Source organism: Streptomyces sp. SP17BM10 (assembly GCF_036322405.1).
Taxonomy (GTDB): Bacteria; Actinomycetota; Actinomycetes; order Streptomycetales; family Streptomycetaceae; genus Kitasatospora.
On record NZ_JAQYXB010000577.1, the window covers coordinates 1 to 57,671 of the forward strand.

The following is a 57,671-nucleotide window of genomic DNA, read 5'->3' on the forward strand; positions in this document are numbered from 1 at the left end:
CACACCCCCGACGAAGTCCGCGAAGCACTCCAACTCGGCGCCGACACCCCCGTCATCACCCTCGACGCCCGCCGCCGCGACAGCGCCAAGAGCGCCCTCATCACCCTCGTCGAACACGCCCTCCTCGCCCGGCTGCGGTGATGCACGCGTCAGTGGCCCGCGGATCGGACCTCCGCGGGCCGCTGACGGGTTGACGGACCGTCAGCCGGTGGGCTCGACGCCCGACCGGATCAGGCCGTAGGTGTACGCGTCCTCCAGCGCCAGCCAGGACGCGGCGACGACGTTGTCGGCCACGCCGACGGTGGACCACGTCGACGTGCCGTCGGTGGACTCGATCAGCACCCGGGTCTTGGAGCCGGTGCCGTGCTGGCCCTCCAGGATGCGGACCTTGTAGTCGACCAGCTCCAGCTTGGCCAGCTGGGGATAGATGCCCTCCAACGCCGTGCGCAGGGCCTTGTCCAGCGCGTCGACCGGGCCGTTGCCCTCGCCGGTGGCGATCCGGCGCACGCCCTTGGCCCACAGCTTGACCGTGGCCTCGTTGCCCGTGAAGCCGTTCGGGCCCTGCTCGCTGATGGTCCGCCAGGACTCCAGCGTGTAGAAGCGCTCCCGGCTGCCGCGCACCTCGTCGCGCAGCAGCAGCTCGAACGAGGCGTCGGCGGACTCGTACGTGTAGCCGAGGTTCTCCTGCTCCTTGACCCGCGCCACCACCCGGCCGGCCAGGTCGCGGTCGGTGGAGAGGTCGTAGCCGAGCTCCTTGCCCTTCAGTTCGACCGAGGCCCGGCCGGCCATGTCGGAGACCAGCATCCGCATGGTGTTGCCGACCAGCTCGGGGTCGATGTGCTGGTACAGGTCCGGGTCCACCTTGATCGCGGAGGCGTGCAGCCCGGCCTTGTGCGCGAAGGCGGAGTACCCGACGTACGGCTGGTGGGTGGAGGGCGCCAGGTTCACCAGCTCGGCGATGGCGTGCGAGATCCGGGTCATCTCGGCGAGCCGGCCCGCGGGCAGCACCCGGCGGTCGTACTTGATCTCCAGCGCGCCGACCACCGGGAACAGGTTGGCGTTGCCGACCCGCTCGCCGTAGCCGTTCGCGGTGCACTGCACGTGGGTCGCGCCGGCGTCCACCGCGGCCAGGGTGTTGGCGACCGCGCAGCCGGTGTCGTCCTGGGCGTGGATGCCGACCCGGGCGCCGGTCGAGGCGATCACGTCGGCGACGATGTCGCGCACGCCGGCCGGCAGCATCCCGCCGTTGGTGTCGCACAGCACGACCACGTCGGCCCCGGCGCGGTGCGCGGTGCGGACGACGTCGAGCGCGTAGTCGCGGTTGGCCCGGTAGCCGTCGAAGAAGTGCTCGCAGTCGATGAACACCCGGCGCTCCGCGGCCCGCAGGTACTCGACGCTGTCCCGGATCATCTCCAGGTTCTCGTCCAGGGTGGTGCGCAGGGCCAGCTCGACGTGCCGGTCGTGCGCCTTCGCGACCAGGGTGACGACGGGGGCGCCGGAGGTGACGAGCGCCGCGAGCTGCGGGTCGTCGGCGGCCCGGCCGCCCGCGCGGCGGGTGGCGCCGAAGGCGACCAGCCGGGCGTTCTCCAGCTCGAGCTCGGCGGCGGCGCGGGCGAAGAACTCGGTGTCGCGGGGGTTGGCCCCGGGCCAGCCGCCCTCGATGAACCCCACGCCGAAGTCGTCCAGGTGCCGGGCAATGGCCAGCTTGTCCGCCACCGTGAGGTTGATGCCCTCCCGCTGCGCGCCGTCGCGCAGGGTGGTGTCGAACACGTGGAAGCTGTCGTCGGTGCGGCTGACCTCGGTCATGACCCCTGGTTCTCCGTTCGGGGAGGTTCGTACTGCTCTGCCGGTTCGTCGTTCCGGCTCCACTGTCCAGCATCCCGCGCGCGGCCCCGGTGTCCCCGAGCCCTTCGTGGGGGCTCTCGGCCGGTCCGGGTGGTGCTCGATGGGCGTTGCCCCAAAAGCAAAAGACCCCTCGCGGGTGCGAGAGGTCTGCGCGCGGGTCTGGACGCTGGTGGTCGCTCCGCATCGGGTCGAGCGGGAGCGGTCACTGCGGACCGGCGCGCCTGCTGCTAATAATCAGCGAAAGCGAGGACACGCTGGCAGTCTGGCACACCCTCCGCGATCCGGCCCGCACGTCTCGCGATGCGAAACGGCGCAGGCCGGAGGCGGTGGGACGGCCGCGGAAATCAGACGATCTTGTGCAGCCAGCCGTGGGTGTCCGGGCTCTGGCCGCCCTGGATGGCGAGCAGGGCCCTGCGCAGCTCCATGGTGACCGGGCCGGGCTCGCCGGTGCCCACGGTCCAGTCGGCGGCGGCCGACTTGACCGAGCCGACCGGGGTGATGACGGCGGCGGTGCCGCACGCGAAGACCTCGGTCAGGGTGCCGTCGGCGTTGGCCCGCTGCCACTCGTCGGTGGAGATCTTCCGCTCCTCGACGGCGTAGCCGAGGTCGCCGGCCAGGGTCAGCAGCGAGTCGCGGGTGATGCCGGGCAGCAGGGCGCCGGACAGCTCCGGCGTCACGATCTTCGCGTCCTTGCCCTCGCCGAAGACGAAGTAGAGGTTCATGCCGCCCATCTCCTCGACCCACCGGTGCTCGGCGGCGTCGAGCCAGACGACCTGGTCGCAGCCCTTCTCGGCGGCCTGGGCCTGGGCGACCAGCGACGCGGCGTAGTTACCGGCGCACTTGGCGGCGCCGGTGCCGCCGGGCGCGGCCCGGACGTACTCCTTGGACAGCCACACCGAGACCGGCTTGACGCCGCCCGGGAAGTAGGCGCCGGCCGGCGAGGCGATGATCATGAACAGGTAGGAGTTCGCCGGGCGGACGCCCAGGCCGACCTCGGTGGCGAACATGAACGGCCGCAGGTACAGGCTCTGCTCGGGCTCGTTCGGCACCCAGGCCTGCTCCTGCTGGACCAGCAGCTCGACGGCCTCGACGAAGGTCTCCACCGGCAGCTCCGGCATGGCCAGGCGGCGGGCGGAGGCCTGGAAGCGGGCGGCGTTGGCCTCCGGGCGGAAGGTGGAGATGGAGCCGTCGGCCTGGCGGTAGGCCTTCAGGCCCTCGAAGATCGCCTGGCCGTAGTGCAGGGTCATGTTCGCCGGGTCGATCTCCAGCGGCGCGTACGGCGCCAGCTGGGCGTCGTGCCAGCCCCGGCCCTCGGTCCAGCGGACGGTGACCATGTGGTCGGTGAAGACGCGACCGAAGCCGGGGTTGGTCAGCCGGGCCTCGCGCTCCGCCTCGGACAGCGGGTTGGCGGAGGGCTTGAGGTCGAACGTGATGGGCGCCTGGGTGGGCGTGCTCATGGCTGTGTGTCCTTCACCGTGGGGTTGGTTCGGGCCGCCCCGCCGGCTGCGCGACACGGCGGACGGATGAACGCCCGAACGCACGCACAACGGCACGGCCCACTGTCGATACTCGCATCCAGAGGGCCGTGCCGAACAGTCGCCTGCCGCTTGGGAAGCTGCAAGCTGCGGTTATGTGGTCCGGCCCCCTCAGCCGGATACTCGGGCGGCGAGCGCGTCGCCGACCTGGGAGGTGCTGCGGACGCCGGAGCGCTCGGCCAGGTCCGCGGCGACCGCGGCCTCGACCCGGGCGGCCTCGGCGGTCAGGCCCAGGTGGTCCAGCAGCATGGCGACCGACAGTACGGTGGCGGTCGGGTCGGCCTTGCCCTGGCCCGCGATGTCCGGCGCGGAGCCGTGCACCGGCTCGAACATCGAGGGGAACTCCCCGCCCGGGTTGATGTTGCCGCTGGCGGCCAGACCGATCCCCCCGGTCACGGCGGCGGCCAGGTCGGTCAGGATGTCGCCGAACAGGTTGTCGGTGACGATGACGTCGAAGCGCTCCGGCTGGGTGACGAAGAAGATGGTCGCCGCGTCGACGTGCAGGTAGTCGGTGGTGACCTCGGGGAACTCCCTGCCGACCTCGGCGAAGATCCGCGTCCACAGGTGACCGGCGTGCACCAGCACGTTGTTCTTGTGGACCAGGGTGAGCCTCTTGCGCGGGCGCGCCTGCGCCCGCCGGTAGGCGTCGCGCACCACGCGCTCGATGCCGAAGGCGGTGTTCAGGCTGACCTCGGTGGCCACCTCGTGCTCGGTGCCGGTGCGCAGCGAGCCGCCGTTGCCGACGTACGGGCCCTCGGTGCCCTCGCGGACGACCACGAAGTCGATCTCGGGCTGCCCCGCCAGCGGCGACGCGACGCCCGGGAACAGCCGGCCCGGCCGCAGGTTGATGTGGTGGTCGAAGGCGAACCGCAGCTTCAGCAGCAGCCCCCGCTCCAGCACGCCCGACGGCACGCTCGGGTCCCCGATGGCGCCGAGCAGGATCGCGTCGTGGCCCTTCAGCTCGGCCAGCACGCCGTCCGGCAGCGTCTCCCCGGTCCGGTGGTAGCGCCGGGCCCCGAGGTCGTACTCGGTGGTCTCCAGCTTCACCTCGGCGGGAAGCGCGGCCCGGAGGACCTTGAGTCCTTCGGCCACGACTTCCTGGCCGATGCCGTCACCGGGAACAACTGCGAGACGAATCGTGCGAGACATGCTCGGACCCTACTCCGGTGTCCCAGGGACTGACACCTTGCGTCCACTATTCGGACGCGTCAGGTCAGGTCGATCTCGATCGGGAACGGGCGGTCGACCTTCAACTGCTTGTGATGGATCCCGGTCAGGCCGCAGGACTTGGCAGCGGGGTCCAGATCGAACGTGTGGACGACCGGGCGGCCCTCGTCATCGCGGCAAAGCCTCCTGGGACGCCACTCGTTCGAGGGGGCGTGAGTGCGCGGGGACGCGCCGGGGGCGCACCTATCGTGGCGAGGGTCCGGGGATTCGGCGTGGAACGGGGCGCGGCGTGCGGTCTGGGTGGCGGCGGGAGGCCGGGGTCTGTGCCGGGGCGGCCGGGCTGGCCGCGGGCGGGTACGCCCTCGCGGCGGGGCTGCGCGGGGCGTGGCCGCCCGGGGCCGACGACCTCGCGGTGCCGTTCCACGCCCACCTGTGGGACCTCGTCCACGGGCGGGCCGCCGGGGACCTCCTGTTCAACTGGAACAGCGGGTACGGGGTGCCGTTCCTCGCCGACTTCTTCGCCTACCTGATGAACCCGCTCTCCTGGCCCACCGCGCTCCTCCCCCGCGACCGGGGCCACCTCGCGGTCTTCCTCGTCACCCTCGCGAGCATCGGCCTGGGCACCGCCCTGATGACGCACGTCCTCGGCCGCCTCCATGCGGGCCCGCGCCGACTGCGCGCGCTCACCGCCGTCGGGTACGGGCTCTGCGCCTGGGTGCTGGGCGTCGGCGGACCGGCGCCCTACTGGCTGTGGGGCCTGGTGTCGCTGCCGCTGCTGTGCCTGGCCGGCGACTGGTGCCTGCACGAGCGCCGCTGGGTGCTCGGCTCGCTGTGCGTCGCGCTCGCCTGGGCGGGCAACCTGTACACCGCCGCGATGGCCACGATCGCCGCCGGAATCGTCCTCGTCGTGCGGCTGCTGGCGACACCGCGGCCGCTGCGCCACCGCGTCCGGGTGACCGGCCGGGCCGTCACGACGGCCGTCACCGGGATCCTCCTCGCCTCCCCCGTGCTGTTCGTCGCCGTCCGGGCCGCCCGGACCGCCCAGCCGGAGTCCCCGGTGGAGCCGCTCGGCCCCGGCGGCTTCGGGGGGCACCTCGCGAGGCTGCTCCCCGGCACGCACGGCGGCGCCCCGCTGCCGGACGTCGCCATCGGCCTGTTCGGGCTGCTGCTGGTGTGCGGGCTGCCGTTCAACCGGCGGGTGCGGGTGCGTGAGCGGGCGGTGTGGTGCGGCGCGCTGGCGCTGGTGGTGCTGAGCTTCGTCTGGACGCCGACGGTGCTGGTCTGGCACGGCCTGGCGATCCCGGCGGGCGGGCCGTACCGGGCGGCGTTCGCGCTGAGCGGGCTGCTGGTGTTCGCCGCCTGGGTGTCGCTGGCGCACCGGCCCGACCCGGCCGCCCTGCTCGGCGGGGCCGCCGTGGTCGGGCTGATCGCCGGGCTGGCCGCGAGCCGGCACTCGGTGCGGACGTCCACCTGGGTGCTGCTGGCGGTCGGCGGGGCGGTGCTGCTCGCCGCGTTGTGGGCGCTGGAGCGGTGGCACGCCGACCGGCGCGCCGGCGCCGCCCTCACCTGGGTGCTGGGCGGCGCGGTGCTCGGCAACGCCGTCTGGTCCGGGTACGCGGCGCTGGCCCCCGGCCCGGAGGCGACGGCCTCCGGCGCGGCGGTGCGGGCCGCCCACGCGGCGGTCCGCGTGGGGGCGCACTGGCCCGCCGGGCGCAGCGACCCGGGCCCGCACGCCTTCACCCCCAACGACCCGCTGCTCCTCGACGGCGAGGGCGGCGGGTACTCCAGCGGCTCGCTGCCGAGCGTCGCCGCCCTGCTCATGCACGACCTCGGCGCGGGCTGGACGGCGGGCGGGCGGAGCACCGGCAGCGTCACCGACCCGGTCGGGCAGGCGCTGTTCGCCGTCCGCGCCCACCTGGACGACGGTCCCCCGCCGGACGGCTTCGCCCCCGTCCTGGCCACCGCGCCGCCGCTGGTCACGGTGCTGCCGACGGGCCACCGGGTGGACACCGCCTCGGTGTGGTCGCGGCAGGAGTCGCTGCTCGGCGGCCCGGTGTACGACGCCCCGGTGCCCGTCCCGGTGGGCGGCCCGGCGCCGACGCCGCACGGCAGCAGCGGCTGGTCGCTGCCGGGCGGCAGCGTGGCGACGGAGTTCACCGCGGCGTGCACGCCCGGCGGCACGGCGTTCTTCCACGGCGTCTGGTACCGGGGCACGGTCAGCGGCCTCGGCACCACCTACCGCAGCGACGGCGACCAGCCGACCACCGCCGTCCCGGTGCACCGGCTGGGCCCGGTGCCGGCCGACGGGCTGGTCCGGGTGGCGCTGCGGTCCGACGGGGTGAGCCAGGTCCCGGCCCGCCCGATCGGCTGCCTGCGGCCGGGCGCCCTGGAGGCGGCCGTGGCGCGGCTGACGGTGACCGGCGCCACCCGGGTGAGGGCCGGCGGCCACACGCTCACCGCCGCCCTCCCGGCCGGCTCGACGGGCACGGCGCTGGTGTCCGTCCCGGCCACCGAGGGCTGGACCTGCGCGGCCGGCGGCGGCCGGCCCGTGGCGCCCACGCCGGTCCTGGGGATGATCGGCGTCCCGCTGGGCGCGGGGGCGGACCGCGTCACGTGCGCGTTCCGGCCGCCCGGCCTCACCGAGGGCCTGGTCGTCACGTCCGCCACCACGGCGGTCCTCGCCCTGGTCGCCGTCTTCACCCGTGTCTCCCGCCGCCGCCCGCCGCACATCCCGCGCCGCGTCCGCCGCCGGACGGCCCGTACGGCGCAGGCGGGCTGACGGCACGCGCAGGGGCGGCCCGCGGGTGCCGCGCGGGCCGCCCCTGGTTCCGTCCCGGGGGTCAGGGAAGCGCGACCACCTCCGCCCGCTGGGCACCCGGGTTGAAGTGGTGCAGCAGCAGCACCGAGGACCTGTCGCCCGCCGCGCGGTGGACGTCGAGGATGGTGCCGGGCCGCTCCGGGGCCGCGATGGCGGCCGGGCCCGCGACGCCGGCCCGGACGGTGACGGCCGGGTGGAGCGCGTCGAGCGCGACGGTCGGCCGCACGCCCCGCAGACCGATCGACGCGAAGGCGTCGGCCGGGTCGGGCCGGCCCTGGACGGCCGGGCCGGTCCACACGCCGTACCGCACGACGCTGTGGCCCTCCGTGACCCCCGGGAGCGCGGCGGTCCGCACCGGCAGGACCAGCACCTCGCTGTCCAGCAGCGCGGTGTCGACGTCGCCCCAGCGGGCGTTGAGCGGCTGGACGTCCAGCTCGGCGCCGGTGCGGGCGTCGAGCGCGCGGGCGACCAGCACGTCGCTGCCGCGCTGCCGGTCGGCCTTCACGATCACGTCGGCGACGCCGTCCCCGTCGGTGTCCAGCGAGACCCGGACCCCGTAGAGGCCGACGGGCGTGGTGGCGGGGGCCCAGAGCCGGGCGCCGAAGTAGAGCATCCCGGAGTCCGCGGCGGCGCCGACGGCCCGCAGGTTCGCCGCGCGGTCGCCGGGGTGTTCGACGCACACGTCCTCCGGGGCCGGCGCGTCCCCGCCCGACTTGTCGGGCGCGATGCCCGAGCCCGGCCGCAGTTCGGCGCCGCCGCCGGGCGGGCAGTCGGCCCACCGGGCGGCCTCCCCGCCGAGGGCGAAGGCGCTGACGAGTCCGGGCCGGTCGCCGGGGGCGCTGCTGCCGCCGAGCAGCAGCAGGGTGCCGTCGCGGGCGGTGCGCACCGGCGCGGAGGCGGTGAGGCCGGTGGCGGGCCGCGGAGCCGCGAACACCGGGACCCTCAGCTCGGGCAGGGCCGGGTCGGTGACGGGGGTGAGCAGGACGCGGCCGGAGAGCTCGCCCCGGTAGGAGCGCGCCTTGCCGCCCTGGACGGCGTCGAGGGTCGGGTCCGGCGCGCGCCCCAGCTCCCCGGGGACGCTGAGCGTCACCTCGACGTGCGCGGTGCCGCCGGCCGGGACGTCGACCTGCTCCGGCGCCACCTCGTAGCGGGCGCCGGGCAGTTCGGTGGCCGCCGCGTACCCGGTGCGGTAACTCAGGGGCGCCGCGGAGTGGTTGCGCACCTCGATCGCACGGCGCAGCGCCGTCGGACCGCCCACCTCGACCGGTCCGAAGGAGACGCCGACGGCGCCCTCGACCGCGCCCTCGCCGGCGGCGTAGGCGACGGCCGGGGTGCGCACGGCCCGGTCGACCGCGGCCCGTCCGGCGCCGGTGCGCTCGGGGCCGTAGACCGGGCTGCCGCGGTCCGCGTCGCGGCGGGTGTCGACGGAGGTGTTCATCAGCGCCGCCTTGACCTCCTCGACCGGCCAGTCCGGGTGGGCGGCGCGGACGAGGGCGGCGAGCCCGGCCACGTGCGGCGTGGCCATCGAGGTGCCGTCCTCGCGCTGGCCGCCGCTGCCGCTGCCGGCGAGCGCGGACCAGATGCTCTCCCCGGGGGCGGCGAGGTCGGGCTTGACGACACCGGGCAGGCCGATGCCGCGGGAGGTGAAGTCGGTGAGGGTGTCGGCCCGTTCGGGCTGGAGCTGGGAGACCGAGCCGTGCAGCGGGTTGCCGGGGGCGGCCAGCCGGACCTCGGCCCCGCCGGCCGCGGTGGCCTGCCGGAGCCGCTCGCCGTCGGCGCGGGCCACCAGGGCGACGGGGATGCGGGCGTTGCCGGCGATCTCGGGCAGGTGGTCGGTGTCGGCGGCGTAGAGGGCGCCGATGGCGCCCGCGTCGGCGGCGTGGTCGGCGCGCGGGCCGGAGTTGCAGGCCCGCTCGGACTCGCGGGTGGCCCAGGCCAGCACCGCGACCTTGCCCGCGAGCCGCTGCCGGTCGGCCGCGCTGAACTCCGCGCAGCCGTCCGACTGGTCGGCGGGCAGGGCGAGTTGGCCGTGCACATCGGCGGTGGACCAGCCCTGGTAGCGCTCGCTCCAGTGGGCGGGGACGGCGCCGGCGAGGTCGGCCGGGGCGAGCACGGTGATGCCGTCGGTGTCGGCGTGTCCGTGCACGGACGCGGCCACGGCGATGGACCGGGCGGCGGTGCCGGGGCTGCCGCTGATGCCGTAGACGTCCCCCTCGTTGCCCGCGGCGGCGACCACGACGGTGCCGAGCGCGGCGAGGTGGTCGACGGCCACCGCGTCGGCGTCGTCGGGGCTGCCGAAGCGGCTGCCGAGCGAGAGGTTGACGACGTCGAGGCGGTCGCCGAGGTCGCCGTCGCCGTTGGGGTCGGCGGCGAGGTCGAGGGCCTGGGCGAGGCGGTCGGTGGAGCCCTCGCAGCCGAACACCCGGATCGCGTACAGCTGCGCGCCGGGGGCCGCCCCCGGGCCGACCTTGAAACCGGCCGGGTCGAGGCCGGCCCGGTAAGGCCCGGTGTAGGTGCGGCCGTCGGCGGTGACGCCGAGGCCGGCCGCGGTGCCGGCGACGTGGGTGCCGTGGCCGTTGCGGTCGCAGTCGATGGGGTTGTCGCTGGGGTGCGGCTCCGGCTGGTGGTGCGGGGAGGCGGGGTCCGGGTCGTAGTCGTCGCCGACCAGGTCCTTGCCGCCGATCACCTTGGCGTTGGGGAACAGCGCGGCCGGGGCGGGCTTGCCGCGCTCGACCGACCGGTAGGCGGCCTCGGTGCCGGGGCCGCCGAAGTCCGCGTGGGTGTAGTCGATGCCGCTGTCGATGACGCCGATCCGCACGCCCTTGCCGGTGTTGCCGTCTCCCCCGGTGCCGCCGCCGGCGTCCTCCCACACCTGCGGTGCGCCGGTCAGCGGGACGGAGTACGCGTTGTCGCGGTGCTTGCGGACGATCGGGTGGACGGCCCGGACGCCGGGCAGCGCCCGCAGCGCGGCCAGCCGGTCGGCGGGCGCGGTGACGGCGAGGCCCGTGAGCAGGGTGCGGGTGCGGTACAGCTCGCGGGCGCCGGGGACGGCCCGGTGGACGGCCGTGGCGGCCCGGTCCAGCGCGTCGCCGGCCCTGGCCCGCTGGTCGGCCCCGGCCCGCGCGGCCACCCGGCGGACCTCCTCCGGGGAGCGCCGGGCGCGCCGGGAGTCGTCGGCGGCGCGCCGCCACGCGGGGCCGGCCGCCTCGGTGCCGAGTTCGAGCAGGACGGACGTCGCGCGGTCGGCCCCGGACGGGTCCGTCGGCGGACTGCCGTCGGCCGGGGCGGCGGCGAGCGCGACCGGGCCGACCAGCAGGGTCAGGGTGACGCCGATCCGGGCGAGCGAACGGCGGACGGTTGGCAGACGCACGTGGGCCCTCTCCCCCGGCAAGGGGGACGGATCCGCACACCGAGGAGGTCGCTGACGCCCGCCCGCGCGGGCGTCGATCACCCTTCCGGGGGCCCCAAATTAGGATGATCGCGCCGGGCCGTGCGAGCACCGTCCCCCGGACGGAGGCAAGGTGCACCCTCCCGGGTGACCATCCGTCAGGCCGTCCGGCCCAGTTGGCGGATGAACGCCAGGGCGGCCCCGCCGGTCAGTGGTGGCCGGTCACGCCGCCGTTGTCGCGGCGGTCCAGCGAGCGCTGCAACGCGGCGGCGGCGGAGGGGTTCCGCTCGGCGGCCCGGCGGCGGCGCGGGGCGCGGACGGGGGTGGCGGCGGGGGCCGGGGAGACGTGGCGGTCGACGGTGGAAGGCATACCGGACTCCTTGGAAGGGCGCACGTGGAGGCGCGGGAGGGGGGAGGAGAACCAGGGGTGTCGCGCGATGGGGGTCCCCCGGCCGGAGGCTGGGGGAGCGTCCCGAGAAGGGTGGCGGTGGGCGACGGGAGGGCGCGCAGAGGCAGGGGTCGCCTGCCCGTGAAGGCGCACGCACACACGGGCCGCGCGCCCTGGCTACAGGGGCGGCACACCGTATGGCCCTTCCACGGTACGACCCCGGCCCGGCCGTGTCTGCACGAATACTTGGATTTCCTAGTATCTGAGACGGGGGTCACCCGGACGCACGCAACCGGGCCCGGACCACCGTCTCGACGGCGGTCCGGGCCCGGTACGGAGCCTCGGGAGGGTCAGCCCAGGTCGACCGACCGCGCGAAGCGGGCGCCGATCTCGGCGGCGATCGCCGACAGCACGTCCTGCGGGATCTCGCTGTCCACGGTGAGGGAGGCGAGCGCGCCGCCGCCGTCCCGCGCGACCTGCATGCCGGCGATGTTGATGCCGGCGTCGCCGAGGTGCTTGCCGAGGACGCCGACGACGCCCGGGCGGTCCTCGTACTTGAAGAAGGCCATGTGGTCGGTGAGCGCGACGTCCACGTCGAAGGCGTCCACGCCGACGATCTTCTGGGTCTGCTTCGGGCCGGCCAGCGTGCCGGAGATGGCGATCTCCTCGCCGTCGGCCAGCGTGCCGCGCACGGTGATGACGTTGCGGTGCTCGGGGCTCTCGCTGGAGGTGGTCAGGCGCACCTCGACACCGCGCTCCTGGGCGAACAGCGGGGCGTTGACGTAGGACACCGTCTCCGCCACGACGTCCTCGAACACGCCCTTGAGTGCGGACAGTTCGAGCACCTTGACGTCGTGCTGGGTGATCTCGCCGCGGACCTCGACGTCGAGCCGCACGGCGACCTCGCCCGCCAGCGCGGTGAAGATCCGGCCGAGCTTCTCGGCGAGCGGCAGGCCGGGGCGCACGTCCTCGGCGATCACGCCGCCCTGGACGTTGACGGCGTCCGGCACCAGCTCGCCGGCCAGCGCGAGGCGCACCGACCTGGCGACCGCGATGCCGGCCTTCTCCTGCGCCTCGTCGGTGGAGGCGCCGAGGTGCGGGGTGGCGACCACGTTGTCGAAGGCGAACAGCGGTGAGTCGGTGCACGGCTCCTTGGCGTACACGTCGAGGCCGGCGCCGGCCACCCGGCCGTCGCGCAGGGCGCTCGCGAGCGCCTCCTCGTCGACGATGCCGCCGCGGGCGGCGTTGACGATGCGCACGGTCGGCTTGACCTTGTGCAGCGCCTCGTCGCCGATCAGGCCGATCGTCTCGGGGGTCTTCGGGAGGTGGACGGTGATGAAGTCCGAGACCTCCAGCAGCTCTTCGAGCGAGACCAGCTTGACGCCCATCTGCGCGGCGCGGGCGGCCTGGATGTAGGGGTCGTACGCGACGATCTTCATGCCGAACGCGGACATCCGCTGCGCGACCAGGACGCCGATCCGGCCGAGGCCGACGACGCCGAGGACCTTCTCGCTGAGCTCGACGCCGGTGTACTTGTTGCGCTTCCACTCGCCCTGCTTGAGCGCGGCGTTGGCCGGCGCGATGTTGCGGGCGACGGAGATCAGCAGGCCGCAGGCGAGCTCGGCGGCGGTGACGATGTTGGAGGTCGGCGCGTTGACGACCATCACGCCGGCCTTGGTGGCGGCGGAGACGTCCACGTTGTCCAGGCCGACGCCGGCCCGGGCGACGACCTTCAGCTTGCGCGCGGCGGCCAGCGCCTCGGCGTCGACCTTGGTCGCCGAGCGGATCAGGATCGCGTCGACGTCGGCGATCGCGGTGAGCAGTTCGGTGCGGTCGGCACCGTTGCAGTGGCGGATCTCGAAGTCGGGGCCGAGGGCGTCGACGGTGGCGGGCGACAGCTCCTCGGCGATGAGAACGACGCCGGTTTTCACAGTGTTAGCAGTGCTCACGACAGTGTGTCCTTAGACTGTCCGGTTCCCCCGGGCACGGCGGTGGCGTGGAGGGCGGGGGAAGGTGGCATGCCGCGTAGGTAGACGCACGACGCTGTGGGCCTGACGCGCACTCGGAAGTGTATCGACGGGCGGAGTACGAGGCTGCTCCCGTCCGGCGAAATCACCCGGACGGGAGCAGCCTACTTGTACAAGGCAGTTGCGAGAGGGGCGGGCCCCGGGCCGGGTCAGGCCTTCTCGTTGACCCAGCTCATCAGCGAGCGCAGCTTCTTGCCGGTGGTCTCCAGCAGGTGGTCCTCGTCGGCCTTCTTGTACTCGTTGTACTTGGGCAGACCGGCCTTGTACTCGGCGATCCAGGTGTTGGCGAAGGTGCCGTCCTGGATCTCGGCGAGGACCTTCTTCATCTCGGCCTTGGTCGCGTCGGTGATGATGCGCGGGCCGGTGACGTAGTCGCCCCACTCGGCGGTCTCGGAGACCGACCAGCGCATCTTCTCCAGGCCGCCCTCGTACATCAGGTCGACGATGAGCTTCAGCTCGTGCAGGCACTCGAAGTAGGCGATCTCCGGCTGGTAGCCGGCCTCGACCAGGGTCTCGAACCCGGCCTTCACCAGGGCGGCGGTACCACCGCACAGGACGGCCTGCTCACCGAACAGGTCGGTCTCGGTCTCCTCGGTGAAGGTGGTCTTGATGACGCCGGCCTTGGTGGCGCCGAGGCCCTTGGCGTAGGACAGCGCCAGCGCGAAGGCGTTGCCGGACGCGTCCTGCTCGACCGCGACGATCGCGGGGACGCCGCGGCCCTCCTCATACTGGCGGCGCACCAGGTGGCCCGGGCCCTTCGGGGCGACCATGCAGACGTCGACGTCCGCCGGGGGCTTGATGAAGCCGAAGCGGATGTTCAGGCCGTGGCCGAAGAACAGGGCGTCGCCGGACTTCAGGTTCGGGGCGATGTCCGCCTCGTAGACGTCGGCCTGGATCGGGTCCGGCACCAGGATCATGATGACGTCGGCCTCGGCCGCGGCCTCGGCGGGGGTGACCACGCGCAGGCCGGCCTCCTCGGCCTTGGCACGGGACTTGGACTCGGGCTTGAGGCCGACGCGGACGTCGGCGCCGGAGTCGCGCAGGGACAGCGCGTGGGCGTGGCCCTGGCTCCCGTAGCCGATGACCGCGACCTTGCGGCCCTGGATGATGGACAGGTCGGCGTCGTCTTCGTAGAACAGCTCGGCCACGGGGGCACATCTCCTTGCGTGATGGGTGCCGGGTACGCGGTTCCTACCGTAGGTACACCCGGCGGGGTGTGGGGTCTTCGTTCAGCGTGTGAGAAACGCCGGCTACGCGCTGCGGTCCAGGGCGCGCAGCGATCGATCGGTGATCGAACGGGCACCGCGCCCGATGGCGACCAGGCCGGACTGGACCAGTTCCTTGATGCCGTACGGCTCCAGCATCCGGAGCATGGCCTCCAGCTTGTCCGAACTGCCGGTGGCCTCGATGGTCACCGCGTCGGGCGACACGTCGACGGTCTTGGCACGGAACAGCTGGACGATCTCGACGATCTGCGACCGGGTCTCGTTGTCGGCGCGGACCTTCACCAGGACCAGTTCCCGCTGGATCGCAGCGGACTGGTCGAGTTCGACGATCTTTATCACGTTCACGAGCTTGTTGAGCTGCTTGGTGACCTGTTCCAGCGGGAGGTCCTCGACGTTGACCACGATCGTCATCCGGGACACGTCCGGGTGCTCGGTCGGGCCGACGGCGAGGGAGTCGATGTTGAAGCCCCGACGGGAGAACAGCGAGGCGATGCGGGCGAGCACGCCGGGCTTGTTCTCGACCAGGACGGAGAGGGTGTGCTTGGACATGTCGTTCCTCAGTCGTTCTGGGTAGGGAGCTTCAGTCGAGGTCGTCGCCGAAGTCGGGGCGGACGCCCTTGGCGAACTGGATCTCGTCGTTGCTGGTACCGGCCGCGACCATCGGCCAGACCATGGCGTCCTGGTGGACGATGAAGTCGATGACGACCGGGCGGTCGTCGATCGCCATCGCCTGCTCGATGACCGCGTCCAGGTCCTCGGGGCGCTCGCAGCGCAGGCCGACGCAGCCCATCGCCTCGGACAGCTTGACGAAGTCGGGGATCCGGGTGCCGCCCTGCTCCGGCGGCTCGACGCCGTCGTGGCCGGGGCCGGCGTGCAGCACGGTGTTGGAGTAGCGCTGGTTGTAGAAGAGCGTCTGCCACTGGCGGACCATGCCCAGCGAACCGTTGTTGATGACCGCGACCTTGATCGGGATGCCGTTCAGGGCGCAGGTGACCAGCTCCTGGTTGGTCATCTGGAAGCAGCCGTCGCCGTCGATCGCCCAGACCACGGCCTCCGGGCGGCCCGCCTTGGCGCCCATCGCGGCCGGGACCGCGTAGCCCATGGTGCCCGCGCCGCCCGAGTTCAGCCAGGTGGCCGGCTTCTCGAAGCGGATGAACTGCGAGCTCCACATCTGGTGCTGGCCGACGCCCGCGGCGTAGATGGCGTCCGAGCCGACGATCTGGCCGATCCGCTCGATGACCTGCTGCGGCGAGAGCTCTCCGGCCGGGGCCGGCTCGTAGCCCAGCGGGTAGGTCTTCTTCCACCCGTCGAGCTTGTGCCACCACTCGGTGTAGTCGCCCTTGTGACCGGCGTCGAACTCGGCCTGGACGGCGACGATCAGGTCGGCCAGCACCTCGCGGGCGTCGCCGACGATCGGCACGTCGGCCGGGCGGTTCTTGCCGATCTCGGCCGGGTCGATGTCCGCGTGGACGACCTTGGCGTACGGGGCGAAGCCGTCCAGCTTGCCGGTGACGCGGTCGTCGAAGCGCGCGCCGAGGGTGAACAGCAGGTCGGCCTTCTGCAGCGCGGTGACGGCCGGGACGGTGCCGTGCATGCCGGGCATGCCCAGGTGCTGCGGGTGGCTGTCGGGGAAGGCGCCGAGCGCCATCAGGGTGGTGACGACCGGGGCGCCGGTCAGCTCGGCCAGGATCCGCAGCTCGGCGGTGGCCTGCGCCTTGATCACGCCGCCGCCGACGTACAGCACCGGGCGCTTGGCGCTCACCAGCATCTTCGCGGCCTCGCGGATCTGCTTGGCGTGCGGCTTGGTGACCGGGCGGTAGCCGGGCAGCGAGGTCTCGACCGGCCAGCGGAAGGTCGTGGTGGCCTGGAGCGCGTCCTTGGCGATGTCGACCAGGACCGGGCCGGGGCGGCCGGTGGCGGCGATGTGGAACGCCTCGGCGATCACCCGGGGGATCTCGGCGGGGTCGGTGACCAGGTAGTTGTGCTTGGTGATCGGCATCGTGATGCCGCAGATGTCCGCCTCCTGGAAGGCGTCGGTGCCGATCGCCTTGGAGGCGACCTGGCCGGTGATCGCGACGACCGGGACGGAGTCCATGTAGGCGTCGGCGATCGGGGTGACCAGGTTGGTCGCGCCCGGACCCGAGGTGGCCATGCAGACCCCGACCTTGCCGGTGGCCTGGGCGTAGCCGGTGGCGGCGTGACCGGCGCCCTGCTCGTGGCGGACCAGGATGTGGCGCACCTTGACCGAGTCCATCAGCGGGTCGTAGGCGGGCAGGATGGCCCCGCCCGGGATGCCGAACACGGTGTCCGCGCCCACGGCTTCGAGCGAGCGGATGAGCGACTGGGCGCCGGTCATGGTCTCGACGACGTGCTGGGGAGCGGGAGCGTGGGCGGCCGGGTTGTCCCCGCGGCGGGGGGATGCGGCGTGCTCGGTCATCTGCCTGTCTCTTCTCGGGTTTTGCCGGCCCGGTGGTGCGGGCCCCGGGTGGATCGAGGGTGGGGTCCCGGTTCGGGCCGATCGCCGGCTCTGCCTCAATCGTCCCGCTTTTCCCCGTTTCCGTGGGGTTCGCGGAGCAGTTGCGGCCAGGGGTCTTGCGTGGATGGAACAGCGTCGGTGCAACAAAAAACCCCTCGTGCCAAGGGCATGCGAGGGGTGGCGCGTCGGTCTGTCACAAGCGGGGCGTGCGTGCCCGCTCAGCCGACGCGCCCGCCAAGTACGAGAATTCGGGTGCGCATGGCAACGACCTTCCTCCCGTCCGGGGGCGCGTGTCAAGCAGGTGGGACGGCCGTCTCGCCATGCGGACCACCCCCCGGACCTGCCACCGCCCGGTGTTCGGGCAGGTCGCAGGCCCCGTGGTGAGGTGCGACACGCTCTCCGGGAGGCTCCCCGCAGCCACTCGTCCGGGTGTCCGCGGCCAGGTACGCCCGGCGGGCGGAGAGCGAGCCGAGCGGCCTCGGCAGCGGGTAGCCGCGGCGCACCAGGGCGCGGCGCAGCCGGGCCTCGTCGAGCGGCGGGGCGAAGGCCGAACCCTGGCCCTGGCGGCAGCCGAGCTCCTGCAGGGCGGCGATCTGCCGCGGCAGGTCCACCCCCTCGGCGCCGGTGAGCAGCCCGAGGTCGCGGCCGAGGCGCAACGCGTGCCCGGCCAGGGTGCGGCTGAGCGCGGACTCGCCGAGGTCCTGCACGAGGGTGCGGTCCAGCTTGAGTCCGTCCAGCGGCAGTCGGGCGAGGGCGCCCAGCGAGCCGCTGCCGGCGCCGTAACCGGCCAGGACGGTGGCGACCCCGAGCCGGCGCAACGCGGCGAGGCGGCGGCCGAGTTCGTCGGCGAGGGCGTCCGGGCCCATCCGGGCCACCTCGATCACCAGCTCGCCGGGCGGCAGCCGGTGCTCGCGCAGCGCGGCCGCGACCGTCTCGTAGAGGCCGGGCGAGCACAGGCGCTCGGCGGAGAGGCGGACCGCGACGGGCACCGGCGCGGGGCCGGTGCGGTTGCGGGAGGGCAGGCCGCGCCGGTCAGCAGCGGCCGCCACCGCCTCGTGGATCAGCCAGCGGGCGAAACGGGTGGCCGCGTCGCCGTGCTCGGCCGAGCGCAGGAACTCGGCGGGGGTGAGCAGCAGGCCCCTCGCCGAGCGCCAGCGGGCGTGCGCCTCGACGCCGGTCACGGCGCCGCTGGCGAGGTCCACCACGGGCTGGTGGAGCAGCGTGAAGCCGCCCTCGCGGACGGCGACCCGCAGCCGTTCGTCGAGTTCGGTGCGGCGCTCCAGGTCGGCCCGCATGGCGGGGCTGTAGAGCACCACCCGGCCCTTGCCTTCGGACTTGGCCCGGTACATCGCCAGGTCGGCGTTGCGCATCAGCTCGTCGGCTCCGGTGCGCGGGTCGGCGGCCGGGCCGCGCTCGGGGGTGCCGAAGGCGATGCCGATGCTCGCGGCGACGGCGAGCTCGGCGCCGCCGATCCAGTACGGCTCCGACAGCGCGACCCGCAGCCGCTCGGCGAGCTCCTGGACCTGGAGGCGGCCGAGCGGGCCGCACACCAGCGCGGCGAACTCGTCGCCGCCGAAGCGGGCGACGGTGTCCCCGCAGCGGACGGCGCCCTGCAGGCGGCGGGCGGCCTGCACCAGGAGCTCGTCGCCGACCTGGTGGCCGGCGCTGTCGTTGACCGCCTTGAAGCCGTCCAGGTCGAGGAAGAGCACGGCGATCCCGGCGCCCGGCTCGCCCCGGCCGCCCTGCCGGTCGCGGGTGCCGAGGGCGGCCCGCAGCCGCTGGGTGAACAGCGCCCGGTTGGGCAGGTCGGTGAGCGGGTCGTGGAAGGCGTTGTGCTGCAACTGGGCCTGGAGCATGACGCGTTCGGTGACGTCCCGGCTGTTGAGGATCAGCCCGTCGCGGTGCCGGCTGACGGTGGACTCGACGTGCAGCCACTCGCCGCCGCCGGAGCGGATCCGGCACTCGACCCGGGCGGAGGGCTCGGCGGTGCCCGGTGAGCGGTGCGCGGTGAGGCGGACCCGGGCGAGGTAGCGGCGCACCTCGCCGAGCACCCGGTCGAGGTCCTCGGGGTGGACGAGGTCCAGCAGGTTGCCGCCGACCAGCTCCTCCGGGTCGCGCCCGTAGACCCCGAGCGCGGCCGGGGAGACGTACGAGAGGACGCCGTTGGCCCCGGCGATCATGATGACGTCGCTGGAGCCCTGCACCAGGGAGCGGAAGTGCGCCTCCTTGTGGGCGAGTTCCTGGGCCAACGAGAGGTTGTCGAGCAGCATCACGCCCTGGCGCAGGATGAGCGCCAGGCCGACGGTGCAGGCGGCCGCGGCCACCACCCGGTCGAGCTGGCGCCCGCCGAGCGCGTTGTACAGGATCCCGGCGGTGCACACCGCGGCGGCGGCGTACGGGGTGAGCGCGCTGAACGTGGTGGCCACCCGGCGGCGCGGCAGGCCGCCGGCCGACGGGTGCTCGCGCAACGGGCGGCGCCAGCGCGGCGACCACGGCGCCCAGGCCAGCAGCAGGCTGCCGGAGAACCAGCCGGCGTCGAGGAGTTCGCCGGAGTGGTAACTGCTGCGCAGCGCCGGTGAGGTGAACAGGGCGTCGCAGATGACGGTGACGGCCAGCGCCATCATCGCGGTGTGCACGGCGGCCCGGTTGCCGTCCCGGCCGCCGAAGCGCAGCCCGACCACCAGGCTGACCAGCAGGATGTCCAGCACCGGGTAGGCCAGCTTGAGGGCCAGGTCCAGCACCGAGCCGCCCTCGCCGGCGGCGATCCGGCCGAGCGCCAGGCTCCAGCTGAGGGTGAACAGCGAGCCCGCGATCAGCCAGCCGTCCAGCAGGAGGCACAGCCAGCCGGCCGCGGAGCGCGGGCGCTGGGCGAGCACCAGGATGCCGGTGATGGAGAGCGGGGCGAACAGCAGGAAGGCGTACGCGGCGAGCGAGTGCGGCGGCAGGTCGGTGCGCTCGACGAGCTCGTACCAGCCCCAGGTGCCGTTGCCGAAGGCCACCGTGAGCGAGGAGAGGCCGAACAGCAGCCAGGCCGGGCGGGCGTGACCGCCGACCGTGCAGCCGTAGACCAGGCAGGACAGCGCGGCCGCCAGGGCCGCTGCGGCGAGCCCGAAATCACCCATGAAGACGGCGAGTTGGTGGGACCCCCAGCCGGTCGCGGCGCCGCAGGCGTAGCTGAGGCACAGGGCGCCGAGGGCGAGGCCGGGCAGGGCGCGGCCCTCCCGCAGGCGGCGCAGCGGGCCGCGTCTCGTGGTGGGCGCGTCGGCGGCCGGTGCGCCCGGCCGTTCGGCCGCGGGCAGCACCGTATCGGTGGAGCTCACTTGACCTCTCCCCCTCCGACCCGGGACCCGGCGCCCCGGTCACGGGCCACCGGCCGCGCGCCGCTTCGCCGTACGCGGTGACCTGGTGCCCCGTCAGGACGGCGGCCCAGGGGGTGGGCGGCCTTCCGACCGCCGCACCGCACCGATGTTCCCGATCGGGACCCTACACCAAATCCGTCACTCAATGACACGTCCACTGAACTTAGAGTAATGGCGGGAGAGCAGGGAAATGCACGCCCTTCCGGTCGATCGGCCCCGTTGGCGGCGGCGCGCGGACGGGGGCTCACACGGCGCGCACGGGAGCACGCGACGGCGCCCACCGGTCCGGGGGCGGTCGGCGGGGCACGCCGACCACGCCCGGACCGGGGCGCGGGTCACCGGCCGGCGGGGGCCAGGTCGTCCGGGAACAGCCGCAGCCGGTGCGCCAGCGCGGCCGCCTCGCCGCGGCCGCCGACCGCGAGCTTGCCGAGGATGTTGGACACGTGCACGCTCGCGGTCTTCGGAGAGATGTAGAGCTCCTCGGCTATCTGCCGGTTCGTCCAGCCGCGCGCGAGCAGCCGGAGCACCTCCCGCTCACGGGGGGTGAGCCCGAATGACTCCCCCACCGGTGCGGACTGCCCCGAGGGGGCCGCCGCGGGCCCGGGTGCGGCCGGGGCCAGCCCGGCGCGGTCGACCAGGCCGGTGATGTCGGCGAGCAGCGGGCGGTCGCCGCGCACCTCGGCCAGTTCCCGCGCCTCGCGCAGGAGTTCGGCGGCCGCTTCGCGCCGACCGGCCCGCACCTCGGCCTCGCCCGCCCGCAGCAGGCCGAGCGCCAGCGGGTGCGGCAGGCCGACCGGCCGCAGAAGGGCGACTGCGGCGGCCCACTGCTCCGGGGTGTCCGTGCCCGCGGCGCGGGCCAGCTCGCCCTCCAGCAGCCGCGCCCAGCCGTGGTGCAGCGGCGCCTTGGGGTTGAGCCCGGCCGCCGCCGCCGCGATGCCGGCCAGCACCTCGGCCCGCCCGGCCGTGGCCTCCGGCAGGCCGCGGGAGTCCGCCTCCACCGCGGCCCCCTCGAACAGCAGCGGGTAGACGTCGGCCTCGTCGCCGAGCCGCCGGGCGTCCGCGAGCGCGCCCAGCAGTTCGGCGCGGGCCTCCAGCGGGCGGCCGTTCAGCCAGGCGATCCGCACCGCGAGCCGCCTGATCGGCGCGGAGTGCTGGATCCGGCCGACCCGGTTGGCCTCCCGGGCACGGGCCATCAGGACCGCCGCCTTGGCCAGGTCCCCCCGCAGGAGGGCGATCTCGCCGCGCATCCGCTCCAGGAACTCGGCGTGGGCGTTGGTGGTCTCGTCCAGGTCGCAGTCGCCGAGCACCTCGACGGCCTCCGCGAGGCGCCCGAGGTCGATCAGCGCCTCGGCCAGGTTGCCGGTCAGGATGCTGCCGCTGTTGCGCACCAGGCCGTAGCCGGCGGCGTGCTCCAGGCCCTCGCGGGCCAGCGTCACCGCCTCCTCGGAGCGGCCGAGCCCGCGCAGCACGCTCGCGAGGTTGTTGATGCCGCGCAGCAGCACGTCCGGCGTGCCCAGCCGCCGGCACGCCTCGACCGCGGCCCGCAGCTCGGCCAGCCCGGACTCGGCGTCGCCCTCGAGGTCGTAGCGCAGGCCGGCGAGCGTCATCCGGGCGTGCTGCTCGACGGCGTGCGCGCCGACCTCGCGCGCGATCCGGATCGCCCGCTCGGCGAGCTCGATGTGCTCGTGCCCCGGCTCCTTGAGCATCGCGACGCCGGCGCCGAGCGCGAACACCTCGGCCTGCACCGCGGACGGCGGCAGGTGGTCGACCAGCCGGTGCGCGTGCGCGATCTCCTCGTCGTCGCCCGAGCGCCGCAGGTGACCGAGCATGCGGGCCCGGTTGATCCGGAACCAGGCCGCGCGGAGCGGGTCCACCGTCTCGTCGATCAGCTTGAGCGCCCGCTTGGCCAGGCTGAGCCCGCGTTCGCGGTCGCCGCAGCGCCGGGCGGCGACGACGGCCTCGGCGAGCACGTCGATCAGCTGGATCCGGTCGCAGTCCTCGTCCTGGGGGCGGACGTCGCAGGAGCCGGGCGGGTAGGTCTCGGCCCAGTCGTACGGGCGCAGGGTGTGGGCGAGGACGTCCTCGGAGACCATGTCCCAGAGTTCGAGGGCGCGTTCGAGCATGCGCAGCTGCTCGGCGAAGGCGTTGCGGCGCCGGGCGGCCCGGGCGGCGTCCAGGGCGGTCGGCAGGGCGCGGGCCGGATCGTGCGCGTGGTACCAGTAGTTGGCGAGCCGGGCGGGCAGGGCGTCGCCGGGCACCAGGTGCGGCGCGGCCTCGACGGCGAGCGCGAACTTGCGGTTGATCCGGTGCCGTTCGCCGGGCAGGAGGTCGTCCGAGACGGCCTCGCGGACCAGCGCGTGCCGGAAGCGGTAGCCCTCGCCGTCGCCGTCCAGGCGCAGGATGTTGGCGCCGACGGCGGAGCGCAGGGCCCCGATCAGCTCCTCCTCGTCGGCCATCAGGTCGGCCAGGACGGCGGCGAGCAGGGCGTGCTCGACGTGCGAGCCGCCCTCGGCGGCGATCCGCACCACCTTCTGCGCCTCCTCGTCCAGGCTCTCCACCCGGACCAGCAGGATGTCGCGCAGCGAGTCGGTGAGACCGGCCCCGCAGCCGTCCTCGAAGGCGGTGGCGAGCTCCTCGACGAAGAACGGGTTGCCCTCGGAGCGGCGGTGGATCCGGTCCACCAGCTGCCGGTCGGGCGAGGCGGTGCCGAGGATGCCGGCCAGCTGGGCGGCGACCTCGCCGCGGCGGAAGCGCTCCAGCTCCAGCCGCTGGACGGTGCGCAGCCGGTCGAGCTCGGCGAGGAAGGGGCGCAGTGGGTGGCGGCGGTGCAGGTCGTCGGTGCGGTAGGTGGCGACCAGCAGCACGCGGGCGCGGTGCAGGGTGCGGACCAGGTAGGCGAGGAGTTCGCGGGTGGAGCGGTCGGACCAGTGCAGGTCCTCGACGGCGATGACGAGGGTACGGTCCGCGCCGAGCCGTTCGATCAGCCTCGCGGTGTGCTCGAACAGCCGGGCCCGGCCGTACTCGTCGTTCGGTTCGCCGTCGCCGTCGCCGAACTCGGGCAGCAGGCGCGCGAGATGGCCCTCGCTGCCGGCGGCCGCGGCCTCCAGTTCGGGGCCGAGCGTGCGGTGCAGGCGGCGCAGGGCGCCCGCGAGCGGTGCGTACGGGAGTCCTTCGGCGCCGATCTCCAGACAGCGGCCCAGGGTGGTGACCACTCCCCCGCCGTGGCCGGCGCGGTCCAGGAACTCCTCCAGCAGGCGGGTCTTGCCCACGCCCGCCTCGCCGCCGATCAGGACGGTCTGCGGGCTGCCGGTGCCGGCCCGGCGCAGCGCGTCCGCGAGGGCGGTGATCTCGGTGCCGCGGCCGACGAAGACGGGACTGACCGACATCTGCTGCATGGAGGCGAGCATGCCATAGGCGGAGGCGGCGGGCCGAGGGGATATCTCGACCGGCGAACGCCCGGAGGGGGAGGCGCTCACTCGCGCCTCCCCCTCCGAAGTCTCCTCGGCACCCGACGGGTGCCGGACCGTCAGCATTCCGTCTTCCGCGCGGCGCGGCGCTGGAAGCGCGCTGCGACCGGGCGGCGGAGGCCACGGCGGGCCTCCTTGGCCTCGCGCACCAGACGGTGGTGCTCGGCGCGGGCCTGGAGTTCGTGGACCTGCTGCTGGATGAGCTCGTACTCGATCACGGTGTTCCCCTTGTGGGTTTCGTCGTTCGGTCTTCCCTGATGACTAAGAGCTTCCTCTCCCAGGGGGGTGCCCCACATCGGCAGGCTTCCCGATGTTTCGGGACCCGGATGCCTTATGAGGGCCCCTTCGGACACGGCAAAGGCCCGGTTCCCTCCCAATACGGGGGTGGAACCGGGCCTTAGGCCTTACTTAGGGGGCCTTAGACGCCTAAGACGCCTTAGGAACTCAGGCGGAGACGCCGAGCTTCTCAAGGATCAGGTCCTTGACGCGGGCCGCGTCCGCCTGACCGCGGGTGGCCTTCATGACCGCGCCCACGAGCGCGCCCACGGCCGCGACCTTGCCGTCGCGGATCTTGGCGGCGATCGCCTCGTTCTCGGCGATGGCCTGGTCGACCGCGGCGCCGAGCGCGGAGTCGTCCGAGACGACGGCCAGGCCGCGCTTCTCGACGACCTCGTCCGGCTCGCCCTCGCCGGCCAGCACGGCCTCGATGACCTGGCGGGCCAGCTTGTCGTTCAGCTTGCCCTCGGCGACCAGCGCGGTGACCCGGGCGACCTGAGCCGGGGTGATCGGCTGCTCGCTGAGCTCGGTGCCGGTCTCGTTGGCCCGGCGGGCCAGCTCGCCCATCCACCACTTGCGGGCCTGGTCGGCCGGGGCACCGGCGGCGATGGTCTCCTGGATCGGGCCGACCGCACCGGCGTTGAGGACGGACTGCATGTCCTTGTCGGACAGGTCCCACTCGGCCTGCAGCCGGGCCCGGCGCACGCGCGGCAGCTCGGGCAGGGCGGCGCGCAGCTCCTCGACCCACTCGCGCGAGGGCGCGATCGGGACCAGGTCCGGCTCGGGGAAGTAGCGGTAGTCCTCGGCGTTGTCCTTGATCCGGCCCGAGGTCGTGGTGCCGTTGTCCTCGTGGAAGTGGCGGGTCTCCTGGACGATGGTGCCGCCGTCGGTCAGCACGGTGGCGTGGCGCTGGATCTCGAACCGGGCGGCCCGCTCCACGCTGCGCAGCGAGTTGACGTTCTTGGTCTCCGAGCGGGTGCCGAAGGTCTCGGTGCCGTTCGGGCGCAGCGACAGGTTGACGTCGCAGCGCATCTGGCCCTTGTCCATCCGGGCCTCGGAGACGCCCAGCGATCGGATGACCTCGCGCAGCTCGGCGACGTACGCCTTGGCGACCTCGGGGGCGCGCTCGCCGGCACCGGTGATCGGCTTGGTGACGATCTCGATCAGCGGGATGCCGGCCCGGTTGTAGTCGAGCAGCGAGTGGGTGGCCCCGTGGATGCGGCCGGTCGCCCCGCCGACGTGGCTGGACTTGCCGGTGTCCTCCTCCATGTGGGCGCGCTCGATCTCCACGCGGAAGGTCGAGCCGTCCTCCAGCTGCACGTCGAGGTAGCCGTTGAAGGCGATCGGCTCGTCGTACTGCGAGGTCTGGAAGTTCTTGGGCATGTCCGGGTAGAAGTAGTTCTTCCGCGCGAACCGGCACCACTCGGCGATCTCGCAGTTGAGCGCCAGGCCGATCTTGACCGCCGACTCCACGCCGGTCGCGTTGACCACCGGGAGCGAGCCCGGCAGGCCCAGGCAGGTCGGGCAGGTCTGGCTGTTCGGCTCCGCGCCCAGCTCGGTCGAGCAACCGCAGAACATCTTGGTCTTGGTGCCGAGCTCGACGTGGACCTCAAGGCCCATCACCGGGTCGTACGACGCGAGAGCGTCCTCGTAGGAGACCAGGTTCATGACGCTCACAGCGTCCCTTCTCACGTAAAGACTTGGGAGGTACGGGCCCGGCCGCCGCTCGCGCGGGGCCGGGCCTGGGCGCTCGGCTAGCCCAGCAGCACGTCGTCGGAGGCGAGCTGCCGCAGCTCGCGCACCAGCAGCGCGGTGCCGGTGATCAGCGCGGCGGCGCCGACGAGGGCGTTGACCAGCTTCAGGGTGTCGCTCTCCTCGCGGGCCTTGCGGACGTCCTTGACCACGGAGATCGCGCCGAAGGCGCTGGTGCCGATGGACAGCCACAGACCGGGCTTGCTGTGCTTCCACCCCTTCAGAGAAGCAGACTGGGCCTTGGCCTTCTCGATCTTGCTCACAGTGCCGGTGCCTCCTCCAGCAGGGTGTGCCCCCACTTGTCGTTGAGTGCGGCCTCGACGGCGCCGCCCACGCGGTACAGGCGGTCGTCCGCCATCGCGGGCGCGATGATCTGCAGGCCGACCGGAAGATTGTCCTCCGGGGCCAGGCCGACCGGCAGCGACATGGCCGCGTTGCCCGCCAGGTTGGACGGAATCGTGCACAGGTCGGCCAGGTACATCGCCATCGGGTCGTCGGCGCGCTCGCCGATCGGGAAGGCGGTGGTCGGCGTGGTCGGCGAGACCAGCACGTCCACGCCGGCGAACGCGGCGTCGAAGTCGCGCGAGATGAGCGTGCGCACCTTCTGGGCCGAGCCGTAGTAGGCGTCGTAGTAGCCCGAGGAGAGGGCGTAGGTGCCCAGGATGATGCGGCGCTTGACCTCGTCGCCGAAGCCGGCCTCGCGGGTCAGCGCGGTGACCTCCTCGGCCGAGCGGCTGCCGTCGTCGCCGACGCGCAGGCCGTAGCGCATCGCGTCGAAGCGGGCCAGGTTGGAGGAGCACTCCGACGGCGCGATCAGGTAGTAGGCGGGCAGCGCGAGGGTGAAGGACGGGCAGGACACCTCGACGACCTCGGCGCCCAGCTCGCGCAGGAGCTCCACCGACTCGTCGAAGCGCTGCATGACGCCGGCCTGGTAGCCCTCGCCGGCGAACTCCTTGACGACGCCGATGCGCATGCCGCGCACGTCGCGCAGCTTCGCGGCCGCGACGACGGCCGGGACGGGCGCGTCGATCGAGGTCGAGTCCAGCGGGTCGTGCCCGGCGATGGCCTCGTGCAGCAGCGCCGCGTCCAGCACGGTGCGGGCGCACGGGCCGCCCTGGTCCAGCGAGGACGAGAACGCGACCAGGCCGTAGCGGGAGACCGAGCCGTAGGTCGGCTTGACGCCGACGGTGCCGGTGACGGCGCCGGGCTGGCGGATCGAGCCGCCGGTGTCGGTGCCGATCGCCAGCGGGGCCTCGAAGGCGGCCAGCGCCGCGGCCGAGCCGCCGCCGGAGCCGCCGGGGATGCGGGAGAGGTCCCACGGGTTCCCGGTCGGGCCGTAGGCGGAGTTCTCGGTGGAGGAGCCCATCGCGAACTCGTCCATGTTGGTCTTGCCGAGGATGACGACGCCGGCGTCCTTGAGGCGCGAGGTCAGCGTGGCGTCGTACGGCGGGATCCAGCCCTCGAGCATCTTCGAACCACAGGTGGTCGGGATGCCCTTGGTGGTGAAGACGTCCTTCAGCGCGAGCGGGACGCCGGCCAGCGGGCCCAGATCCTCGCCCTTGGCGCGCTTCTCGTCGACCGCCTTGGCGGCGCTGAGCGCGCCCTCGGTGTCGACGTGCAGGAAGGCGTTGACCTTCTTGTCGACGGCGTCGATGCGGTCCAGGTGCGCCTGCGCGACCTCGACGGCGGAGACCTCGCCCTTGGCGATGGCGCTCGCGGTCTCGGCGGCGGTGTAACGGATCAGGTCGGTCATCTCGGTCAGTCCTCCCCGAGGATCTGCGGCACACGGAAACGCTGCTCCTCGGCGGCGGGCGCGCTCGCGAGCGCCTGCTCCGGGGTGAGCGACGGCCGCACCTCGTCCGCCCGCATGACGTTGGTGAGCGGGAGCGGGTGGGAGGTCGGCGGGACGTCCTGTCCGGCGACCTCGGAAACGCGGGCGACCGCGCCGATGATCACGTCGAGCTGCTCGGCGAAGTGGTCCAGCTCTTCGGGCTTCAGCTCAAGACGCGACAGCCGGGCGAGGTGGGCGACCTCCTCGCGCGTGATGCCAGGCATGCAGCGATCCTCAGGGTGAGTTCTGGTGAGACCCGGCGCTGCTTCAGCGGTGCCGGGCCCGGGCAGGAGAGCCGGCTCGGCGCTCCGTCCTCGTGGTCTTTGGACCCCATCCTATGGGGCCCGGCCCGGCCACCGGCCAACGAGTAACCGGCGGCGGCGGTTACTGCGGCCTGGTCCGGGCCCAACTCTGCGTCCCCGGCGCGTTGATCTCCATCTGCGCGGCCTGCACGGCCTGCACCACGGGGGGCAGCACGGGCGGCAGGACCGGCGGGAGCACGGGCGGCAGGACCGGCGGCATCGACGGCTTGCCGCCGGGGACCTTCTGCACGGCCGGCTTGATGCCGGGCGGCAGCGTGGCGGCCAGCCGCTCCACCGTCGGACTGCCGGTGCGGTGCACCCGCAGCCAGGCGGTGGCCTGCTCGGGCGGCAGCGCGGCCGACACCAGCCAGCCCTGCACCGCGTCCACCCCCATGCAGTGCAGCCGCTCCCAGGTCTCGTCGTCCTCGACGCCCTCGGCGACCACGGTCAGCCCCAGCGAGTGCGCGAGCTCCACCGAGCAGCGGACCACCGCCGCGTCGTGGTCGTCGGCGACCATCCGGGAGACGAAGGAACGGTCGATCTTCAGCTCGCCGACCGGCAGGCTGCGCAGCCGCACCAGCGAGGAGTGCCCGGTGCCGAAGTCGTCGAGGGACATCCCGACGCCGTAGCCGCGCAGCTCGGCCAGGGTGTCGGCGGCCCGCCGGGAGTCGTCCAGCAGGAGCCGCTCGGTGATCTCCAGCTGGAGCGCGTGGGCCGGCACCTGGTGGCGCACCAGGTGCCCCGCGACGCGCTGCGCGAAGCCGGGGTTGAGCACGTCGCGGGGCGAGACGTTCACCGCCACCTGCACCTGCAGGCCCTGGTCGCGCCAGTACGCGAGCTGGCCCACCGCCGCCTCCAGCACGTAGTCGGTCAGCCGCGGCATCAGCCCGCTGGACTCGGCGAGCCCGACGAACTCGTCCGGCGACACCCGGCCCTGGCCCGGCCGCTCCCAGCGCAGCAGCGCCTCCAGGCCCACCACCCGGCCGTCGAAGGCCACCTTCGGCTGGTAGTGCAGCTGGACCTCGCCGGTCTCCAGCGCGCGCCGCAGGTCCCCGAGGAGCCCGATCCGGTACGGGGTGTCGGCGTCCTGCGTCTCGTCGTACTGCTCGACGCCGCTGCGCCCGCGCTGGGCGTGGCCCATCGCGACGTCGGCGCGGCGCAGCAGTGACTCGGCGTCCTGGGCGTGCTCCGGGAACACGCAGACGCCCGCGCTGGCCTCCAGGACGAGCAGCAGCCCGTCCAGCCGGATCGGGGCGGCGAGTTCGGCGATCAGGGCCTTGGCGACGCGCTCCAGGCAGTCCGGGTAGTTGATGCCGGGCAGCAGGACGGCGAACTCGTCGCCGCCCATCCGCGCCACCATCGGGCGGCCGCGGCGGTAGTGCCGTGGCAGGCCGGCGAAGACGTCGTCGATGCACTCCCGGGTCGGGCTGCCGGCCATCCCGCCGGAGCGCAGGGCGCGGTGCAGCCGGCGGGCGATGTGCACGAGGAGTCGGTCACCGGCAGTGTGACCGAGCGTGTCGTTGAGTGATCGGAAGCGATCGAGGTCGAGCAGTATCAGGCCGACGCTGTAGCCCTGTTCGTGCTCGGCGATCGCCTCCTGGGCGGCCAGTAGCAGGGCCTGACGGTTGGGCAGGTCCGTCAGCGGGTCGGTCAGCTGGTCACGGGCGCGGTCCCGGGCGATCCGCCACGCCGCGACCAGGACGGCCAACGGCACCGCGAACAGCGGCAGCAGCTCGGGTTCGTACCGGTAGACCAGGACGGCCAGCGGGATGAGCGGCGCGGCTCCGGCCAGCAGCACGCCGAGCAGCAGGACCGCACCCGCCACCCCCTGCGGCGGGCGTGTGGGCGCGCCGCCGGTCGTACGATCCATAAGCCCTGTCCTCCGTCGGGCCCGCCCCGTCAGGCCGCCTTACGGTGAGGCACCGTGCCGGTACCGACTGCTGGCGGGCATGGAGCGACCCCGCGGAGTACCGGCTCAGCCGGTGCCCCCACCCCTGCTGACACTCTGTTGCGCTCCAGGGTATGCCGGGGCCCACCCGGTGGGCAGACTTTCGGACAACCGGAAACGCGCCACCGTGTCCGGGTGTCGCTCAGGGACACTGTGCCCGCTTTCCCTGGGCGGCACCCGGTGACGTTGCATCAGGACGATAACAAGACGGATTCGGCCACTCGCGGCTCGGGTCAGCCTTCGGCGGGAGCCTGCGCGGGCGCGTCGGCGGGGGCCTCGACCTGGGCCGCCTCGACCTCCGGCAGGCCCAGGTGGGCGCGGGCGGCGGCGGGCCCGTCGGCGAGCAGGACGGCGAAGCCGGCGTCGTCCAGGACGGGCAGGCCGAGCTGCACGGCCTTGTCGTACTTTGACCCTGGATTGTCACCGGAGACCACGAAGTCGGTCTTCTTCGAAACCGAACCGGTCACCTTCGCTCCGCGCGAGGTCAGCGCCTCCTTGGCGCCGTCCCGGGTGTGCCCGGCCAGCGTGCCCGTCACCACCACGGTCAGCCCCTCCAACGGGCGCTGCGCCCCCTCCTCGTCCGCGGGCTCCTCGACGAAGCGGACGCCGGCCGCGCGCCACTTCTCCAGGATCTCGCGGTGCCAGTCCTCCTGGTACCACTCGATGACGGACCGGGCGATCGTCGGCCCGACCCCCTCGACGGCCGCCAGCTCCTCCTCGGTGGCCGAGAAGATCCGGTCGAGGTCGCGGAACTCCCGGGCCAGTTCCTGGGCGGCGACCGGGCCGACGTGCCGGATCGACAGGCCGTTGAGGAACCGCCAGAGCGGACGGTCCTTGGCCTTCTCGAGGTTCTCCAGGAGCAGTTCGGTGTTCTTCTTCGGCTGCCCCTTGAGGTTCGCGAAGAAGAACACCTCCTTCTCCTCACCGGTGACGTCGTCCAGTTTGGGCATGCCGGTCTTCTGGTCGCGGACCAGTACCTTGATCGGCAGCAGCTGCTCCACCGTCAGGCCGAAGACGTCGCCCTCGTCGCGCACCGGTGCCTCGGCCGGCTCCAGGGGCTGGGTCAGCGCGGTGGCCGCGACATAGCCGAGGCCCTCGACGTCCAGGCACGAGCGCCCACCGAGGAAGGCGATCCGCTCGCGGACCTGCGCCGGGCAGTGCTGTGCGTTCGGGCAGCGCAGGTCGATGTCGCCCTCCGTCATCGGACGCAGCTCGCTGCCGCACTCCGGGCAGTGCGTGGGCATCACGAACTCCCGCTCGGTGCCGTCCCTCAGGTCGTAGACCGGGCCGAGGATCTCCGGGATGACGTCACCGGCCTTGCGCAGCACCACGGTGTCGCCGAGCAGGACGCCCTTGGCCTTGACGATCTGCTGGTTGTGCAGCGTCGCGTACTGCACCATCGAACCGGCCACCTTCACCGGCTCGGCCAGCACCGCGAACGGCGTGGCCCGGCCGGTGCGGCCGACGCCGACCCTGATCTCCGCGAGCTTGCCGGTGACCTCCTCCGGCGGGTACTTCCACGCGATCGCCCAGCGCGGGGACTTGGAGGTGGCGCCGAGGCGGCCCTGGAGGGCGATCTCGTCCACCTTGACGACGACGCCGTCGATCTCGTGCTCGACCGAGTGCCGCTGCTCGCCGAAGTGCTTGATGAACGCCCGCACCTCGTCGAGCGTCCCGACCACCTCGTTGTGCCGGGCGGTGGGCAGACCCCACTCGCGCAGCAGCTCGTAGGCGTGCGACTGGTTGTCGATGTCGAAGCCGACCCGGGCGCCGATGCCGTGCACCACCATGTGCAGCGGGCGCGAGGCCGTGACCAGCGGGTCCTTCTGGCGCAGCGAACCGGCGGCGGCGTTGCGGGGGTTCATGAACAGCCGGATCAGCGCCCTGGGCCGCTTGCCCTCCTTGGCGCGCTCCTCGTTCTCCCGGCGGCGGCGCTCGTTCTCCTCCGCGAACGAGGCGTTGAGCGCGTCGAAGGCCTCGGTCGGGAAGTAGACCTCGCCGCGGACCTCCACCAGCTCGGGGACGTTGTCGCCCTTGAGCTGCTGCGGGATCTCCTTGATGGTGCGGACGTTCGGGGTGATGTCCTCGCCGACCCGGCCGTCGCCGCGCGTCGCGGCCTGCACCAACTGGCCGTTCTCGTAGGTGAGGTTGACGGCCAGGCCGTCCACCTTGAGCTCGCACAGGTAGTGGTACTCGATGCCGGCCAGCTCGCCCGCCACGCGCTCGGCCCAGGCGGCGAGCTCCTCGTCGTCCATGGCGTTGTCGAGGCTGAGCAGGCGCTCGCGGTGCTCGACCGAGGCGAACAGCTCGGTGGGGGCCCCGCCGACCTTCTGGGTCGGCGAGTCCGGGGTGACGAGGGCAGGGTGCTCGGCCTCCAGCGCCTCCAGCGCGCGCATCAGGCCGTCGAACTCGGCGTCGGAGACGACCGGGGCGTCCTGCTCGTAGTAGCGGGCGCGGTGGTCGGTGATCTCCGCCGCCAGCTCGGCGTGCCGCCTGCGCACCTCCGCCGGGACGTCCTCCCAGCCCTCGACAGCCACCACCGCAAGCCCTCCTACGTTCTCATTCCGGGTTGTCCACCAGGCTCTGCGCCGCCCGCGCCGCGAGCAGCAGCGCCTTGCGCGCGTACGCCGGGGAGGCCCCGGCCAGCCCGCAGGTCGGTGTCACGAGCACACGACGGCCCAGCAGCTCCGGGGCGAACCCGAGCCTGCGCCACAAGGTCCTGACACCCTGGACACTACCGGCCGGGTCGGACACCTCCTGGTCAGTGGAGGGGACGACACCCGCGAGGATCACCGTGCCCGCCTCGACGGCCTCGCCGAGGTCGTCGTCGGCGCGCTCGGTCAGCAGCGAGAAGTCCAGCGAGACGCCGGCGACGCCCGCCCGGCGCAGCAGCGGGATCGGCACCTCGGGCGCGCAGCAGTGCACGACCACCGGCGCGTCCAGGGCGCGGATCAGCTCGCGCAGCGCCTCCTCGGCGACCTGGCGGTCCACCGCGCGCAGCCGCTGGAAGCCGCTCGCGGTCTTCACCGCGCCGGCCAGCACGGCGGGCAGCGACGGCTCGTCGAGCTGGAGCACCACCTCCGCTCCCGGCATCCGCTTGCGGACCTCGGCGAGGTGGCGGCGCAGGCCCTCGGTGAGCGACTCGGCGATGTCCCGGCAGGCGCCGCGGTCGGCGAGCGCCTTCTCCCCGTGCTTCAGCTCGATGGAGGCGGCCAGCGTCCACGGCCCGACGGCCTGGACCTTGAGCGGGCCCCGGTGGCCCTGGGTGTGCTCCTCCAGCGCGTCGAGGTCCTCGCCGAGCCAGGAGCGGGCCCGCCGGGTGTCCCGGCCGGGCCGGTCGGCGAAGCGCCAGCCGCTCGGCTCGGTCTGCGCGAACAGCTCGGCCAGCAGGCCGGCGCTGCGGCCGATCATGTCGGCGCCCGGCCCGCGCGCGGGCAGTTCGGGGAGGAACGGCAGGTGCTCCAGGGCCCCCGTGGAGGTCCTGGCGGCCTCCCGCGCGTCGGTGCCGGGCAGCGAGCCGACGCCGGTGGCGGCGCCGTGCAGGTCGGGGAAGGGGTGTCCGGTGCTCACCCGTCCGAGCCTAGTGGGCCGCCGACCGGCCGGGGATCAGTGGCCCGGTCGGACGCTGATGTCCGTGATCTCCGCGTCCCGGCTGGCGTCCAGGGCGGCGAGGATCGCCTTCGCGACGGAATCCGGCTCGATCCAGCGGTCGGCGTCGTAGGTCCTGCCCTCCTGCTGGTGCACCTTGACCTGCATCGCGGTGGCGGTGCGGCCCGGGTACACGGAGGTGACGCGCACCCCACCGGCGTGCTCCTCCTCGCGCAGCGCGTCGGCGAGCGCCTTGAGGCCGTGCTTGCTCGCCGCGTACGCCGCCCACTCGGCGCCGGCCCGCAGGCCCGCACCGGAGTTGACGAACACGACGTGGCCCTTGGCCAGGCGCAGCGAGGGCAGCAGGAGGCGGGTCAGCTCGGCCGGGGCGACGAGGTTGACGCCGAGCGTCTCGTTCCACGCCTTGACCGGCAGGTCGCCGACCGGGCCGAGCTCGACCACACCCGCGACGTGCAGCAGCGAGTCCAGCTCGACCGGCAGTTCCTGGTGGCCGAGGGCCCAGGCGAGCTTGGCCGGGTCGCCCAGGTCGCCGACCAGGGTGCGGGCGCCGGGGAAGCGCTCGCGCAGTTCGGCGGCGCGGCGGGCGTCGCGGGCCAGGAGCCAGAGGTCGTCCCCGCGCTCGGCGAGGCGCGTGGCCAGGACGGCGCCGATGCCGGAGCCGGCGCCGGTGATCAGATGTGCAGCCATGGCCCGATCCTCTCAGGCCTTGAGCTGGGCGAACACGTCGGCGGGCGTGTCGGCGAAGGAGATCAGGTCGGTGAGCGGGCGCGGCAGGAAGCCCTCGGCGTCCATCCGCTCCAGCTGGGTGCGCAGGCCCGAGTAGAAGCCCTCGCTGTCGAGGACGACGACCGGCTTCTCGAACATCCCGTGCTTCTTGAGCTCCAGCACCTCGGTGACCTCGTCCAGCGTGCCGAGCCCGCCGACCAGCACGACGACGGCGTCCGCGCGGAGCGCGAGCTCCGCCTTGCGCTCGGCCAGGTCGCGGGTCATGACCAGCTCGTCGGCGCCGGTGTACCCCTTGTGCTTCAGCATCTCGACGAGCACGCCGACCAGCTTCCCGCCGGCCGCCTTCACCTCGTCGGCCAGCAGGCCCATCAGGCCGGCGTTCGAGCCGCCCCAGACCAGGGTGTGCCCGCCCTCGCCGAGGAGCCGGGCGAATTCGGCCGCCGGGGCGGTGTAGCGGTCGTCGAGCGAGTACGCGGAGCAGAAGACGCAGATGTTCACGGTGCCCGGTCTATCACGCGGGCCGGGGAGAGCTCACCGGGGTTTCAGGCCCGGACGGCCGGCCGTTCGGTCGTCGCGATGGTCGCGGAGCCGACCACCCGGGTGCCGTCGTACAGCACCACGGCCTGGCCGGGGGCGATGCCGCGGGCCGGCGAGTCGAGGTCGACGCGCAGTTCGCCGTCCACGACGGAGACCGAGACCGGCACCTCCTCGCCGTGGGCGCGCAGCTGGGCGGTGTAGCGCCCGTCGGCGGCCGGCTCGCCGCCGCACCAGCGCGGGCGGATCGCGGTCAGCCCGACCACGTCCAGGCCCTCGGCCGGGCCGACCGTGACGGTGTTGTTCACCGGGGAGATGTCGAGCACGTAGCGCGGCTTGCCGTCCGGCGCCGGGCGGCCGATCCGCAGGCCCTTGCGCTGGCCGATGGTGAAGCCGTACGCGCCGTCGTGCTCGCCGAGCTTGGTGCCGTCCACGTCGAGGATGTCGCCGGTCGCGGTGCCGAGGTGCCTGGCGAGGAATCCCTGGGTGTCGCCGTCCGCGATGAAGCAGATGTCGTGGCTGTCCGGCTTCTTGGCGACGGCCAGGCCCCGGCGCTCGGCCTCCTCGCGGATGACGTCCTTGGTGGTGTCGCCCAGCGGGAACAGCGAGTGGGCCAGCTGGTCGGCGTCCAGCACCCCGAGCACGTACGACTGGTCCTTGGCGGCGTCCACGGCGCGGTGCAGCTCGCGGCGCCCGTCCGGCAGGTCGACGATCCGGGCGTAGTGGCCGGTGCAGACGGCGTCGAAGCCGAGCGCCACGGCCTTGTCGAGCAGCGCGGCGAACTTGATCTTCTCGTTGCAGCGCAGGCAGGGGTTGGGGGTGCGGCCGGCCGCGTACTCGGCGACGAAGTCGTCGATCACGTCCTCGCGGAAGCGCTCGGCGAGGTCCCACACGTAGAAGGGGATGCCGATGACGTCGGCGGCGCGGCGGGCGTCCCGGGAGTCCTCGATGGTGCAGCAGCCGCGGGCGCCGGTCCGGAAGGACTGCGGGTTCGAGGAGAGCGCCAGGTGGACGCCGGTCACCTCGTGCCCCGCTTCGGCGGCACGGGCGGCGGCGACGGCGGAGTCCACCCCGCCGGACATCGCCGCGAGCACGCGCAGACGGCCAGTGGACGGAGCGGTCGGGGCACCCGGGAAGTCAGTCATGATGCAGACAAGCGTACGCGGTGACGCGCCGGTGCTCGGAGCCGATGGCGGGCGTTCGCTCAGGGAGCGCCCGGGGGCGTCGGGCCCGTCCACCGATCCTGCGGAGCGGTCAGCGGCGCACCGCCATCGGGCCCGCGTTGCGGGCGCGTTGGACGGCGGGGGCGATGGCCTGGGCCAGCGCCTTCACGTCGTCCTGGGTGGAGGTGTGGCCGAGGGAGAAGCGCAGGGACGCGCGGGCCAGGAGCGGGTCGGTGCCCATCGCCAGCAGCACGTGGCTGGGCTGCGGGACGCCCGCCGAGCACGCGGAGCCGGTCGAGCACTCGATGCCCTGGGCGTCGAGGAGCATGAGCAGGGCGTCGCCCTCGCAGCCGGGGAAGGAGAAGTGCGCGTTGGCGGGCAGCCGGCCCCCGGGGGCCGGGTCGCCGTTGAGCACCGCGTCGGGCACCGCGGCCAGCACCGAGGCGATCAGGTCGTCCCGCAGCGCGCCGAGCGCCGCCGCGTGCTCGGCCCGCCGTTCGACGGCGATGGCCGCGGCCGCCGCGAAGCCGGCGGCCGCGGGGGCGTCGAGGGTGCCGGAGCGGACGTCGCGCTCCTGGCCGCCGCCGTGCAGCAGCGGGACGGGCGCGGCGCCGCGCGAGAGCAGCAGCGCGCCGATGCCGAACGGCCCGCCGATCTTGTGCCCGGTGACGGTGACCGCGGTGAGCCCGGAGTCGGCGAAGGACACCTCGACCTGACCGAGCGCCTGCACCGCGTCGGCGTGCATCGGGATGCCGAACTCGCCTGCCACGGCCACGAGTTCCCGCACCGGCTGGACGGTGCCGACCTCGTTGTTCGCCCACATCACGGTGACCAGGGCGACCGAGCCCGGGTCCCGTTCGATCGCCTCGCGCAGCGCCTGCGGATGGACCCGCCCGAGCCCGTCGACCGGCAGGTACTCGACGGTGGCGCCCTCGTGCTCGGAGAGCCAGTGCACCGCGTCGAGCACCGCGTGGTGCTCGACCGGGCTGCACAGCACCCGCGTGCGGGCCGGGTCGGCGTCCCGCCGGGCCCAGTACAGGCCCTTGACGGCGAGGTTGTCGGACTCGGTGCCGCCGCCGGTGAGGACGATCTCGCTCGGCCGGGCGCCCAACGACTCGGCCAGCGACTCGCGGGCCTCCTCGACGACGCGGCGGGCCCGGCGGCCGGCCGCGTGCAGGGAGGAGGCGTTGCCGACGACACCGAGGTGCGCCGTCATCGCCTCGATCGCCTCGGGCAGCATCGGCGTGGTCGCCGCATGGTCCAGGTATGGCATAACCATCCGATTGTAGAGGGCCGTCCCCGGCACCGTGCCCGGCCTGCGCGCCCCGATCCGGCCGCGGCCCGGACGGCCGCGTCCGGCGCCGGTTTGACCCGCCGCGCCGTCCGGTGGTTAGCCTGACGGACACTTCTCGTCGGAACTCGGGGGACGCCATGTCGCAGTCGGTCGACCGCGCCCTCACCCTGCTCGGCTCACTCGGCGACGGGCCGGTGACGCTGGAGCAGGCGGCGACCGGCATCGGCGTCCACAAGTCCACCGCGCTGCGCCTGTTGCGCACGCTGGAGGAGCACGGCTTCGCGCAGCGCCAGCCGGACCGCCGCTACCGCCTGGGCGGCCGGCTGCTGTCGCTGGCGCACCGGGCGCTGGAGGAGCTCGACGTCCGACAGGTGGCCGCGCCGTACCTGGCCGCGCTGCACGCGCGCAGCGGACTCACCGTCCAACTGGCCGTGCTGGAGGACGGCGAGGTGCTGTACGTCGACGAGCTCGCCGGGCCCGGTGCCCGGCGGCCGTCGCGGATCGGGCGGCGGGCGCCGGCCACGGGGACGGCGATCGGGCGGGTGCTGCTGGCCGGGCGGCCGGAGGACGGCGTCCGCGAGGAGGAGCTGGCGCCGGAGCTGGCGGCGGTGCGCCGGCGGGGCTGGGCGGCGGAGTCGGCCGAGCACCGGGAGCCGGTGACCTGTGTGGCCGCGCCGGTGTCGGGCAGCGGCGGGCGGACGGTCGCGGCGTGCGCGGTGAGCGCGCCGGTGTGCGAGGTGCCGCCGGGCGAGCTGGCCCGGATGGTGCCGGAGCTGCTGTGCACGGCGGAGGCGATCTCGCTGGCGTACGGCGGCTCGCCTACTCCTCGCTGGTGCGAGAACCGTTGCGGTGCCAGGCCCGCGGTGCGCGCCAGCCGTACTTGAGGGCGAGCATCCGCAGCAGGAAGGCGGTGAGCGCGGCGGCGGTGCCGGTGGCGCCGGTGAGCCGGCCGAGGCCGATCAGCACGGCGACGAGGGCGGAGCCGACCAGCGCGGGCACGGCGTAGATCTCGCGGTCCCAGCGCAGCAGCGAGGGGATCTCCCCGGCGAGGACGTCCCGGATGACGCCGCCGCCGGCCGCGGTGACCATGCCCAGCGCGACGGCCGCGACGGCGCCGAGGCCGTAGTCGTGGGCCTTGGCGGTGCCGGTGACGCAGAACAGCCCGAGCCCGAGTGCGTCGAGGGTCTGGACGGCGCGGTTGATCCGCTCGACCTCGGGGTGCAGGAAGAAGACGACGAGCCCGGCCACGAGCGGCGTCAGGAAGTACCCGAGGTTGCTGAACGCGGCGACCGGGGTCGCCCCGATGACGAGGTCGCGCATGACACCGCCGCCGAGCGCGGTGACCTCGGCGAGCACGCAGATCCCGAAGATGTCCATGTTCTTGCGCACGGCGAGCAGCCCTCCGGAGAGGGCGAAGACGAAGATGCCGACGAGGTCCAGCGACTGCTGCACGTCGGAGGGGAAGATCTGCGAGGTCACGGGGACAACTATGACCTGCGCGAACACTCCCCTCCGACGTCCGGCGCGTCAGGCGGTCGCGCCCACGAGGGTGTCCGTCGGGGCGTTCTCCGGGAAGTGGCAAGCCACTTGGTGCCCGGAGCGCATGGCGGTCAGCGTGGGCTCCTGCGTGGCGCAGATCTCCTGCGCCTTCCAGCAGCGGGTGCGGAAGCGGCAGCCGCTGGGCGGGTTGATCGGCGAGGGGACGTCGCCCTTCAGCAGGATGCGCTCGCGGCCGGCGCGCTGGCGGCGGCGCGGGTCGGGCACCGGCACCGCGGACATCAGCGCGGTGGTGTAGGGGTGCATCGGGTTGCTGTAGAGCGAGTCCCGGTCGGCGATCTCGACGACCTTGCCGAGGTACATCACGGCGACGCGGTCCGAGACGTGCCGGACCACCGAGAGGTCGTGCGCGATGATCAGGTAGGTCAGCCCGAGCTCGCGCTGCAGGTCGTCCAGCAGGTTGACCACCTGGGCCTGGATCGAGACGTCGAGCGCGGAGACCGGCTCGTCGGCGACGATCATCTTGGGCCGCAGGGCGAGCGCCCGGGCGATGCCGATGCGCTGGCGCTGACCGCCGGAGAACTCGTGCGGGTAGCGGTTGTAGTGCTCGGGGCTGAGTCCGCACAGCTCCAGCAGCTCCTGGACGGCCTTCTTGAGCCCGCCCGCCGGCACCGCGTTCTGGAGCCGGAACGGCGCGCCGACGATGGTGCCGACGGTGTGCCGCGGGTTCAGCGAGGAGTACGGGTCCTGGAAGATCATCTGGATGTCGCGGCGCAGCGGCCGCATCGCGCCGACGCCCAGGTGGGTGATGTCGGTGCCCTCGAACTCGATCGTGCCGCCGGTCGGCTCGTCGAGCCGGGTGACCAGTCGGCCCATCGTCGACTTGCCGCAGCCGGACTCGCCGACGACGCCCAGCGTCTCGCCGGCGTTGACGGTGAAGTCGACGCCGTCGACGGCCTGCACCGCGCCGGTCTGGCGCCGCAGCAGCCCGCTGCGGATCGGGAAGTGCCGGGTCAGACCGGTCACCCTCAGCAGCGGCTCGCGGTCCGGGGCGGGCGCCGGAGAAGGGATCGTGGCTGCCTGAGTGTCCGTCATCGGTTCTCTCCAGAAAGGTGGTACGAGGCCGGGCTCACAGCCGGGGCGCGATCTCTTCGGTGAAGATGCGGTGCCGCTCGGCGGCCCCGAGGTGGCAGGCCGTGTGGTGCCCGGGCGCGGCCTCGGTCAGCACCGGGACCTCGCTCGTCGAACGCCCGCCGGTCCGCTCCGCGTACGGGCAGCGCGGGTGGAAGGCGCAGCCGCTGGGCACGTTGATCAGGCTGGGCGGCGTGCCCTTGACCGGGACGAGCCGGTCCTGGAGCTCCCGGTCGAGGCGCGGCATGGAACCCAGCAGGCCCCAGGTGTAGGGGTGTTCGGGCGCGTCGAAGAGGGTCTCGGCGGGGCCGCGCTCGATGCACTTGCCGCCGTACATGACGAGGATGTCGTCGGCGAGCTCGGCGACCACCCCGAGGTCGTGCGTGATGATGATGACGGCGGAGCCGAACTCCTCCTGGAGGTCGCGGATGAGGTCCAGGATCTGCGCCTGGACGGTGACGTCCAGGGCGGTGGTGGGCTCGTCGGCGATCAGCAGCGAGGGGTCGTTGACCAGGGCCATGGCGATCATCGCGCGCTGGCGCATGCCGCCGGAGAACTGGTGCGGGTAGTCGTCCACGCGGCGGTCGGGCTGCGGGATGCCGACGCGGTCGAGCATTTCGATGGCGCGGGCGCGGGCCTCGCGCTTGGAGGCCTTGGGGTGGTGCACCCCGTAGGCCTCGATGATCTGCGCCCCGACCGAGTAGTAGGGGTGCATCGCGGTCAGCGGGTCCTGGAAGATCATCGCCATCTCGCGGCCGCGCAGCTGGCGCACCCGGTCCGGGCCGGCGGCGACGAGGTCCTCGCCGTTCAGCAGGATCTCGCCGCTGATCCGGGCCCGCTTGGAGCGGTGCAGGCCCATGATGCCGAGCGAGGTGACGGACTTGCCGGAGCCGGATTCGCCGACGATGCCGAGGGTGCGGCCCTTGTGCAGGTCGAAGCTGACGCCGTCCACCGAGCGGACCAGGCCGTCGTCGGTGTCGAAGTGGATCCGCAGGTCGCGGACGGAGAGGAACGGGTCGCCGGCCGGGGTCTGCGCGGCGGGCGCCGTGGTCTTCTGGAGCTCGGTCACGAGAGCCTCACCCGGGGGTCGACGAGGGCGTACAGGAGGTCGACCACGAGGTTGCAGGCGACGATGAAGAAGGCGGCGAGCAGGGTGACGCCGAGGATCTTCGGCAGGTCGTTGTCGGCGATCGCCTGGACGGCGAAGGCGCCGACGCCCTGCAGCGAGAAGACCTGTTCGGTGATGAGCGCACCGCCGAGGAGCAGGCCGAGGTCCATGCCGAAGATGGTGACGACGGGGGTGAGCGCGGCGCGCAGCCCGTGCCGGGTGACGACCTTGCTCTCGACCAGGCCCTTGGCCCGGGCGGTGCGGATGTAGTCCTCGCTCATCGTCTCCAGCATCCCGGCGCGGGTGAGCCGGGCGTAGAGCGCGGAGTAGAGGAAGGCCAGCGAGATCCACGGGAGGATCAGGTTGCGGGCCCACATGATCGGGTCGTCGGTGAAGTTCACGTACTGGAGGTTGTCCAGGATCGGCCACTCGTAGCTGAAGACCGTGAGCAGCAGCGCGCCGGTGAAGAAGACCGGCAGCGAGACGCCGGCGAGCGAGATGCCCATCGCGATGCGGTCGAAGACCGAGCGCGGCTTGAGGGCGGAGATGACGCCGGTGGTGACGCCGGAGACCAGCCAGAGCACGGCCGCGCCGATGGCCAGGGAGAGCGTGATCGGGATGCGCTTGGTGAGCTCGGGCCAGACCTCCAGGTGGTTCTTGAAGGAGTAGCCGAAGCACGGGACGTGGCAGGTGACCGGGTCCGGGCCGAACTTGTACTCGGCGCCGCCGACCAGAGCCTTCAGGAAGTTCCAGTACTGGGTGTACAGCGGCTGGTCAAACCCGAGGTTCTTCTTGACGGCCGCGATCGCCTCCGGCGACGGGTTCTTCCCGACGTACTGGGCGGCCAGCTGGTCGGCGGTCTCGCCGGCGATGCGCGGTAGCAGGAAGAAGATCGCGAAGGTGACCGCGCTGACCACCAGCAGCAGTGCGACGGCCGCGAAGATCCTGCGGATGATGTAGGCAAACACAGTTGGGCGGCTCCGGCGGCCCGCCGCCGTCCGGGATCTGCCGGACGGCGGCGGGCGCCGCTGCCTTCACCTGCCTTCAGGGATGCGGAGCCAGGCTCTTTACTTGGTGGTGCCGATGTTCAGGTAGTCGTACTCGCCGGAGAAGGCCGACGTGGAGACCAGGTTGGTGGCGCTGTCCGGGCGGTACAGGAAGACCTTGAAGTCGGTCAGCGGGACGTAGACGGCCTGGTCCATGATCTTCTTGTCGATCTCGCCGTAGATCTTCTCGCGGGCCGACTGGTCGGTGTTCGCGATGGCCTGGTCCAGCAGCTTGTTGATGTCGGGGTCGTTCAGCTGGGCCAGGTTGCTGTTGCCGGAGGCCTTGATGGCGCGGCCGTCGGCGATCTGCTGGAGGAAGCCGTAGCCGGTCGGCCAGTCGGCGCCCCACTGCATCATCATCAGGCCGATGTTGTGGTCCTTGGTGAACTGCGGCGCACCGGCGTTGTCCGAGAAGTACTTGCCCTGCGGGTACTTCTGGATCTCGACGTTGATGTTGATCTTCTTCAGCGCGGCCTGGATGGCGGTCGCGGCCTGGACCTCCGGGTCACGCTCGGTGCGGGCGGAGATCACGGTGGTGAAGCCGTCCGGCTTGCCGCAGGCCTTGAGGGCCTCCTTGGCCTTGTCCAGGTCGCCCTTGTTGTCCTTGGTCGCCCAGGTGTCGAAGTCCTGGTGGCCCGGGATGTCCGGCGGGAGCACGGTGCTGGCGATCTGGCCGCGGATCGGGCCACCGAGCACGGTCTGCACCGAGGCCTTGTCGATCGCGTACTGGACGGCCTTGCGGCACTCGATGTTGTCGAACGGCGCGACCTGGGTGTTGATCGCGGTGTAGACCAGGCGGCCGCCGTAGGCGTTGTCGCTGCTGGCCTTCAGCTTGGGGTTCTGCAGCATCTGCGCCTGCGTCTGCGGGTCGACGCCGCCGCCGACCAGGTCGACCTGGGCGTTGCCCGCGATCAGGTCCTTGTCGATGGTGGACTGCTCCATGCCCATCTTGACCACGATCTTGTCCGCGAGCTGCTTGCGGATCGGGTCGGTGCTCGGGTCCCAGTTGGTGTTGGGCACCAGGGTGAGCTGCTTGCCGTCCTCGTAGGACGAGAACTTGTAGGTGCCCGAGGAGACCACGTGCTTCACGTAGCCGGCGCCGTCGTCCTTGGCCTGCGGGACCGGGGCCGTCTGCGGGGCGCTGACCAGGTAGTCGAAGTCCGCGAACGGCTGCTTCAGGTGGAAGACGACGGTCAGGTCGTCCGGGGTCTCGATCGAGTTCAGGCCGCCTTCCTTGTCCTTGTACGGACCCTGGTACGGCGTGGCGTTGTCGACCAGCAGGTCGTGGAAGTACGTCGGGCCGTTGGAGTTCACGTCCGGCGCGAAGTTGGAGCGCTCGACGGCGTACTTGACGTCCTTCGAGGTGATGGCGGAGCCGTCGTCGTACTTCAGGCCAGGGCGCAGCTTGTACGTCCAGGTCAGGCCGTCGGCGCTGGGCTGGCCGAGGCCGGCCGCGAGGTCCGGGACCAGCTTGTTGCCCTGCGCGCCGGGGCCCGGGGCGAAGGTGGTCAGCGGACGCCCGTACAGGCGCGAGAAGTTGTAGATGTACGCGTAGTACGTGTTGCCCGGGTCGAAGGAGTCCGGGGTGCCCTTCATCTCGTAGGTGACCGTCCCGCCCTTCTTGTCCGAGGCGTTGACGACCCCCTTGGTGGCGGCGTCGGCGCCGCCCCCGGCCGCGCCGGTGGACGAGCCACCCGAGCTCTTGCTGGACGTGCATCCGGTCACGACGAGGACTGCGGCAGCTGCCACCGCGGTCAGCGCGACGGTACGGGACCTACGCATGGGTGAGATCAACCCCTTGAAGATGTGGAGGCGGTGAAGGATTCTGACGCAGAGTCAGTTGCTCTTGGGGTCGAGGGCGTCACGCAGCCCGTCACCCAGCAGGTTGAAGGCGAGCACGGTGAGGAAGATCGCCAGACCGGGGACCACCATGTACTGGGGGTCCACCTGGTAGTACTTGATCGCGTCGTTGAGCATGCCGCCCCACGATGCCTGGGGGGGCTGGATGCCGACGCCGAGGAAACTGAGTCCGGCCTCGAAGAGGATGTTGGTCGGGATCAGCAGGGTCGAGTAGACCAGGATCGGACCGACCAGGTTCGGCAGCAGTTCCTTGAACAGGATGAACGGACCGCGGGCACCGAGGCTCCGCGCGGCGTGCACGAACTCCCGCTCGCGCAGCGACAGCGTCTGTCCGCGCACGATCCGGCCCATGTAGGGCCAGTTGAAGAAGCCGATCACGAAGATCAGCACCATGATGTGCAGCGGCAGGCCGTGCAGTCCGAACGCGCCGCCCTGCAGCGAGGTCGAGATCGCGATGGCGAAGAGCAGCAGCGGGAACGCGAGGAAGACGTCCATGACACGGCTGATCAGCGTGTCGACCCAGCCGCCGTAGTAGCCGGCCATGACGCCGAGCACGGTGCCGATGGTGTTGGACAGCAGCGTCGCACCGAAGGCGACCAGCAGCGAGACCCAGGACCCCTCGATGACGCGGGAGAGCAGGTCGCGGCCGGTGAGGGGGTCGATGCCGAGCGGGTGGTCCCAGCTCATGCCGCCCCAGTCCCCGAGCGGCAGGCCGCCGAGGTCGGCGTCCAGCAGGTCCTGGTTGAAGGCGTCCGGATCGAGGCCGAACAACCCCTCTATCGGCTTGGCCAGTACGGCGAGCACGATCAGCAGGATCACGACGACGCCGCCGACGACGGCCAGTTTGTCCCGTTTGAAGCGGGTCCAGGCGATCTGGCCGAGGGAGCGGCCCTCGATCTTCTTGGCCGGGCTCGCGGGGGCGGCTGCCTCCGGATCGTTCCCGGCGGTGGTGACGGATGCGGTCATGTCAGTAGGTCCCCTCGCCGACGGTGGCCGGCCCACGGGTGCCGGTCGCCGGCTTCGGCGGTGCGGCTATGCGGACGTGCGGAGGTGCTAAGGAGCGGGGTTTCGCGGCAGTGCGTCGTGCACAGGGCACTGCCACCACGCGGGATGGGCGTCGCGTGGCTGGAGCGGTCGGCGTGCGCGTTCACCTTTGTGGGGTTCCGAAGTTCGCGCGGTGCGTTGCGCAGAACTCTCTGCCATCCGAACTGGCTTGCGCCAGCCCTGCCAGGCGAGAGATGCCCAACTGTGATCTGCGTGCATGCACCTCCACGATCATTGGCATATCCCTCTTCACATGGCCGTGATAACCGTGTCAAGATGCCTGACACCCGCCGCCGCGAAGTCGTCCGGAAAACGCCGAAGCCGACCTGACGCAAAGTCAAGTCGGCTTCTCGAATCGGGTTTTGGCGGGTTTAGCGGTTCAGCGCCCCGGGTATCCGGGCCACGGCCGCTGGGGCGGCTGCGGCTGCCCGTGCCAGCCCGGCCCGGTCGGCCCGGTCGGCTGGGGGTAGTACGGCGGGGCCTGGTGGCCCGGCGGCGGCACCGGCGGGTAGGCGCCGGTCGGCCGGCCGAGCCCGGCCGCCTCGCGGTCGTAGAACGGCCGCGCCTTGGCCCGCATCCAGAGCGCCACCGGGTCGTACTCGTCGGCCATCGCCACCGTGGACACCGCCAGCCCCTCCGGGGCCACCGCGATCGCCCGCTGCATCAGCGCGCGCACCGCCTCCACGGCCGGCGGGGAGCTGTCGTACAGGTCCAGGCCGATGGCCAGGTACGGTTCGCCCACGGCCGGCTGCACCCAGGCCCGGCGCAGCGCCCGGACGGCCCGCACCTCGCGCGCCTGGTGCTCCAGCAGCGCGAAGAACTGCTGGGCGTTCACCTGCGGCTCGCCGAGCCGCAGCGGCCCGGCCGGCAGCCGGTCCAGGCCCGCCGCGATCCGCCGCAGGTCCGCCCACGGCACGCCGACCCCGCCGCCCGGGGCGTGCGGGTTCAGCCACAGCCCCCAGCGGGTGCGGTACAGCGACGCGGCGATCTCGCGCCCGGAGATGACCTCGTGGGCGCGCGCCCAGCCGGACGCGGCCAGTTGCTCGGGGGAGGTGACGGCCGGCGCGTAGCCGTGGCCGCTGATCTCCATGTTCCCGTACTGGGCCTCCGGGCTGCCCGGGGTGCCGTGCCACAGCAGCATCCAGACCTGGCCCTCGGCCAGGGCGCGGAGCAGTTGCTCGTACGCCTCGTAGCGCTCCGGCGCGACCTCGCGCAGCGCGCGCTCCAGCGCTCCCGGATCCGCGCCGGGGCGTCCGGCCGGTGCCTGGCCCCAGGGCCCCGGTGCACCACCGGACACCGCTCCCGCACTCATGCGCCCACCTCGCCGCGCCTCTTTCCTCACCTGCCGCCGGCCCGTCGGCCGTCTGCACGCACCCTATGGCGCGGCACCGGCCGACGCCACGGCGACGTGCCTACGAACGAACCCCGTCACACCCGCGCGTAGAACGGCAGCACCCGGGTGAGCAGCCACTCGACCACCGGATCGTCCGCGAGGTCGAGCAGCACGAGGTGGACGCCGCCGGGCAGCGGCGCGGTTCCCAGCGCGCGGCCGAGCGCCTCGTTCACCGCCGCCGGGTCGGCCGGGGCGGCCGGGTCCAGCTGCACGCCGATGAACATCACGGTCGGCTCGCCCTCGATGCTGGCGAGCGCGCGGCGCGCGGTCAACACTCCCGGCAGGGCGGCGAGTTCGGCGCGGCAGACGGCCAGGAAGTGCTCCGGGTCCTCCCCCGGCACGGGCTCGCGCAGCGCGACCCGGCCCCCGGTCGGGGCGGAGGGGTCCTCCCAGCGGTCCTCGCGCGGACCGCGGCGCAGCTCGGCCACGCCCTGCGGCGGCACCGGGATGCCCACCGCGGCCTCGGGGTTGACGGCGATCCCGACGCCCAGCGGCAGCCCGCGGGCGAACTCCCAGGCCGGGGCGATCGCGAAGGCCATCCCCGGCGCCTGCTGGAGGAACACCTCCTGCGAGGAGAAGACCGGGACGTACGGTTCGCCGCCCAGCTCGATCGTCGGCAGGTCCAGCGCCTGCCCCCGCGGGTCGCCCCCGGCGGGCAGCGGGATCCACACCTGGCTGCGGGCCAGCACCTCGACCACCCGCGGCGTCGCGCCCGGGTCGCCCAGCGCGGCGGTGAGCACCTGCTCCAGCTCGTTGGCCGGCCAGGTTCCGCCCGGCGGCGGCGTGTCCGGGCCGCCCCACCCCTGCTGCTGCTCCACCGGGTACCCCATGCGCCGCCGTACCGCCCTCTGCCCGTCGGCCGCCCACTGCTGCCGACGCGCAGCAGTCTAGGGTCTGCCGTCGATGGTCTGCCGGCGATGTCCCGTCGTCCGCCCGCACGGCAGGCGGGAGATCGGCGGCAGACCCCAGGGGCGCGCGTTCGCCTCCGCGTCCTGTGACCGGGTCCCCCCTCCCATCGGTGCCGCGGACGTGCCATGATGTGCGCGTCCGACGGCGTCGTGCGCAGTCGGCCCCTCCAACTCCATACCGGCCGCTCGAACCCGCGCGGGAGAGTCCGGAGTGCCCCGTCTGGCGGCACGGCCGGCGCCGAAGGAGCAAGTCCTCCCCGGAATCTCTCAGGCCCCCCTACCGCGCGGGTTAGGCACATCTGGAAAGCGGCGCACGGCCTGTCGTGCGCCCACCCACGGTGCAAGCCGCCATTCTGTCCGGAAAGCTGGAAACAGCGACGGGCCGCTGCGCGGTGAAGCTCTCAGGTTCGACGACAGATGGGGAGACCCACGCCGCCGCATGCCCGCGCGCAGGAGTCGGTCCCCGAGCGGGTCCGGTCCGGCGCGTGCACCCCTGAGTGCCCAGACCGAGGAGTTCCCAGGCCATGTCGTCCCTCCGCCTCACCGCGCTCGACGCGCTGCACCGCGCCCTCGGCGCGACCATGACCGACTTCGCCGGCTGGGACATGCCGCTGCGTTACGGCAGCGAACGCGAGGAGCACCTCGCCGTCCGCACCAAGGCCGGTCTGTTCGACCTGTCCCACATGGGCGAGATCACCGTGACCGGCCCGCAGGCCGGCGAGATGCTGGACCACGCGCTGGTCGGCTTCGTCTCCGCCCTCGGCGTGCTGCGCGCCCGCTACACCATGATCTGCGCCGAGGACGGCGGCATCCTGGACGACCTGATCGTCTACCGCCTGCGCGAGGACGCCTTCCTCGTCGTCGCCAACGCCTCCAACGCCCAGCTGGTGCTGGACGAGCTGATCGCCCGCGCCAAGGGCTTCGACGCCGTCGTCACCGACGACCGCGACACCTACGCGCTGATCGCCGTCCAGGGCCCGGAGTCCACCGCGATCCTCGCGAAGACCACCGACGCCGACCTGCCCGGCCTGAAGTACTACGCGATCCTCCCGGCCCGGGTGGCCGACCGGGACGTCCTGCTCGCCCGCACCGGCTACACCGGCGAGGACGGTTTCGAGATCTTCTGCGCCCCGGCCGACGCCGAGCCGGTCTGGCAGGCGCTGACCGCCGCCGGCGAGGGCCACGGCCTGGTGCCGTGCGGCCTGTCCTGCCGCGACACCCTGCGCCTGGAGGCGGGCATGCCGCTGTACGGGCACGAGCTCTCCACCGACCTGACCCCGTTCGACGCCGGCCTCGGCCGGGTCGTCCGCTTCGACAAGACCACCAACGACGGCGCCTTCATCGGCCGCAGGGCCCTGGAGCAGGCCGCCGCCGCGGCCGAGGCCAACCCGCCGCGCGTCCTGGTCGGCCTGGTCTCCGAGGGCAAGCGCGTGCCGCGCGCCGAGTACACCGTCGTCTCCGCCGACGGCGCCCCGATCGGCCGGATCACCTCGGGCGCGCCGTCCCCGACGCTGGGCAAGCCGATCGCGATGGCCTACGTCGACGCGGCCCACGCCGCCCCCGGCAGCGCCGTCGCGGTGGACGTGCGCGGCAAGCACGAGCCGGTCGAGGTCGTCGCCCTGCCGTTCTACAAGCGCGCCCGCTGAGGATCTTCCCGGGCCCTCGGTCACCACTGAACCGCGACGAAGCCGTCCGCGCGGCGGCCCGCTTCGTCGTACCCGCTTCCCATCCTGGAGAATGACGCCATGAGCAACCCCCAGCACCTGCAGTACACCAAGGAGCACGAGTGGCTGACGGCCGCCGAGGACGGTGTCTCGACGGTCGGCATCACCAAGCACGCCGCGGACGCGCTCGGTGACATCGTCTACGTGCAGCTGCCCGAGGTCGGCGACGAGGTGACCGCGGGCGAGACCTGCGGCGAGCTGGAGTCCACCAAGTCGGTCAGCGACCTGTACTCCCCCGTGACCGGCGAGGTCGTCGAGGTCAACCAGGACGTCCTGGACGACAACGCCCTGGTCAACAACGCCCCGTTCGAGGGCGGCTGGCTGTTCAAGGTCAAGGTGGAGTCCACCGACGAGCTGCTCAGCGCCGACGAGTACACCGCCTTCATCGGCGGCTGACCGGCCCGTGACGGGTGGGGGCCGCAGCGCGGCGGCCCCCCTCCCGCCCCCGCTCCGCCCCGCCGTCCCTCCTCTTCGCCCCGGGAAGACCACACCATGACGGTTCTCAACCAGTCCCTGCACTCCCTCGACCCGGAGATCGCCGCCGCGGTCGACGCCGAGCTGCACCGCCAGCAGAACACCCTGGAAATGATCGCCTCCGAGAACTTCGCCCCGGTGGCGGTCATGGAGGCCCAGGGCTCGGTGCTCACCAACAAGTACGCCGAGGGCTACCCCGGCCGCCGCTACTACGGCGGCTGCGAGCACGTCGACGTCGTCGAGCAGATCGCGATCGACCGCGTCAAGGCCCTGTTCGGCGCCGAGCACGCCAACGTCCAGCCGCACTCGGGCGCGCAGGCCAACGCCGCCGCGATGTTCGCGCTGATCCAGCCGGGCGACACCATCCTGGGCCTGAACCTGGCCCACGGCGGTCACCTGACCCACGGCATGAAGATCAACTTCTCCGGCAAGCTCTACAACGTGGTCGCCTACCACGTCGACGAGAAGACCGGCCAGGTCGACATGGCCGAGGTCGAGCGCCTGGCCAAGGAGCACCAGCCGAAGCTGATCATCGCCGGCTGGTCCGCCTACCCGCGCCAGCTGGACTTCGCCGAGTTCCGCCGGGTCGCCGACGAGGTCGGCGCCCTGCTCATGGTGGACATGGCGCACTTCGCCGGCCTGGTGGCCGCGGGCCTGCACCCGAACCCGGTGCCCTACGCGGACGTGGTCACCACCACCACCCACAAGACCCTGGGCGGCCCGCGCGGCGGCGTCATCCTCTCCAAGGCCGAATGGGCCAAGAAGATCAACTCCGCGGTCTTCCCCGGCCAGCAGGGCGGCCCGCTGGAGCACGTGATCGCCGGCAAGGCCGTCGCGTTCAAGGTCGCCGCGTCCGAGGAGTTCAAGGAGCGCCAGCAGCGCACCCTGGAGGGCGCCCGCATCCTCGCCGAGCGCCTGCTGCAGGCCGACGTCGCCGAGGCCGGCGCCTCCGTGCTGTCCGGCGGCACCGACGTGCACCTGGTGCTGGTCGACCTGCGCAACAGCCAGCTCGACGGCCAGCAGGCCGAGGACCGCCTCCACGAGGTCGGCATCACGGTCAACCGCAACGCCATCCCGAACGACCCGCGCCCGCCGATGGTCACCTCCGGCCTGCGCATCGGCACCCCGGCCCTCGCCACCCGCGGCTTCGGCGCCGAGGACTTCCGCGAGGTCGCCGACATCATCGCCGAGGCCCTCAAGCCGGCCTTCGACGAGACCGTCGCCGCCGCCCTGAAGGCCCGCGTCACCGCGCTGGCCGAGAAGTACCCGCTCTACCCGAACCTCTGATCACCGGGGGTGGGTGACCGGCCTCACGCCGGCCACCCACGGGAGTTTCCGGGGCACCGCGCACACTGGAAAGACGCGCGGTGCCCCTCCTCATGCTGCGCCCACCGCGCAGCACCACCCATGTCCTCCCACGAGACCAGACAAGGACGTCCCCCGTGGCCATCAGCGTCTTCGACCTCTTCTCCATCGGCATCGGTCCGTCGAGCTCCCACACGGTCGGCCCGATGCGCGCCGCCCGGATGTTCGCCCGGCGGCTGCGGTCCGAAGGCCTGCTGCCCGGGGTGGTGAGCGTCCGCGCCGAGCTGTACGGCTCGCTCGGCGCCACCGGCCACGGCCACGGCACCCCGAAGGCCGTCCTGCTCGGCCTGGAGAACAACTCCCCGCGCACGGTCGACGTCGACCAGGCCGACAAGGACGTCGAGCGGATCACCGCCGAGAAGCGGCTCAGCCTGCTCGGCGAGCACCCGATCGACTTCGACCCCGACACCCAGCTGATCCTGCACCGGCGCCGCTCGCTGCCCTACCACGCCAACGGCATGACCCTGTGGGCGTTCGCGGCCGACGGCTCCACGCTGCTGGAGAAGACCTACTACTCGGTCGGCGGCGGCTTCGTCGTCGACGAGGACGCGATCGGCGCGGACCGGGTCAAGCCCGACGACACCGCGCTGCGCTACCCCTTCCGCACCGGCGAGGAACTGCTGCGCCTCACCCGCGAGACCGGGCTGTCGATCTCCGGCCTGATGCTGGAGAACGAGAAGGCCTGGCGCAGCGAGGAGGAGATCCGCGCCGGCCTGCTGGAGATCTGGCAGGTCATGCAGGAGTGCGTCCGGGCCGGCATGTCCCGCGAGGGCATCCTGCCGGGCGGCCTCAAGGTGCGCCGCCGGGCGGCGGCCGGCGCCCGCGCGCTGCGCGCCGAGGGCATCGGCCCGGCCAACGCGATGGAGTGGGTGACGCTCTACGCGATGGCGGTCAACGAGGAGAACGCCTCCGGCCGCCGGGTGGTCACCGCGCCGACCAACGGCGCGGCCGGGATCATCCCCGCCACCCTGCATTACTACCTGAACTTCATCCCGGGCGCCGACGACGACGGCATCGTCCGCTTCCTCCTCGCGGCCGGCGCGATCGGCATGCTGTTCAAGGAGAACGCCTCCATCTCCGGCGCCGAGGTCGGCTGCCAGGGCGAGGTCGGCTCCGCCTGCTCGATGGCCGCGGGCGGCCTCGCCGAGGTCCTCGGCGGCACCCCCGAGCAGGTCGAGAACGCCGCCGAGATCGGCATCGAGCACAACCTCGGCCTCACCTGCGACCCGGTCGGCGGCCTGGTCCAGATCCCGTGCATCGAGCGCAACGGCATGGCGTCCGTCAAGGCCGTCACCGCCGCCCGGATGGCGCTGCGCGGCGACGGCCGGCACCACGTCTCGCTCGACAAGGCGATCAAGACGATGAAGGAGACCGGTGCCGACATGAAGGTCAAGTACAAGGAGACCTCGCGCGGCGGCCTCGCGGTCAACGTCATCGAGTGCTGATCGAATGACCCCGGGCGAGGTGCGGCCTCGCCCGGGGTGCCTCCTACGCCTCCGACCGGAGCATCGCGCGCAGCTGGTCGTCGGACATCCCCTGGACCTCGGCGAGCAGCGCCGCGAGCGACTCGTCCTCGGCCTCGGTGCCGAGCGCGGGCCCGGACACCTGTGCCGGGTCGGCTTCGGGCAGGGCGGCCGGCGTACCGAGGCCCTGCTCGACGAGCGCGATGAGCTCCCGGGGTGTGGGCGCCTCGAACAGGAGGCCGCCGAAGAGCTCGAAGCCCGTCCGGTCCGTGATGCGCGCCGCGACCTGGGTGGCGAGCAGGGAATGGCCGCCCAGCGAGAAGAAGTTGTCGTCCAGCTCTACGGACTCGTAGCCGAGCAGCTCGCGCCAGACCGCGAGGACGGTCTCGGCCACCGACGACCCGCTGGGGGCGGAGGGAGCCGGCTCCGCAGCCTCGGCGCCGGTCTCCGCCCCGGCCGTCGCCGCGACGAGGGGCGTCGTCCGCTCGGCTCCGGCGTAGCGTTCGACCGCCCCGCCGGCCGGCACGGGGGCGTCGATCCAGTGACGGTGACGCTCGAAGGGGTACGCGGGCAGCGGTACCCGACGGCCGCTCCCCCGCTCCGGTCCGGCCGATCCCGCGCCGTGGACCCACAGTGCGGCGCGGGCCGCCGCGAAGTGGGCCTCGTCGCCGGTGCGCTGCTTGGGGTGCGGCAGGCTGGTCACCACCGTGGCCGGCCGGCCGGCCGGGGTGCGGTGCTGGCGGGCCAGAGCGGCGAGCTTCTGGCCGGGGCCGACCTCGAGGAGCACCGGGCGCCCGTCGCCGAGGAGGCGGACCACACCCTGGTTGAACCTGACCGGGGACAGCAGGTGGGCCGACCAGTAGGCCGGGTCGGTGGCCTGCTCGGCCGTGATCCAGTCGCCGGTGACGTTCGAGACGAACGGGATCTGCGGCCGCCGCAGCGTCAGCCCGCTCAGGTACGCCCGCAACGGCTCTGCCGCGGGCGCCATGAGCGGCGAGTGGAAGGCGTGCGAGGTGTGCAGCCGGCTCCACTGGATGCCTCGGCCGGTCAGCACGCGCTCCACCTCCGCGAGATCCGACTCCGCACCGGACAGGGCGCTGAGCGTCGGCGAGTTGCTCGCGGCCAGGGCGATCCGGTCGTTGAGGAACTCCGCCGCCTGCTCCTGCGACAGCTGCACCGCGATCATCCCGCCGGGCTCCTGCCCGGCCATCAGCTCCGCCCGGAACGCCACCAGGCGCAGCGCCTCCTCGAAGTCGAGGCAGCCCGCCAGGGCGGCGGCCACGTACTCGCCGAGGCTGTGGCCGAGCATCGCCGAGGGGTGCACACCGCGATCCGCCCAGAGCTTGGCCAGTGCGTACTCGACCACGAACAGCGCCGGCTGGGTGACCTCGGTGCGGCGCAGCGCGTCGTCCGCGGCCGACTCGCCGTAGAGGAGGTTCCGCAGGTCGAAGCTCAGCACGTCGGCGCCCGCGTCGACCCACTGGGCGAAGGTCCGCTCGGTGCGGTAGAGCTCTCCGCCCATGCCCGCGTGCTGGGATCCCTGGCCGGGCAGGAGGAAGGCGACCCCGCGGTCGGCGGAGTCGTCGACGCCGGTGACGGCGGCGCTCGCGCCGGAGTCGGACTCCAGCGCCCGCAGCGCCTCGGCACGGTCGCGGACCGCGACGGCGTAGCGGTGCTCCAGCCGGGCCCGGCCGACGCTCAGCGTGTGCGCGACGTCGTCGAGCGACAGGTCGGGGCGGGAGGCGAGGTGCGCGTGCAGGCGCGCCTTGGACTCGGCCAGCGCCGTGGGTGTCCGCGCGGAGAGCACGAGGACGCGCGGAGTCGCGTCCTGCGGTGCCTCGGCCTCCCGGGGGAACGGGACGGGTGCCTCCTCCAGCACGGCGTGGGCGTTGGTGCCGCCCATGCCGAAGGAGCTGACCGCGGCGCGGCGCGGATGGTCGGCCTCGGCCCACGGCTCGGCGCTGGTGGGCAGCCGGAACCGGGCGCCGGCCAGGTCGAGTTCGGGGTTGGGGGCGGTGAAGTAGGGGCTGGGCGGCAGCAGGCGGTGGCGCAACGCGAGCGCGGCCTTGATCAGGCCCGTGACGCCGGCGGCCGCGTCGAGGTGGCCGATCAGTGCCTTGACCGACCCGAGCGCGCAGGGGACGCCGTCGTCGCCGAACGCCTCGCGCAGTGCGGCGAACTCGATGGGGTCGCCGAGCGCGGTCCCCGTCCCGTGCGCCTCCACGTAGCCGATGGTCGCCGGGTGGACGCCGGCGACCTGCTGCGCCGCACGGATCACCTCGATCTGGCCGGCACCACCCGGTGCGGTGAAGCCCACGCGACGGGCTCCGTCGTTGTTGAGCGCGGTGCCCTTGATCACCGCGTGGATCACGTCGCCGTCGCCCAGCGCGTCCTCCAGCCGCTTGAGCACCACGACGGCGACACCGTTGCCGTCCACGGTCCCGTCGGCCGACACGTCGAAGGGGCGGCAGTGGCCCGTGCCGGAGAGGATCGAGCCGGGCCGGTGCAGATAGCCCTCGTGCTGGGGCACGTGCACGGCCACGCCACCGGCGAGCACGACGTCGCACTCGCCGCCGAGCAGCGCCTGGCAGGCCAGGTGCACGGCCACCAGCGACGACGAGCAGGCCGTCTGCACCGTCAGGGCCGGTCCGCGCAGGTCGAGGTGGTAGGCGACGCGGGTGGCCAGCGTGTCCTTGTCGGTCGCCAGCAGCAGCTCGTGGGCGTCGACGGTGGCCTGGACGGTCGGGTTGGGCAGCAGGTTCCGCAGGAGGTAGCTGCTCTGGCTGACTCCGGCGTAGACGCCCACCTGCGCGGTGGTGCCCCGGGGGGCGTAGCCGGCGTCCTCCATGGCGGCCCAGCTGCACTCCAGGAAGATCCGCTGCTGCGGGTCGAGGAGGGCGGCGTCGCGCGGTGCGTACCCGAAGAGCGTGTGGTCGAAGTGCTCGACTCCCTTCAGGTATCCGCCGACGCGCACGTAGCCCGGCCGGGACCTGAGCTCCTCGCTCACGCCGGCCTCGGCCGCCTGCTCGTCGGTGAAGGAGGTGATCCCCTCCCGTCCGTGCTCGATCGCCTCCCAGAGCTGCTCGACCGAGTCCGCTCCGGGGAAGCGGCCGGACATTCCGACGATGGCGATCTCCATCCCGGTGGTCTCGTCCTCGTACGTCATCACTGCGCTCCCTGCATGCGTCGGCGTGCCCGGTCCGCGTAACCGGCCCGGGTCCGTTGGCTGACCGCCCGGTCGAGCTGCACGGGCGCGTCGTCGCGTGCCTCGCCGCGCAGGTGGCGGACCTGCTGCTCGATGGTGGGGTTGTGGAAGAGGTCGATCGTGTTGACCTTGCGGCCCAGGGCGCGCTGGATCTCGGCGCGCAGCTTGATCATCAACAGCGAGTTGCCGCCGACGTCGAAGAAGCTGTCCCGCGGTCCGATCCGGCTCGCGCCCAGGGTGACCCGCCAGGCCTGGGTGACGATGCCCTCGAGGTCCGTCCCGGCCTCCGCCGCTGCCGCGGCCTGCTGCTGGGGCTCCTCGCGCGGCGGTACCGGGAGGGCGGCGCGGTCCACCTTGCCGTTCGGATTGAGCGGCAGGGCGGGAAGGGTGATGATCGGCCAGGGGACCAGGTGCCTGGGCAGGGCACCGCGCAGGCCCTCCGCGATCCCGGCCGGCTCGAGTCCGTCGGCCACGACGTAGCCCACGAGCCGGGTCATGCCGGTGCCGGCGTCCCGGTCCGTGACGATCACGGCGTCGCGCACCCCGGGCAGGGCCCGCAGCGCGCTCTCGATCTCGCCGGGCTCCACGCGGTAGCCGTTCACCTTGACCTGCCGGTCGGCCCGCCCGGCGAACTCCAGGACGCCGTCGGGCCGCAGCCGGCCGAGGTCGCCGGTGCGGTACATCCGCTCACCGGGCGCGCCGCCGGTGAGGTCGGGCAGGAAACGCTCGGCGGTGGCCCCCGGGCGGTTGAGGTAGCAGCGGGCCAGACCGGCGCCCGCGGCGTACACCTCCCCGGTCACGCCGGGCTCGACCGGGTCGAGGTTCTCGTCGAGGACGGCGATCCGGGTGCCCCGGATCGCCCGGCCCACCGGTACGGCGCCCTCGGGAGCGGTCGTACTGGTCCAGCAGGTGGTGAACGTGGTGTTCTCGGTGGGGCCGTAGCCGTTGGTGAAGGTCACCCCGGGGTGGGCCGCGAGCAGCGCGCCCACGTGCGCCGAGGAGACGACGTCGCCACCCGCCAGGACGTGCCGCAGTCCGGCGAACGCCTCCGGCATCGCGTCGACGAGCTGGTGGAAGAGCCCGGCGGTGAGCCAGAGGACACTGACGCCCTCGTCGGCGACGGTCCGGGCCAGCCGTTCGGGCGTCACCTCACCGGGCGGGAAGACCGCGAGGCGGCCACCGTTTCCGAGCGGTGCCCAGATCTCCAGTGTGGAGGCGTCGAAGGCCACCGGGGAGAGCATCAGGAAGGTGTCGGCGGGCCCGAACCGCGCCCAGTCCGGCTGGTCGACGAGGCGGACGATGCCGCGGTGCGGGACGCACACGCCCTTGGGCTCGCCGGTGGAGCCCGAGGTGTAGCTGAGGTAGGCCAGCTGGTCGCCCGTGAGGCGCGGCAAGGGCGACGCGGTGCCGGGATCGGTCGCGGCGAGCTCCTCCTCCAGGCTGTGCACCGGGGTGCCGAGGCCGTCCCAGAGACCGGAGTTGAGCTTGTCGGCCAGCATCAGCCGGGGCCTGGCGTCGGCCAGCACCTTGGCCCGCCAGGTGACGGGCCGGTCGCCGGGCACGGCCAGGTACGCGCCGCCCGCGGTGAGGATGCCGAGCAGCGCGACCACGAGGTCCACGCCCCGCTCGGCGCTCACGACGACCACGTCCTCGTCCCGGACGCCCCGGTCCCGCAGTCGACGGGCCAGCCTGTCGGCGTCCGCCACCAGTTCGCGGTAGGTCGCGACCCGGTCGGCGCAGCTGACCGCGACGGCGTCCGGTGTGCGCTGCGCCTGTCGGCGGATGAGCTCGGTGATGGTCATGCCTGGTCTTCCCCCTGGTGTGAGTCGTCGGCCACGAGCGTCTTCAGCGCCTGGCAGTAGAGGTCGGTGAAGCGGGCGGCCAGGTCGCCGCCGGCCAGGTCGGGGCCGAGCCGGGCGATCAGCTCCAGCTCGTCGCCGAGGGGTCGCCTCGCCACGTCGACCACGATCGGGAAGTCGGTGCGGTCGCTGAACCACCAGTCCTGCACCGTGATGCGGCGCAGGCCCTCCAGCGCGTCGTAGGCGTGGAAGTCGACGTAGTTGAACAGGGCGTCGAACGGCGTGCGGTCGTAGGCGGCCCGCAGCGCCGCCAACGGGTAGCGACGGTGGGCGACCTGGGCCTGTTCGGCCTCGAACACGGCGCGGACCAGCTCTGCGTCCGGGCTCCGCGGGACGGTGACCCGCAGCGGCAGGACGTTCACGAACAGGCCCACGACGTCCTCGCCGCCGTCCCGCTCCGGACGCCCGTGCGTGGCCACTCCGGTGACCACGTCCCGCTCACCGGTCAGTACGGCCAGCGCCG

39 protein-coding genes, 2 pseudogenes and 1 riboswitch (1 of these 42 running past the window's edge) are annotated in these 57,671 nt (G+C 73.2%); of the genes and pseudogenes, 7 read left to right on the top strand and 34 right to left on the bottom strand.

Going from position 1 to position 57,671, the window contains the following annotated elements; translation table 11 throughout:
- Positions 1-141 (top strand): annotated as a pseudogene (locus tag PUR71_RS17135) (ATP-binding protein); the annotation flags it as partial.
- Positions 142-201: 60 nt separating this feature from the next.
- On the opposite strand, the gene cimA reads toward PUR71_RS17135, so the two are convergent.
- From cimA to PUR71_RS17150, 3 genes are all read right to left on the bottom strand, one after another.
- Positions 202-1,806 carry a citramalate synthase gene (gene cimA, locus PUR71_RS17140; RefSeq protein WP_329927872.1) on the bottom strand — a complete coding sequence of 535 codons (1,605 nt, stop codon included), beginning with the start codon at positions 1,804-1,806 and terminating at the stop codon, positions 202-204.
- A 383-nt stretch (positions 1,807-2,189) separates the two neighbouring features.
- Positions 2,190-3,302, bottom strand: a complete 1,113-nt coding sequence (locus tag PUR71_RS17145) for a branched-chain amino acid aminotransferase (protein WP_329927873.1) — start codon at positions 3,300-3,302, stop codon at positions 2,190-2,192.
- 189 nt (positions 3,303-3,491) lie between these two features.
- Positions 3,492-4,529: a 3-isopropylmalate dehydrogenase gene (locus tag PUR71_RS17150; protein WP_329927874.1), complete on the bottom strand. Its 1,038-nt coding sequence runs from the start codon at positions 4,527-4,529 to the stop codon at positions 3,492-3,494.
- A gap of 307 nt (positions 4,530-4,836) precedes the next feature.
- Here PUR71_RS17150 and PUR71_RS17155 point away from each other — a divergent pair, with 307 nt between their 5' ends.
- Positions 4,837-7,326, top strand: a complete 2,490-nt coding sequence (locus PUR71_RS17155; protein ID WP_329927875.1) for a YfhO family protein — start codon at positions 4,837-4,839, stop codon at positions 7,324-7,326.
- A 61-nt stretch (positions 7,327-7,387) separates the two neighbouring features.
- On the opposite strand, the gene PUR71_RS17160 is transcribed toward PUR71_RS17155, so the two are convergent.
- The 20 genes and pseudogenes from PUR71_RS17160 to PUR71_RS17255 form a co-directional block, all read right to left on the bottom strand.
- Entirely contained in the window at positions 7,388-10,735 is a 3,348-nt protein-coding gene (locus tag PUR71_RS17160) for a S8 family serine peptidase (protein WP_329927876.1), read from the bottom strand.
- A 226-nt stretch (positions 10,736-10,961) separates the two neighbouring features.
- On the bottom strand, positions 10,962-11,123 hold the full coding sequence (locus PUR71_RS17165) for a hypothetical protein (RefSeq protein ID WP_329927877.1): 162 nt from the start codon (positions 11,121-11,123) through the stop codon (positions 10,962-10,964).
- A gap of 368 nt (positions 11,124-11,491) precedes the next feature.
- Positions 11,492-13,072: a phosphoglycerate dehydrogenase gene (serA, locus tag PUR71_RS17170; protein ID WP_329928140.1), complete on the bottom strand. Its 1,581-nt coding sequence runs from the start codon at positions 13,070-13,072 to the stop codon at positions 11,492-11,494.
- 245 nt (positions 13,073-13,317) lie between these two features.
- Positions 13,318-14,316, bottom strand: a complete 999-nt coding sequence (gene ilvC, locus PUR71_RS17175) for a ketol-acid reductoisomerase (protein WP_329927878.1) — start codon at positions 14,314-14,316, stop codon at positions 13,318-13,320.
- A gap of 102 nt (positions 14,317-14,418) precedes the next feature.
- Entirely contained in the window at positions 14,419-14,943 is a 525-nt protein-coding gene (ilvN, locus tag PUR71_RS17180) for an acetolactate synthase small subunit (RefSeq protein ID WP_329927879.1), read from the bottom strand.
- Between the two features lie 31 nt (positions 14,944-14,974).
- Positions 14,975-16,831 (bottom strand): acetolactate synthase large subunit, encoded by a 1,857-nt coding sequence (locus tag PUR71_RS17185; RefSeq protein WP_329927880.1) that lies wholly within the window; start codon positions 16,829-16,831, stop codon positions 14,975-14,977.
- Positions 16,832-17,163: 332 nt separating this feature from the next.
- Positions 17,164-20,190, bottom strand: coding sequence for a putative bifunctional diguanylate cyclase/phosphodiesterase (locus PUR71_RS17190; RefSeq protein WP_443077468.1), 3,027 nt, complete (start codon positions 20,188-20,190; stop codon positions 17,164-17,166).
- Positions 20,191-20,564: 374 nt separating this feature from the next.
- On the bottom strand, positions 20,565-23,624 hold the full coding sequence (locus PUR71_RS17195) for a helix-turn-helix transcriptional regulator (protein ID WP_329927881.1): 3,060 nt from the start codon (positions 23,622-23,624) through the stop codon (positions 20,565-20,567).
- A 131-nt stretch (positions 23,625-23,755) separates the two neighbouring features.
- Positions 23,756-23,914, bottom strand: coding sequence for a hypothetical protein (locus PUR71_RS17200; RefSeq protein WP_329927882.1), 159 nt, complete (start codon positions 23,912-23,914; stop codon positions 23,756-23,758).
- A 226-nt stretch (positions 23,915-24,140) separates the two neighbouring features.
- Positions 24,141-25,649: an Asp-tRNA(Asn)/Glu-tRNA(Gln) amidotransferase subunit GatB gene (gene gatB, locus PUR71_RS17205; protein WP_329927883.1), complete on the bottom strand. Its 1,509-nt coding sequence runs from the start codon at positions 25,647-25,649 to the stop codon at positions 24,141-24,143.
- Between the two features lie 77 nt (positions 25,650-25,726).
- On the bottom strand, positions 25,727-25,987 hold the full coding sequence (locus PUR71_RS17210; RefSeq protein WP_329927884.1) for a hypothetical protein: 261 nt from the start codon (positions 25,985-25,987) through the stop codon (positions 25,727-25,729).
- Positions 25,984-27,477, bottom strand: a complete 1,494-nt coding sequence (gatA, locus tag PUR71_RS17215) for an Asp-tRNA(Asn)/Glu-tRNA(Gln) amidotransferase subunit GatA (protein WP_329927885.1) — start codon at positions 27,475-27,477, stop codon at positions 25,984-25,986. Before gatA ends, PUR71_RS17210 begins: the two co-directional genes overlap by 4 nt.
- 5 nt (positions 27,478-27,482) lie before the next feature.
- On the bottom strand, positions 27,483-27,779 hold the full coding sequence (gene gatC / locus PUR71_RS17220; RefSeq protein WP_329927886.1) for an Asp-tRNA(Asn)/Glu-tRNA(Gln) amidotransferase subunit GatC: 297 nt from the start codon (positions 27,777-27,779) through the stop codon (positions 27,483-27,485).
- A gap of 397 nt (positions 27,780-28,176) precedes the next feature.
- Positions 28,177-29,706, bottom strand: a pseudogene (locus PUR71_RS17225) (putative bifunctional diguanylate cyclase/phosphodiesterase); the annotation flags it as partial.
- A 332-nt stretch (positions 29,707-30,038) separates the two neighbouring features.
- Complete coding sequence (ligA, locus tag PUR71_RS17230) at positions 30,039-32,342, bottom strand: NAD-dependent DNA ligase LigA (protein ID WP_329928142.1); 2,304 nt, start codon at positions 32,340-32,342, stop codon at positions 30,039-30,041.
- Between the two features lie 22 nt (positions 32,343-32,364).
- On the bottom strand, positions 32,365-33,375 hold the full coding sequence (locus PUR71_RS17235; protein WP_329927888.1) for a methionine synthase: 1,011 nt from the start codon (positions 33,373-33,375) through the stop codon (positions 32,365-32,367).
- 36 nt (positions 33,376-33,411) lie between these two features.
- Positions 33,412-34,101: an SDR family oxidoreductase gene (locus PUR71_RS17240; RefSeq protein ID WP_329927889.1), complete on the bottom strand. Its 690-nt coding sequence runs from the start codon at positions 34,099-34,101 to the stop codon at positions 33,412-33,414.
- A 12-nt stretch (positions 34,102-34,113) separates the two neighbouring features.
- Positions 34,114-34,638 (bottom strand): TIGR00730 family Rossman fold protein, encoded by a 525-nt coding sequence (locus PUR71_RS17245; protein WP_329927890.1) that lies wholly within the window; start codon positions 34,636-34,638, stop codon positions 34,114-34,116.
- A 44-nt stretch (positions 34,639-34,682) separates the two neighbouring features.
- Complete coding sequence (mnmA, locus tag PUR71_RS17250) at positions 34,683-35,819, bottom strand: tRNA 2-thiouridine(34) synthase MnmA (protein ID WP_329927891.1); 1,137 nt, start codon at positions 35,817-35,819, stop codon at positions 34,683-34,685.
- A 109-nt stretch (positions 35,820-35,928) separates the two neighbouring features.
- Positions 35,929-37,110 (bottom strand): cysteine desulfurase family protein, encoded by a 1,182-nt coding sequence (locus tag PUR71_RS17255; RefSeq protein WP_329927892.1) that lies wholly within the window; start codon positions 37,108-37,110, stop codon positions 35,929-35,931.
- Between the two features lie 158 nt (positions 37,111-37,268).
- Between PUR71_RS17255 and PUR71_RS17260 the strand changes: the two genes are divergently transcribed.
- Complete coding sequence (locus PUR71_RS17260) at positions 37,269-38,015, top strand: IclR family transcriptional regulator (protein ID WP_329927893.1); 747 nt, start codon at positions 37,269-37,271, stop codon at positions 38,013-38,015.
- Here PUR71_RS17260 and PUR71_RS17265 read toward each other — a convergent pair.
- The 8 genes from PUR71_RS17265 to PUR71_RS17300 all read right to left on the bottom strand — a co-directional run bounded on the left by PUR71_RS17265 (position 37,951) and on the right by PUR71_RS17300 (position 47,040).
- The gene (locus tag PUR71_RS17265; protein WP_329927894.1) at positions 37,951-38,610 is read right to left on the bottom strand and encodes a trimeric intracellular cation channel family protein; all 660 of its coding nucleotides are present in this window, start codon (positions 38,608-38,610) and stop codon (positions 37,951-37,953) included. The two genes, PUR71_RS17260 and PUR71_RS17265, sit on opposite strands and share 65 nt — an antisense overlap.
- A gap of 48 nt (positions 38,611-38,658) precedes the next feature.
- Positions 38,659-39,723, bottom strand: coding sequence for an ABC transporter ATP-binding protein (locus PUR71_RS17270; protein WP_329927895.1), 1,065 nt, complete (start codon positions 39,721-39,723; stop codon positions 38,659-38,661).
- A 34-nt stretch (positions 39,724-39,757) separates the two neighbouring features.
- Positions 39,758-40,828, bottom strand: coding sequence for an ABC transporter ATP-binding protein (locus PUR71_RS17275; protein WP_329927896.1), 1,071 nt, complete (start codon positions 40,826-40,828; stop codon positions 39,758-39,760).
- Positions 40,825-41,835 carry an ABC transporter permease gene (locus tag PUR71_RS17280; protein WP_329927897.1) on the bottom strand — a complete coding sequence of 337 codons (1,011 nt, stop codon included), beginning with the start codon at positions 41,833-41,835 and terminating at the stop codon, positions 40,825-40,827. The genes PUR71_RS17275 and PUR71_RS17280 overlap by 4 nt, the downstream gene beginning before the upstream one ends.
- 99 nt (positions 41,836-41,934) lie before the next feature.
- A complete protein-coding gene (locus tag PUR71_RS17285) occupies positions 41,935-43,695 on the bottom strand; it encodes an ABC transporter substrate-binding protein (RefSeq protein ID WP_329927898.1) in 1,761 nt (586 codons plus the stop codon).
- A 54-nt stretch (positions 43,696-43,749) separates the two neighbouring features.
- Positions 43,750-44,739 (bottom strand): ABC transporter permease, encoded by a 990-nt coding sequence (locus tag PUR71_RS17290; RefSeq protein ID WP_329927899.1) that lies wholly within the window; start codon positions 44,737-44,739, stop codon positions 43,750-43,752.
- Between the two features lie 457 nt (positions 44,740-45,196).
- Positions 45,197-46,129: an enhanced serine sensitivity protein SseB C-terminal domain-containing protein gene (locus PUR71_RS17295; RefSeq protein WP_329927900.1), complete on the bottom strand. Its 933-nt coding sequence runs from the start codon at positions 46,127-46,129 to the stop codon at positions 45,197-45,199.
- A gap of 116 nt (positions 46,130-46,245) precedes the next feature.
- Positions 46,246-47,040 carry an enhanced serine sensitivity protein SseB C-terminal domain-containing protein gene (locus tag PUR71_RS17300; protein WP_329927901.1) on the bottom strand — a complete coding sequence of 265 codons (795 nt, stop codon included), beginning with the start codon at positions 47,038-47,040 and terminating at the stop codon, positions 46,246-46,248.
- Between the two features lie 265 nt (positions 47,041-47,305).
- Positions 47,306-47,411: riboswitch (glycine riboswitch) on the top strand.
- Positions 47,412-47,642: 231 nt separating this feature from the next.
- Here PUR71_RS17300 and gcvT point away from each other — a divergent pair.
- The 4 genes from gcvT (at position 47,643) to PUR71_RS17320 (ending at position 52,126) form a co-directional block, all read left to right on the top strand.
- A complete protein-coding gene (gene gcvT / locus PUR71_RS17305) occupies positions 47,643-48,764 on the top strand; it encodes a glycine cleavage system aminomethyltransferase GcvT (RefSeq protein WP_329927902.1) in 1,122 nt (373 codons plus the stop codon).
- Positions 48,765-48,863: 99 nt separating this feature from the next.
- Positions 48,864-49,238 carry a glycine cleavage system protein GcvH gene (gene gcvH, locus PUR71_RS17310; protein ID WP_329927903.1) on the top strand — a complete coding sequence of 125 codons (375 nt, stop codon included), beginning with the start codon at positions 48,864-48,866 and terminating at the stop codon, positions 49,236-49,238.
- Positions 49,239-49,334: 96 nt separating this feature from the next.
- Complete coding sequence (gene glyA / locus PUR71_RS17315) at positions 49,335-50,603, top strand: serine hydroxymethyltransferase (RefSeq protein WP_329927904.1); 1,269 nt, start codon at positions 49,335-49,337, stop codon at positions 50,601-50,603.
- Positions 50,604-50,758: 155 nt separating this feature from the next.
- Positions 50,759-52,126 carry an L-serine ammonia-lyase gene (locus tag PUR71_RS17320; RefSeq protein ID WP_329927905.1) on the top strand — a complete coding sequence of 456 codons (1,368 nt, stop codon included), beginning with the start codon at positions 50,759-50,761 and terminating at the stop codon, positions 52,124-52,126.
- 43 nt (positions 52,127-52,169) lie between these two features.
- Here PUR71_RS17320 and PUR71_RS17325 read toward each other — a convergent pair whose 3' ends face one another.
- The 3 genes in view from PUR71_RS17325 to PUR71_RS17335 are tightly spaced (each overlapping or abutting the next) and all read right to left on the bottom strand, a layout consistent with a single transcriptional unit that may run on beyond the window.
- Positions 52,170-55,310 (bottom strand): type I polyketide synthase, encoded by a 3,141-nt coding sequence (locus PUR71_RS17325; RefSeq protein ID WP_329927906.1) that lies wholly within the window; start codon positions 55,308-55,310, stop codon positions 52,170-52,172.
- Positions 55,310-57,151, bottom strand: coding sequence for a non-ribosomal peptide synthetase (locus tag PUR71_RS17330; RefSeq protein WP_329927907.1), 1,842 nt, complete (start codon positions 57,149-57,151; stop codon positions 55,310-55,312). The genes PUR71_RS17325 and PUR71_RS17330 overlap by 1 nt, the downstream gene beginning before the upstream one ends.
- A protein-coding gene (locus PUR71_RS17335; RefSeq protein WP_329927908.1) for a non-ribosomal peptide synthetase crosses the window boundary here: on the bottom strand, positions 57,148-57,671 show its end. 5,698 nt of this gene lie beyond the right edge of the window; the window shows 524 of its 6,222 coding nt (coding positions 5,699-6,222); the start codon falls outside the window, past its right edge; it ends in the stop codon at positions 57,148-57,150. Before PUR71_RS17335 ends, PUR71_RS17330 begins: the two co-directional genes overlap by 4 nt.

Bases quoted from the DNA above. Each gene is read 5' to 3' on its own strand.
- cimA (WP_329927872.1), bottom strand. From the start codon at position 1,806: ATGACCGAGGTCAGCCGCACCGACGACAGCTTCCACGTGTTCGACACC.
- PUR71_RS17145 (WP_329927873.1), bottom strand. From the start codon at position 3,302: ATGAGCACGCCCACCCAGGCGCCCATCACGTTCGACCTCAAGCCCTCC.
- PUR71_RS17150 (WP_329927874.1), bottom strand. From the start codon at position 4,529: ATGTCTCGCACGATTCGTCTCGCAGTTGTTCCCGGTGACGGCATCGGC.
- PUR71_RS17165 (WP_329927877.1), bottom strand. From the start codon at position 11,123: ATGCCTTCCACCGTCGACCGCCACGTCTCCCCGGCCCCCGCCGCCACC.
- ilvN (WP_329927879.1), bottom strand. From the start codon at position 14,943: ATGTCCAAGCACACCCTCTCCGTCCTGGTCGAGAACAAGCCCGGCGTG.
- PUR71_RS17185 (WP_329927880.1), bottom strand. From the start codon at position 16,831: ATGACCGAGCACGCCGCATCCCCCCGCCGCGGGGACAACCCGGCCGCC.
- PUR71_RS17195 (WP_329927881.1), bottom strand. From the start codon at position 23,624: ATGCAGCAGATGTCGGTCAGTCCCGTCTTCGTCGGCCGCGGCACCGAG.
- gatA (WP_329927885.1), bottom strand. From the start codon at position 27,477: ATGACCGACCTGATCCGTTACACCGCCGCCGAGACCGCGAGCGCCATC.
- gatC (WP_329927886.1), bottom strand. From the start codon at position 27,779: ATGCCTGGCATCACGCGCGAGGAGGTCGCCCACCTCGCCCGGCTGTCG.
- PUR71_RS17240 (WP_329927889.1), bottom strand. From the start codon at position 34,101: ATGGCTGCACATCTGATCACCGGCGCCGGCTCCGGCATCGGCGCCGTC.
- mnmA (WP_329927891.1), bottom strand. From the start codon at position 35,819: ATGACTGACTTCCCGGGTGCCCCGACCGCTCCGTCCACTGGCCGTCTG.
- PUR71_RS17255 (WP_329927892.1), bottom strand. From the start codon at position 37,110: ATGCCATACCTGGACCATGCGGCGACCACGCCGATGCTGCCCGAGGCG.
- PUR71_RS17260 (WP_329927893.1), top strand. From the start codon at position 37,269: ATGTCGCAGTCGGTCGACCGCGCCCTCACCCTGCTCGGCTCACTCGGC.
- PUR71_RS17270 (WP_329927895.1), bottom strand. From the start codon at position 39,723: ATGACGGACACTCAGGCAGCCACGATCCCTTCTCCGGCGCCCGCCCCG.
- PUR71_RS17285 (WP_329927898.1), bottom strand. From the start codon at position 43,695: ATGCGTAGGTCCCGTACCGTCGCGCTGACCGCGGTGGCAGCTGCCGCA.
- PUR71_RS17290 (WP_329927899.1), bottom strand. From the start codon at position 44,739: ATGACCGCATCCGTCACCACCGCCGGGAACGATCCGGAGGCAGCCGCC.
- PUR71_RS17295 (WP_329927900.1), bottom strand. From the start codon at position 46,129: ATGAGTGCGGGAGCGGTGTCCGGTGGTGCACCGGGGCCCTGGGGCCAG.
- PUR71_RS17300 (WP_329927901.1), bottom strand. From the start codon at position 47,040: ATGGGGTACCCGGTGGAGCAGCAGCAGGGGTGGGGCGGCCCGGACACG.
- gcvT (WP_329927902.1), top strand. From the start codon at position 47,643: ATGTCGTCCCTCCGCCTCACCGCGCTCGACGCGCTGCACCGCGCCCTC.
- gcvH (WP_329927903.1), top strand. From the start codon at position 48,864: ATGAGCAACCCCCAGCACCTGCAGTACACCAAGGAGCACGAGTGGCTG.
- glyA (WP_329927904.1), top strand. From the start codon at position 49,335: ATGACGGTTCTCAACCAGTCCCTGCACTCCCTCGACCCGGAGATCGCC.
- PUR71_RS17325 (WP_329927906.1), bottom strand. From the start codon at position 55,310: ATGACGTACGAGGACGAGACCACCGGGATGGAGATCGCCATCGTCGGA.
- PUR71_RS17330 (WP_329927907.1), bottom strand. From the start codon at position 57,151: ATGACCATCACCGAGCTCATCCGCCGACAGGCGCAGCGCACACCGGAC.